Genomic DNA, 55760 nt, shown 5'->3' on the forward strand with positions numbered 1-55760 from the left:
CGCCAATCCAGACATTCGCGCCGATGGTGACGGGGTGCGCGATTTCCAAACCCTCCGCCCGCTTTGCCGGATCGCGGTGATGGTCGGCGCAGTAAATCTGCACATTCGGGCCGAGCATTGTTGCCGCCCCAATCGTCACCAGCGCGGTATCGAGGATTGTGCAACCTGCGTTCAAGTAAACGTAATCGCCCACCGAGATGTTGAAACCGTAGGGGCAATGAAACGGGGCCTCAATCATCGCGCCTTGCCCGACCTTCGCGAACAGCGTCCGCAATGGCGCGGCAATCTCGCCGCGGTCGTCGGGGTGCATCGTGTTGTGGGCATGAACTGCGGCGCGGGCGGTCACGCGCAGCGCCTCAAGCTCCGGGTCGAGGCAGGAATACCACGCCCCGGCTTTCATTTTTTCGCGTTCGCTCAGGCTCATCCCGCAACGCTAGGGGATCGGCGAGCAGCGCACAATCACCGCCTACTTGTTGCTGTCGATCCAGCGCGACATCATCTTGCGGTCGCGGAAGCATTCCGGCGGCACGGTCCGGCGTTTCAGCCGGGCGATGCGTTCGGCAAACGCCACCTGCTTTGACGACGGGTATTGCGCGAAGCGGCTCGCCGTCATCTCCGCCCGGTGTTCGTCGATCCAGGCGGACAGCGCCTGACGATCCTGCTGCGCCTCCCACGGTAGGGTGATATGCGCCCGCGCAGCGATCTGGCGGGCAAAGCGCAGTTGTTTTTCGGTCACCGGCAGCTGGTGATAGTCATTCGACGGCTGATCGCCGCCCATTTCGTGTTCTGTATCAAGGGTCATGTTCATCCCCCATTTCCTAAGGTCAGGTTAAACGAGAACATTATAGGAACATACTACACTATTATGTAGGTGAGGCGCAATAAACTACAAGATAGGGTATGTAGCACGTTGGATTCCGGGCGGATTTCCGCGCTTTTCGGGGGTCAGAGGGCCGTTGCAAATCCCCAAGGCACGACCTAGGGATTGCTAAGACATTCAAGGCCCCGCGACATGCTGACGATCTTTTTGGCCATCGCCCCGGTCTTTGCCCTCATTCTGATGGGCTATGGGCTGCGGCGTGGTGGTATTCCGTCGATCGAGTTCTGGAACCTCAATGACCGGCTGGTCTATTGGGTCCTGATGCCGGCGCTGTTCTTTGCCAAGATATCTGCCGCGGACCTGAGCGGTGGTCTCGGCGGCTATGCTGTGCTGCTTTATGCCGGGTTCTTCGCGGCGATTCTGTGCGGCTGGCTTCTGGGGCGCGGAATGCAGGCACCGCAAGCGAGTTCGCTTTTGCAGGGAAGTGCGCGGTTCAATACCTTCGTCGGCCTTGCGATTGCAGAGGCTATTTTCGGCACGAAGGGGCTGCAAATCGCTGTACTTGGGTCGGCATTGCTGGTGCCTGTCGTGAACGTCACGGTCGTCACGCTGATGACGCGACAATTGGGCGGCGGTGGAAAATCAGTGCTGCTGGGGCTGGTCAGGAATCCCTTGATCCTTAGCATTTGTGCCGGCGCGCTGTTCAATTTTGCGGGGCTGGGCGACGTTCCGGTGCTGCATGAAATGGCCCGCATCCTTGGGAACGCAGCGCTGCCGATCATGCTGCTTTGCGTCGGTGCAAACCTAAAGCTGCGGGGGCAAAGCGGGTCGCGCCGCGTCATCGGTTTTTCGATGATTGGCAAGTTTGTTGTCAATCCAGCAGTCGTGATCCTCGCCGCGCTGCTGTTTGGGCTTGATCCGCTGGTCAGTCAGATCGCGCTGATCTTCGCGGCCCTGCCGACAGGCGTGGCGAGCTACACTCTGGCCCGCGAAATGCGCGGCGACGCACCCCTGATGGCGGCGATCATCACGACGCAAACGCTGCTAAGCTTTTTGACCCTACCCCTGACATTGCTGATCGCGCAGGCGATATTGACCGGAAACTGATCCGGCTGGCGCGAGTGGAGAACGACGCATGAAACGATCCAGAATTAACGACATCATGGCCGCAGCCGACGATATGATCCGCAGCTATGGTTTTGTCCTGCCCCCCTTCGCCGCGTGGTCGCCCGATGAGTTCAAGGCCCGCCGCGACGACGCGCGCGCGGTGATCGACGCCCGCTGTGGTTGGGATATCACCGACTACGGCGCGGGAAAGTTCGACGAGATGGGGCTTTTCCTGTTCACCCTGCGCAATGGGCGGCTGGCCGATCTACAGAGGGGCGGCGGGATGTGCTACGCCGAAAAGTTACTGATCTCGCGGCAGGATCAGCTTAGCCCGATGCACACCCATGTCATCAAGGCCGAAGACATCATCAACCGCGGCGGCGCGACCCTTGCGATCGAACTGTTCGGGTCCGACGATCAAGGCAACTTTGCCGAGGATCGCAGCGGCACGGTCTGGTGCGACGGCATCCGGCGCGACTATGCCCCCGGCGAAAAACTGCGCGTTCAGCCGGGTGAGAGTGTAACGCTGATGCCCGGCGACTGGCACGCGTTTTGGGGCGAAGGCGGCGATGTTCTGATCGGTGAGGTGTCGACGGTGAATGACGACGAAACCGACAACGTCTTTCGCGAACCCATCGGTCGGTTCTCCGACGTTGAAGAAGACACTGCGCCGACCCATTTGTTGGTGAGCGATTATCAGACGTGGTTAAGCTAACCCGTCCGTATCGACCGTTACCCCGGCCTCTTCCAGCATCACTGCCGACACCTGAAAACTGTGGTCAAGCGCCCCGTCATGTTCGGGGATCGCCGGGCTAACGACTGTTTTTATTCCGCTTTGGATGATCGCCCGCGCGCAATCGGCGCAGGGGTAGCGGTTGATATAGATCGTGCAGCCATCCAGCGGCGTGCCGACGCGGGCGGCGTTGTAGATCGCATTGCGCTCGGCATGCTCGAACCAAAAGAACTTTTCGCCACTCGCGCGATCAAACCGGGTGTTGTCGTCAGACGACACGCCGCGCGGCAGGCCGTTATAGCCCGTCGCGCGGATTTCATGATCGGGTCCGACAATGACCGCACCAACATGAAAATCAAGATCCTCTGACCATGCGGCCAGCGTGTCGGCGAGGGTCAGGAACCGCGTTTTCCATGTGGTTTGGTCAGCCATCCTCAGCCCGCGAACACGTAGGAGGTTTTGACAGTGGTATAGAACTCCACCGCGTAGCGCCCTTGTTCACGCGCGCCGAAGGATGATCCTTTCCGCCCGCCGAACGGCACGTGATAATCGACGCCCGCCGTCGGCAGGTTGACCATCACCATGCCCGCCTGCGCCCGGCGCTTGAATTCGCGCGCGAATTTTAGGCTGCTCGTGCAGATTCCGGCGGACAGACCAAATTCGGTGTCATTGGCGACGGCGAGTGCTTCTTCAAAATCCGCGACCTTGATAACGGACCCGCAGGGGCCAAAGATTTCCTCGCGGTTGATCCGCATGGAATTGTCGGTGCCCACGAACAGCGCGGGCGCTTGGTAAAAGCCGGGCTTATCAAGCTCTAACCGTTCGCCGCCGATCACCTCTGCCGCTTCGGATTTCGCGATGTCGATATAGTCGAGGTTCGATTTCAACTGTTTTTCATCGACAACCGGGCCGATCTGCGTGCTGCTGTCAAGCGCATCGCCAACCTTCAGCGCCTTCATCTGTTTGGTAAGCTCCGCGACGAAATCATCGTGGATACCGGCCCCAACAATCAGGCGCGAGGATGCAGTGCAGCGCTGCCCGGTCGAAAAGAATGTGCCGTTCAGGCAGGCGGGAACCGCGACGGACAGATCCGCGTCGTCCAGCACGACCATCGGGTTCTTGCCGCCCATCTCAAGCTGCACTTTCTTCTTCATCTTGCCGCAAACTTCGGCGATGTGATTGCCCGTCGCGACGGACCCGGTGAAGGAAATCGCGCCGATCTCGGGGTGGGTCACGATCGCCTCACCCACGGTTGATCCGCGGCCCATCACAAGGTTGAACACACCCGGCGGGCAGCCGTGTTCATGGAGCAATTCGGCGATCACATGGGCGCAACCGGGGGTCAGGTCGGCGGGTTTGATGATCACGCAATTGCCATAGGCGAGCGCCGGGGCGATTTTCCACGCCGGGATCGCGATGGGGAAGTTCCACGGCGTGATCAGGCCGACGATACCGACCGGTTCGCGCGTCACCTCGACATCGATGCCGGGCCGGACGGAGGGTTGCAGGTCACCGACCTGGCGCAACGCTTCGCCTGCGAAGAACTTGAAGACCTGACTTGCCCGCATGGTTTCGCCGACACCTTCGGCCAGGGTCTTGCCCTCTTCCCGCGCCAGCAATTTGCCGAATTCCTGGGCCCGCGCGGCCAGCGAATTGCCAACTGCATCCAGCAGGTCATAACGCGCCTGCGGCGTGCTGTTGGCCCAGTCGTCCGCTGCGGCCTTCGCGGCCTCAACCGCCATGTCGACGGATTTCGCATCGCCATAGGAATAGGTGCCGATGACATCATTCGTGTCAGACGGGTTCACATTGTCCTTATAGTTTTCAAAGCTGACCCATTCACCGTTAATCAGGTTCTCGTGCTTGCTCATCTGCTCTCTCTTTCCATTTTCTACGTTTCAGCCGACCGGAGCGGGCGACGGAACTTCGATTTCATCCAATGCGGCTTTCTGCGCATCCGTTAGCGCCACGAAGGGCGGCAGGGTGTGTTCCCAAAGAGGGTTGTCCGTGCGGCGGCCGACCAGATACTTGACCGAAGCGATCAGCGGTTGGCTGGCGATTGCAGCGCGGAGTGCGCCCGTGCGCTCCAACAGCGCCGCGTCGGGGGCGGTGCGCCCGGCCCAAAGCTCCGCACATAGCGGCGCGGTTTGGTTGACGGTGGCCGAGATACACCCCGCAAAGCCCGATGCCCCGGCCTCTGACAGCGAGGTTTCCGAGCTTGGGAAGACCGCAAAACCCGGCAATTTCGCCGTCAGTTCGCGGCAATAGTCCAGATCGCCAGAGGAATCCTTGATCCCGGTGAAGCGGTCAGGATACGCCTTTTGCAGCCGTTCGATCAGCGGCACCGGAATGGTGATCCCGGTCATTTGCGGGAAATTGTAGAAATAGATCGCGATCTTGCGCTGGCCGAGTGCGTGATGCAGCGCCTCATACCAGCGGAACAACCCCTCATCGCTGGCGGGTTTGTAGTAATATGGCGGCAGCACCAACGCGACGCCATAGCCAAGGTCATCGGCGTGGCTGGTCAGGTCGACCGTTTCAGCGAGCGACGGTGTTCCAGTGCCGACCATCAGGCGGGTCGTGTCGACAGCCTCAGCCGCCCAGCCCATCACCTGCTTGCGGGCGGCGGTGTCGAAATTGTTCGCTTCCCCGGTCGAGCCGAGCACGTTCAGCCCGTCGCAGCCGTTATGAAGCGCCCACTGGCAATGTTCAACGAACAGCGCCTTTTGCGGCGTTCCTTCCGCGTCGACCGGCGTGGGGACGGCGGCAATGATACCTTCCATCGGAATGTCCTTTATTGATCCTGTGTTTCCGGTTCGCGGGTCTTGTAGGCCGCGACCTCGGGATGATCCTTGATCGGGTCCGCGCCCCTATACCAGCCGCCGGGTTCCTCGACCTCTCCGTCGGGGCCGTGGAACACCTCTGCGTTGATGCGCACGAAATCGGCGTCTTTCTCCTCGACCTCGTCATCGTAGCGGATCGCGTCGACCGGACAAATGCTTTCACACATGCCGCATTCGATACATTCGGTCGGGTGGATGTAATACATCCGCTCGCCTTCATAGATGCAGTCGACGGGGCAGGACGTGGTGCAAATCCCGTCCTTCACGTCGATACATTCGCTTTTGATGATTAGCGCCATGCTGCCCCGCTATTTCCCGCGCCAAACGGGGGCGCGTTTTTCGCGGAATGCGGTGACGCCCTCGTCGGCGTCCTCAGAGTTCAGCGCAGCGATCAGTTCGGGGGATTCATACGCATATGCGTCGTGAACCGACATTTCGCTCGTATTGCGGACGACGGCCTTGATTGACTTCAGACTCAGCGGGGCGGCGGAGAGGATATCGGCCACCCAACGGTCGGTTTCAGCGTCAAGCTGATCGGCGGGCACGACCGAATTGACCAACCCATAGCGTGCCATGTCATCAGCCGAAGCCATGCGCCCCGTCATCATCATCCCAACCGCAATGTTGCGCGGGATCAGGCGGGGCAGCATCACCATGCCGCCGTCCAGCGGCATCCGTCCGACTTTCGCCTCGGGCAGACCAAAGCGCGCGGTATCGGCGGCGATGATGATGTCGCATCCCATTGCCATTTCCAGCCCGCCACCAAGCGCAAGGCCGTTCACCCGCGCGATAACGGGTTTGGTCAGCGTGCCCCGTAGTGCAATCCGGCGAAAGCCTGTGTCGCTGATGTCTTTCCAATATTCGACGCCGGACATGCCGCTGTCGTCTTTCAGATCGGCCCCGGCGGAGAACGCCCGATCCCCGCTGCCGGTCAGAACCACGCAGCGGATATCGGCGTTGCCCTCAACCTCGTCCCAGATTTCCGCAAGGCGGGTCTGGGTCGCGGTATCCATCGCGTTCATCCGGTCGGGCCGGTCGATGGTGACGCAGGCAACGTGATCTTCAACGGTGAAGAGAACGCTCATCCCGCGGCCCTTTCCTTTTCGCCCAGACCGAATTCCTTGATGACTTCTTCCGTATGCTCACCCAGACGCGGCGGCGCGTGGCGGACGGTCAGGGGCGCATCGCTAAGGTGAACCGGAGAGCCGACAAGCCGCAAGCCACCCAGCACCGGATGATCGATATCGATCAGCATTTCGTTGATTTCGGTCTGCGGATCGGCCAGCGCCTCGCCCAGCGGACGGACGGGGGCACAGAGCAGGTCTTGCGCTTCCAGACGGTCCAGCCAATAGGCGGTCGTGTTGGTCGCAAACCGTTCGCGGAAGATGTTTTGCAGGAACGGCTTGTTCTTCCGCTGGCTCGACAGGTTCGGATAGTCCGTCGACAGATCGTCGATTTCCAAGGCTGTGCAGATGTCCTGCAACGGGTTCGCCTTGAACGCGCCGACAACGACCAGCGCGCCATCGGTGGTGTCAAAGACGCCGGTCAGCGGCATCGCGGCCCAGTTCAGAACTTCGCGGTGCTTGTTCCACTGCGCGGCCTCCTGCATCTGCATCGCGATCATGGAGTCATACAGCGACACGCTGACCTTCTGCCCGACCCCGGATTTCCCCCGCGCCAACAACGCGGCCAGCACGCCCTGCACCAAGTGCATCCCGGCGGTGTAATCGCACAGTGTCGTCGGATAGATCGACTTCGGGATCGACGGGTCGGAGGTTTTCTCCATCACGCCGCTCATCGCCTGGGCCAGCACGTCCTGCCCGCCCTTGTGGGCATATGGCCCTTTTTCACCGAACCCCGTGCCAGAGGCGCAGATGATCCCCGGATTGATTTTCTTCAGCTCATCATAGCCGAAACCCAACCGGTCCATTACGCCAGCGCGGAAGTTATCGACGACCACGTCAGCCTCGCGGACAAGGGCATAGACCATCTGCTTGCCTTCAGGGGATTTCGTGTCGATCTCAACCGACCGCTTGTTGCGGTTGAGAGAGGCGAAGACAGCGTTGTTCATCGCCTCTTCGCTGGTTTCGCCGTAGAAGCTGCGGGACAGGTCGCCCGCGCCGGGGCGTTCGATCTTGATGACGTCCGCACCAAAATCGGCCAGCATTTGGGTGGCACAGGGGCCAAGCATCACTTGGGTGAAGTCGATCACCCGGATGCCGTCGAGGGGGAGAGTATTTTGCATCATGGCCTCCTCAAGCGTCTACTTTTTCTTCGACCAGCGCGTTGGCTGATGGCACGTCGCCCGGGTCTGCCCCTTGGGCGCGCATCTGTTTCTGGATCAGCTTGGCGTCCACATCGCGCAGCGCCTTATCACCTTGCAGCGCCAGCGATACGGCGACGCCCGCAGCTTCCCCTTGCGACATGCAGGGCGGGATCTCGCGGGACAGTTTCTGCGCCTCGCTTTCGACGGAATAGTGACGGCCCGCGACGATCAGGTTGTCGATGCCCTTCGGCAGCAGCGCGCGATACGGGGTGTAGTAATCCCGACCACGACACACGCTGTCGGCAAAGTGCCGGCGGCTTTTCACATCGTCTTTGGTCACGACATATTCGCCCTGAAGCAACCGAGTCTGACGGACACCCATCTGCTCGGCGGCGCCCAGCATCTTGGCATTCTCGAACCCCGGAATGTTCTCGCGGGCGAAGGCCAGCAGGTTCATCATCCGCTCGCGGCCTTCGTATTCGGCCTCGACCATGTGTTCCGGCGACAGGCCATCATAGCCCGGCATATGCGGGCAGTTGCACCAGACGATGCCCGGCAGCGGCGTTTTCAGCCACCACATGCCCCAGGCCCCGCCGATGACGCGCCGCGCCTGACGGTCGATTTTTTTGTATTCCTCGGGGTTGGCGTATTCGAACGCTTCGGCCTTGTCGGTGTCGACATCGCTAAGGCGGAACACGGTTGTCACAATGAACTGACCGTCAATGAACGACGCCCCGGCAGAGGAGGCAACATCAAGGTCGCCACTTGCATCGATCACCATCTTCGCGCGGATCGCTTGCCGGCCAAGTTTCGTCTGACAGATCACGCCGGTGACGCGGTTGTCTTCGACCAATGCCTCGGAGAACCAGGAATGAAGCCGCAGGTTGATCCCTGCCTCTTTCACAAGGTCCAAGCTAACGCGCTTCCACGCATCGGGATCGAACGCAACGGCGTGGATGATCGGCTGCGGCATCCCGGTTTGGTGGAAGTCGATGCAGCCCCAGCGGGACCATTTCTGCCACATCTCCCAGTTGGTCAGGCAATCTTCGGACGGCGGATAGACCGCGCCGTCCTGTTTCACCATGCGGTCGACATATTCATCGACGATGCCGGTGGTCACGATCTCATTCCCGTCGTTGACCATGTCATCAAGCACCAGAACCATGCCGCCCGACGCCATGCCGCCAAGGTGGTGGTAGCGTTCCAGCAGGGTGACGGAACACCCGTTCCGCGCCGCAGAGACCGCCGCGGATACACCCGCCGGGCCGGCGCCGATGACGACGACGTCGGTATCGGCGACAACGGGAACCTGCTCGCCCCGGGTTTGAACGTGATCTTTAACTTGCGCAGTCATTTGGCATACTCCTTCTGTCGCGCCGTGGATATGGCAGGCGCATATATTGTTTTATTTCAGCGTGTTGCCTTACCAGCGCACCACCAGTCGTTCGACTGTCGAAACCGTTGCGAACAACAGCACGGACAGCCCCGACGACATAAAGACGGTTGCGTAGAGCAAGGGCGAATTGAAGTTGAAGGTCGAGTCGATGATCAGCGCCCCAAGACCCACATCCGCACCGACCCATTCTCCGACAATCGCGCCGATGACGCAGGTCGTCGCCGCAATCTTGAGCGCGGAGAACAGGAAGGGCAGGGAGGAAGGCAACCGGATCTTCCAGAAGATCTCGGATTTCGAGGCGGACAGGATGCGCGCAAGCTCCAGCGCTTGCGGGCTGACGGCTTGCAGGCCGCGCACCATGTTGACCAGCGTCGGAAAGAAACAGATCAGCGCCGCGATCACCACCTTGGCGGTCAGGCCGGGGCCGAAGATCAAAACGAGGATCGGCGCAATGGCCAGGATCGGGATGGTGTTGACGAACACCGCGATCGGAAAGAACGCGCGTTCGACCATGCGGTTGTGCACGAAGGCGACCGCGATCAGAACCGCGGCGGTGTTGCCGACGAAGAAGCCCAGCAGGCTTTCGTAGAATGTCGGCCAGAAGTTCGTGAGCAGGATCGGAAACTTGTCGACAAACGTATAGGCGACGTCGGACGGCGCCGGGGCGATGTAGGTCGGCACGGCGAACAACCTGACACCGATCTGCCAGATCACGACCAGCGCGATGGCGGTTGCAAGCGGTACGCCGACCGCCATCACCTTCTTGCGCCGCGCTTCTGCCCGCTCCTCGTCAACCGCCGGGTCGGTGGCTTGGATGTTGTCAATCGCGGTCATCAGCATGTCTCCAGCAGTTTGCGCAGATAAGCGGAATACCGTGTGAATTCCTGCGTATCGCGTTGTTCGATGGTGCGCGGGCTTGGCAGGTCGATTTCGACCACTTCGCGCAGGCGTCCGGGGTTGGCTTCCAGCATCAGAACCTTCTGACCCAGAAACACCGCTTCGGGGATCGAGTGGGTCACGAACAGGATCGTGACGCCGGTTTCCTTCCAGATTTGCAGCAATTGCAGGTTCAAATGGTCGCGCGTCATCTCATCCAACGCGCCGAAGGGTTCATCCATCAGCAGCAGCTTTGGGTGGCAGACCAGCGCGCGGGCAATCGCCACGCGTTGCCGCATCCCGCCCGAAAGCTCATGCGGCAGGGCATCTTCGCGGCCCTCAAGTCCGACGAGCTTCAGCAGCTCACGCGGGGATTTGTCACCAACCGGAATATCAATGCCCCGCCGACGGCCGATTTCCAGCGGCAGTTCGACATTCTTCAGCGCGGAACGCCACGGCAGCAGCGTCGCGTCCTGAAAGACAAAGGCAAATTCACGGGCCAGTCGCGCCTCTTCGGTGGTTTTGCCAAAGATCGAAACTTCACCCGACGCTGCCGGGATCAGGTCGGACACCAGACGCAGCATCGTGGATTTGCCGCAGCCCGATGGGCCGAGGATCGTGTAAAACGCGCCTTCCTCGATATCCATCGACATGCCGTCGATGGCGGTGAAAGACCCGAATTTGACAGACGCGTCTTTCAGCGAGGCGGCGATTGCGCCGGTCGGCTTTTCGACCGGCGCAGGTTGGATGGTTGCAGTTGCAGGCATGGGTTCCTTATCCATAAGTTGGACGAGTTTCCGCAGTCGCTTCGAGGACGGACAGCGTCATGACATCGTCAAGTGCAGGTGCGCCGCTTTCGAATTGGCCAAGCTCATCATAGATGTTGATCTGAGCTTGCCAGTTTTCCGGGGTCATCGTGCCCCAGCCGTTTTCAGCGGTGTTTTTGTTGAAAGAGTAATCGACGACGAGGTCCACCGTCTCCAGCTCCTTCTCGCGATCCATGTTCGGGTAACGCTCTACGAGGATATCGACGGCCTCTTCCCGGTTGTCGTGGACATAGCCCCAGCCCTTCGCAATCGCGCGGATCATACCCTGAACTTGCTCCGGGTGATCGGCGAGCGTGCTGTCGGTCACGTAATAGGGGTTCGCGTAAAGCTGAATGCCAGCATCCCACAGCGACATGTCGTTGCGCTGATCGCCAAGCACGGCAAGCGCGCTGGTGTTGGTTTTCCAGCCAGTCACGACATCGACCTGCCCGGTCATCAGCGGCGCCATGTCGGACCCCATGACCGAAACTTCGACCTCATCCTCGGAGATCCCGGCATTCGCCAGAAGCGCGCGCAGCAGGATACGGGCGGTGCCGTTGGTCGCGACCTTCTTGCCGATCAGGTCTTCCGGTGTGTTGACCGGGTTGTCCTTCAACGAGAAGTAGGTGAACGGGTGCTGCTGATAACCGGCGGCGATACATTTCACCGGCAGCCCGGCAGAGCGGGCGAGCATCAGCGACGGGCTTGACGAAATCGAGCCGAGGTTCGCGCGGCCAGAAGCGACAGAGGCAACGCCATCCACATTCGGGCCACCCGGCACGATGTCGAGCGTCAGACCTTCTTCAGCGAAGAACCCTTTTTTGTCGGCGACGACCTCGCCCAGAATGCCGTTGCTGGCCAGCCAGCCAAGTTGCAGCGTGACGTCGAACGTGTCTTGCGCGAACGCTTTTTCGATGCTGACAAACGTGCCGGCGCTGGCGGCACCCGCCGCAGCACCCATTGATTTCAGCAGCGAACGGCGGCTTAGGCCGGTTTGGGAAGGTCGTTTCATGGTGTTCTCCTGTTGGTCAAAGGCGGTTTTCATGAGTCGATTCTTGTTGCTTTTGATTGACTCTAGGGCAGTGAGTGGTGATGCAAGAAGGGTAAATTCCTGCTAACAGTGGTGCAATTATTGCATCACCCATGATGGCGGAGCGCGACCATGCACTCTATCTTCCTGAAATACTTTGACGAAGTCGCCCGGCACGGGTCGATCCGAAAGGCATCAACCGTGCTGAATGTGTCTTCGACTTCGGTGAACCGAAAGATTCTGAGCGTCGAAAAGCAGCTTGGCGTCGCCGTGTTCGACCGAACCCCCGAAGGGGTGGAGCTGACCAGCATCGGCAGCATCCTTCTCGAACATTGCCGCAAGACGCTACACGATTACGAACGCACCAAGATCCTGATCGACGACCTGCGCGACCTGCGCACCGGGCATATCAACATCGAAACGATTGACTCTGTGGCTTACGGGATTCTGCCGCAGGCGTTGCAGCAGTTCAGCCAGTCTTTTCCCGATATTTCGATCTCAGTCACCACGGCCCAGCCGGACGAGGTGATGAAATCCGTCGCAAACGGCGAAACGGATGTGGGGATCACCTTTATGATCGACATGCACCCGGACGTGCGCGTGATGTCTGAAAAATCCGCACCCTTCGGCGTGATCGTGCGGCGCGACCATCCGCTTGCGGAACGCAACAGCGTTACGATTGACGATATCAGCACCTATCGCCTTGTCCGCACCATCGACGCGCGGGGGCGCAATTCGATCATCGACCAAGTGGTGTCAACCCTCGCCTCGCCCCTATCCACCCACATTTTCACCAACACCCTGTTTATCGCAAAGCAGATGATCTTGGATAATCAAGGCATCGGCCTTTACACCAAGATCGGCTTTTTCAAAGAGATCGAGGCGGATGAGCTAAAGTTCATCCCCCTGATCCAAGAAGGTCTGAACGACATGCGGATCGCCATGCTGGTGTCGGCCACGACCGGGATCGATCCGGCCAAGCGACACCTATGCGATGTGGTGGGGCGGTCGATCCGGCTGATGCGGCTAGATTCGTGAGGGGCGACACGCAAACCCTCAGATACGCCGCCCCGACCCGTCAAACAGCATCTCATCCGCGTGGTCCCAAGTCAGATCCACGGCGGACCCTTCGGCCAGAAACACTTCGGACGCATTCTGCCGTGCGGTGACGAGCGTGCCGTCCGCCAGCTTGACATGAACCAGAGTCTCCGCTCCCAGTGCCTCGGTATAAAGGACCGTGCCGCTGGTTCTGGGATCAGACTGAGCGATCCGCAGATGTTCGGGCCGGACCCCGAGCGTCGCGGCCGATCCGGCGACATTCGCCAGTTCCGGCTTCATGAAATTCGTCGGGGGAGAGCCGATGAACCCGGCCACGAACTCCGTCGCGGGGTTGGCGTAGACTTCAAGCGGCGCGCCGATTTGGTCGGCGACCCCGCCATTCATCACGATCATGCGGTCGGCCAGCGTCATCGCCTCCACCTGATCGTGGGTCACGTAAAGAGCCGTGACACCCAGCCGCCGCTGCAACTGCTTGATCTCAAGCCGCATCTGCACGCGCAGTTTGGCGTCGAGGTTGGAAAGTGGTTCATCGAACAGGAAGACCGCCGGCTTGCGCACGATCGCCCGGCCCATCGCCACGCGCTGCCGCTGCCCGCCGGACAATTCGCGCGGCCGGCGTTTCAGGTAGGGTTCAAGCTGAAGAAGTTTCGCCGCGGCCTCGACCCGTTCGGCGATTTCGCCCTTGGGGCGCCCCGCGATCTTTAGCCCATAGGCCATATTGTCGAACACCGACATATGCGGGTAAAGCGCGTAGTTCTGGAACACCATCGCGATATCGCGGTCCATCGGTTCCTTGTCATTGACTCGGGTGTCGTCGATCTGCACCTCGCCCGATGTGATTGTCTCAAGCCCCGCGATCATCCGCAACAGTGTGGACTTCCCGCAGCCGGACGGGCCAACGATGACGATGAATTCTCCGTCCTCGATGTCGATATCGACGCCGTGGATCACCTCGGTCTTGCCAAAGGATTTCTTGATATTCCGAAGACTGACGGTCGCCATTTCTATTTCTCGCTATCGACAAGGCCGCGGATGAACAGCCGCTGCATACTGATGACCACGACGACCGGCGGGATCATCGCAAGGATCGACGTCGCCATTATGACCGGCCAATCGGCGATATCGTCGCCCGACGGGAACATCTGCTTGATCCCCATCACGATGGTGTTCATGGACGGGTCCGTCGTGATCAGCAGCGGCCAGAGGTATTGGTTCCAGCCGTAGATGAACAGGATCACGAAAAGCGCGGCGATGTTCGTGCGGCTCATCGGCAGAAGGATGTCCCAGAAGAACCGCATGGGTCGCGCTCCATCGACCCGCGCGGCCTCGGCCAGTTCATCGGGCACCGTCATGAAGAACTGCCGGAACAGGAACGTCGCGGTCGCCGAGGCGATCAGCGGAAAGATCAGCCCGGAATAGCTGTTGAGCATGCCGAACCCCGCGACGACCTCGTAGGTCGGCACGATCCGCACCTCGACCGGCAGCATCAGCGTCAGGAAAATCAGCCAGAAGAACACTCTGCGCCCCGGAAACCGGAAATAGACGATGGCGAAGGCCGACAGCAGGGAGATCACGATCTTCCCGATAGCGATCCCCATCGCCATGACAAGCGAGTTCAGCATCATCCAGGCGACCGGCGCATTGATGCCCGAAACCAGCGCCTTTCGATAGTTTTCGAAGAACTGGTCACCGGGGATGAGGGGCATCGGCGGGCGAACGATCTCGGGCTGGGACACGGTCGATGCGACGAAAGCCAGCCAGATCGGGAAAAAGATGAACAGAAGCCCGACGATCAACCCGGCATGGGTCAGCCAATGCCCCGCGCCCCGCTTTTCGACCATGCCCGTGCGATCCGCCATCAGTAATGCACCCTGCGTTCGATGAACTTGAACTGCACGATGGTCAGCAGGCCGACGATAATCAGCAGGATCACCGATTGCGCGGCGGATGACCCCAGGTCCTGCCCGACGAACCCGTCGGAATAGACCTTGTAAACAAGGATCGTCGTTGATTGCTGTGGTCCGCCCGAGGTGATCGTATGGATCACGCCGAAGGTTTCGAAGAACGAATAGACGATGTTGACGACGAGCAGAAAGAACGTGGTCGGCGACAGCAGCGGAAACACGATCGTGCGGAACCGGGTCCAGAACCGGGCACCGTCGATGGCCGCGGCCTCGATCACTGATTTCGGGATCGCCTGAAGCCCGGCGAGGAAGAACAGGAAGTTGTAGCTGATCCGCCCCCAGGCCGATGCGACGACGACAAGGCCCATCGCCTCTTCTCCGTTCAGGACGTGGTTCCAGTCGTATCCGAGCGTGCCTAGATACCACGACACCACGCCAACGCGGGTGTTGAACATAAACAGCCACAGAACGCCCGCCACCGCTGGCGCGACGGCATAGGGCCAGATCAGCAGCGTGCGGTAGACGCCTGATCCCTTAATCAACCGATCCGCCAAAACGGCGAGGTATAGCGCCACGCCCATCGACACGACCGTCACGAGGATCGAAAAGATCGCCGTCGTAAAAAATGAAGCGCGGTAATAGGGATTGCCCAGCAGGTATTCGAAATTTCCGAGGCCCACGAACTGCATCGACAAACCGAACGGGTCGGGAATGAACAGCGACTGCCAGATCGCCTGCCCGGCGGGGTAGAAGAAAAAGACAGCCGTTATCACGATCTGCGGCAGAACCAGCAGAAGCGGCAACCAGATGCCCTTGAAGGTGACGCGCTTTTCCATCGTGATCGCCGCGCCCCACCGTTGCGGGGCGCGGCGCTGTCCTTAGCGGTTGGCCTGCTCGAACCGGCGCAGCAAGTCGTTGCCCCGCTCCACCGCGCTGTCAAGCGCGGCCTGCGCTTCCTTGTCGCCAGACCAAACGGCCTCAAGCTCTTCGTCGATGATCGTGCGGATCTGGTCGAAGTTGCCCAGCCGCAGCCCTTTCGAATTTTCCGTCGGCGCGTTGGTCGTCATCTGCTTGACGGCCACATCGGTGCCGGGGCTTGCCTCGTAAAACCCCTGTTCGCGGGTCAGGTCGGCAGCGGCACTGGTGATCGGCAGATAGCCGGTATCCTGATGCCATTGCGCCTGAACTTCGGGCGACGACAGATAGTTGAGGAATGCCGCGACGCCCGCGTATTCCTCGTCCGTCTGGCCCCCCATCACCCATAGCGACGCCCCGCCGATAATGGTGTTCTGCGGCGCATCGACCAGCGATGACCAATAGGGCAGCGGGCGCACATCAAAGTCGAACGTGGCCTCGGCCGTGATCCCCGCATACCCGGCAGAGCTTTCGGTGAAGAGAGCGCATTCCCCGGCACGGAAATTCGCGCCGCCCTCGTTACGGCGCCCGGCGTAGATGAACTTGCCATCCTGCGCCCATTCGCCCATCGCCTTGATATGGGCGACCTGCGTTTCGCCGTTCAGCACGAGTTCGGTATCAAGACCGGCAAACCCATTATCCTGCGTCGCGAACGGCACGTTGTGATAAGCGGACAGGTTTTCCAGGTGAATCCAGCTTTGCCACGCTGTCGTCATCGGGCATTGGTGGCCAGCTTCTTTCAACTGATCCAGAACCGCGCCGACGTTTTCCCATGTCGACATGTCGGTGTCGGGGTCGATCCCCGCTTCGGTCAGTGCATCGCGGTTAACCCAAAGCACCGGAGTGGATGAGTTGAACGGCATCGACAGCATTTGACCGTCGCCGGTCGTGTAATACCCCTTGACCGATCCGATAAACGCATCCGGGTCAAAATCGGCGTTCGACATGACCTCATGCACCGGATTGATCGCGCCTTCAGCGGCCATCATGGTGGCGGTGCCGACTTCGAACACCATCAGGATGTCCGGCTGCTCGCCCGCGCGGAAGGCGGCGATGCCGGCATTCAGCGTTTCGGAATAGTTGCCTTTGTGCGACGCGGTCACGGTGTAGTCTGATTGCGACGCGTTGAAGTCTTCAACCTGCGCGGCCACCAACTCTCCGAGTCTGCCGGTAAAGGCGTGCCAGAATTCGATTTCGGTCTGTGCCGCCAGCGGAGCTGCGGTCACAGTCACCGATGCCGTCGCAAGCAATAAGTGTTTGATGTTCATGTCGATCCTCCCAGTTCAACGATTGATAGACCTACCACGATAGTGCTGAGTCCGTTCGAAAAGCAAGCTGCGCGCCAAACGAAGGGATGCAACTTGTGATTGTAGCGCGGGCCGGTCCGAGAACCCGCGCCGTATGGTTTAAGCCGCCTCTACCGCCCGCTTGGCCAGAACCCGTATCAGGTTCGCGCGGTAGTCGGCGCTGCCGTGGATGTCTGACAGCAGGCCATCGCTGGCGACGGTGACTCCGTCCGCGGCACCTGCTGACCAGTCTGAGGCGAGTGCGGCTTCCAGACCCTCGTGGCGGAAGACTCCGTCTTCGCCGGCTCCGGTGACAGCGACGCGGGGACCGTCGGCCCCGTCTGCCACGCAAACACCGACCAGCGCGAAAAGGGATGCGGGCTGGCGGAACTTGGCATAGGCGGCGCGGGACGGGGATGAGATGCGGACGGCGGTGATAACCTCGTCATCTTCGAGCGCCGTGGTGAACAGGCCGTCAAAGAAATCATCCGCCGCGATTTCGCGCGTGTTGGTCACGATGGTCGCGCCAAGCGCCAAAAGCCCCGCCGGGTAATCCGCCGCCGGATCGTTATTGGCGACAGAGCCGCCAATCGTTCCGACACAGCGAACAGCCGGGTCGCCGATCCCGCCCGCGAGTGTCGCAAGCGCCGGGCAAAGGCGTTGCACATCGGCGTTGTCCGCAACCTCTGCATGGGTCGTTGCGGCGCCGATCACCAGTGTATCGCCATCGACAGACACGCCGGACATCCCGTCAATCGCGCGGATGTCGACAAGGTCGCTGGGGGCAGCCAGATGTTGTTTCATCGTGGCGAGCAGAGTCTGACCCCCGGCCAGAAACTTGCCGTCCTCAGCCCCGGTGATCGCGGCAATCGCGTCGTCGATGCTGGCGGTTTTGTGGTATTTCGTCGGATACATATCGTCGTCCTCCCTTACTTTGCCGCCTGGATGGCGTTCCAGACCGCCTGCGGCGTCGCGGGCATGGCCAGTTCATTGCTGCCAATGGCATCGGTGATTGCGTTGATAACAGCGGGTGGGGAACCTATCGCCCCCGCCTCGCCACAGCCCTTCATGCCAAGCGGGTTGTTCGGACACGTCGTCGACGCGTGATGCACCGAATAGAACGGCAGATCCGAGGCGCGGGGCATGGCGTAGTCCATGTAGGACCCGGTAAGCAACTGCCCGTCATCGTCGTAAACCACCTGTTCCAGCATCGCCTGCCCGATGCCTTGCGCGATGCCGCCATGCACCTGCCCTTCGACGATCATCGGGTTGATGATGGTGCCGAAATCGTCCGAGGCGGTGAACTGCACGATCTCGGTCACGCCGGTTTCGGGGTCGACCTCGACCTCGCAAATATAGGTGCCGGCGGGAAAGGTGAAGTTGGCGGGATCATAGAACGCGCCCTCCTTCAGGCCGGGTTCCATATCCGGCGGCAGGTTGTGGGCGGTGTAGGCAGACAGCCCTACCTCGTGCCAGCCCATCGCCTTGTCGGTGCCCTTGACCTTCACCTCGCCGCCTTCGATGACGATGTCATCCTCAGACGCCTCAAGCACATGGGCTGCGATCTTCTTCACCTTGGCTTCGACCTTGTCCATCGCCTTGACGATGGCCGACATGCCGACCGCGCCCGAGCGTGACCCATAGGTGCCCATGCCGAACTGCACCTTGTCGGTGTCGCCATGCACGATCTGGACGTTTTCAATCGGCAGGTCGAACCGTTCCGCGACGATCTGGGCAAAGGTGGTTTCGTGGCCCTGCCCGTGGCTGTGTGACCCGGTCAGAACTTCGATCGTGCCGACGGGGTTCACGCGCACTTCGGCGCTTTCCCATAGCCCGACGCCCGCACCAAGCGATCCGACCGCCGCCGAGGGCGCGATGCCGCACGCCTCGATATAAGACGAATAGCCAAGGCCGCGCAGCTTGCCACGCTTGGCGGAGTCTGCCTTGCGGGCTTCGAACCCCGCGACATCCGCCGCCTCGCGCGCCTGGTCGAGGTTCGCGCCGAAATCGCCGGCGTCATAGGCCATGATGACCGGTGTCTGATGCGGGAACTCCTGCACGAAATTGGCGCGGCGCAGTTCTGCTGGGTCTTTGCCCATCTCGCGCGCGGCGGTTTCCATCATGCGTTCGACCAGATAGCACGCCTCGGGCCGACCGGCCCCGCGATAGGCATCGACCGGCACCGTGTTGGTATAAACCGCGCGGACATTGCAGTGGATATTCGCAATGTTGTATTGTCCCGACAGCAGCGTGGCATAAAGGTAAGTCGGCACGGCGCTCGAAAACAGCGACATATAAGCGCCGAAATTAGCGATGGTGTCGACCTTCAGGCCGACGATCTTTCCATCCGCGTCAAACCCCATCTTCGCGGTCGAGATATGGTCCCGCCCATGCGCATCGGTGATGAAGGCTTCGGATCGGTCCGAGGTCCATTTCACCGACCGCCCGGTTTTCATCGACGCCCAGAGACAGGTGATCTCTTCGGGGTAGATATAGATCTTCGACCCGAACCCGCCGCCCACATCCGGGGCGATCACCCGCAGCTTGTGCTCTGGTGCAACCTGATAGAAGGCCGACAGGACCAGCCGCGCGACATGCGGGTTCTGGCTGGTCGTGTAGAGCGTATAATGCTCCTCTGCCGCGTCAAAGATTGCGACCGCTGACCGCGGTTCCATCGCGTTGGGGGACAGCCGGTTGTTGGTCAGCGCAAGTTCCGTCACATGCGCGGCACCCGACAGGGCGGCATCGGTCGCGGCCCCCTCACCAATTTCCCAATCATAAATCAGGTTGCCTGGCGCGTTTTCGTGGATCTGCGGCGCACCGTTCGCAAGCGCCTTGTCGGCGGCGGCAACGGCGGGCAGTTCTTCATAGTCGACCTCGACCGCTTCGGCGGCGATCCGGGCCTGGGCTTGCGTTTCCGCGATGACGACGGCCACACTGTCGCCGACATAGCGCACCTTTTCGGTGGCCAGCGCCGACCACGCGCCCATGTTCATGGGCGAGCCGCCTTTCGATGTAATCGCCCAGCCACAGATGATGTTACCGATCCCGTCGCCGGTCAGCTGTTCACCGTTCAACACATCGATCACGCCATCCATTGCCAGCGCGGCCGAGGTGTCGATCCCCTTCACAATCGCATGGGCGTGGGGCGAGCGGACGAAGGCCGCGTAGGCTTGATTATCCACACGGACATCGTCGGTGTATTTGCCCTTGCCGGTGATGAAGCGTTTGTCTTCCTTGCGGGTGACGCGGGCGCCTATTCCTGTGCTCATATCAATGTCCTCCCTTACATCTTCGCGGCGGCGTCTTCGACGGCGTGGACGATGTTGTGGTAGCCGGTGCAGCGGCAGATATTGCCCTCAAGCTCTGCCCGGATCGCGTCTGGGGTCAGCTCTTTTCCACTGGCCTTGTAGCGGTTCACCATATCGACCGAGGCCATGATCATCCCCGGCGTGCAAAAGCCGCATTGCAGCCCGTGGTTTTCAGTAAACGCCTGCTGCATCGGATGCAGATCGCCATTGGCGAGGCCCTCAATGGTCGTCACCTCGGACCCGTCAAGCGATACGGCAAGAGCGGAACAGGATTTGATCGCTTTCCCGTCCACATGCACGACACAGGCGCCGCATTGGCTGGTGTCACAGCCGACATGAGTGCCGGTCAGGCGCAGGTTTTCACGCAGGAATTCCGACAGCAGCGTTTCGTCCGGGATGTCCCCGCTGACAGCCTTGCCGTTCACTTTCATGCTTATCTTGGTCATCTATTCCTCCCATTTGGACGGGTCTTGCTGCCCGTATGTTCAATGACCGCCGGGCTCACCCCTCCGGCGGGTCTTTTTCGGATAAGTGGTTGTGGAAATTGTCGAAAAACTTGGTTGCGACCTTCTTCGCTGAGGCGTCGATCAACCGGCTTCCCAGCCGGGCAAGCTTGCCGCCGACCTGAGCCTTGGCCGCGAATTCCAGCACGGTTTCGCCGTCCTCTTCGGACAGGGTGACATCCGCCGCCCCCTTGGCAAAGCCCGCAACACCGCCCTGCCCTTCGCCCCTGATCGTGTAGCTTTCCGGGGCGTCGATGTTCAAAAGCTCAATCGCGCCGTCGAACTTTGCTTTCACGGGGCCAATTTTCTGCACAACCTTCGCCGTCATCGTGGTGGGCGAGGTCTGTTCGATCTCTTCACAGCCGGGAATGCAGAGCTTTAGAACCTCTACATCATTCAGGGCGTTCCACACGGCGTCACGCGGGGCGCCGATCCGGTAGCTGCCCGTCATATCCATGACAAAGTCGCTTCAGTAAGATAGTGCATAAGCGACGATCATAAGCCGTGCGCCCCACCGCGCAAGAGTTTTGACCGAAGGGTCAGGCAGATTTCAAAGCAAGCTCAAGGCGCTGCTTGTCGCCGCCGGTCGTGAACGCCCTTCCAAGATCGGCCAGGCTGTCAAGCGAATGGCAGGCGTGAAAGCTGTCGACGATGGGCAGCAGCGCGCGGATTCCGGCGGCTTCGGGGGCGAAGCCGTCAAAGCGCAGCAGCGGGTTCAGCCAAATCAGACGGCGGCAGGATCGGGTGAGCCGCGCGGCCTCGGCCTGCAGAACGTCGGTGTCGCCGCGCTCCAGCCCGTCGGTGATCAGCAGCACGACCGCGCCCTGCCCCAGAACCCGCCGCGACCAGTCCCGGTTGAAGCGGTGCAGCGCCTCACCAATCCGCGTGCCGCCTTGCCAATCGGGCGCGTCGCGGCCCAACGCCTCAAGCGCCAGATCAACATCCCGCAACGCGAGAGAGCGGGACACGTTCGTCAGCCGCGTGCCAAACGTAAACCCATGCACCCGGCCCCAGCCGGAACCCGGCGCCCAAGTCAGCCCGTGCAGAAAGTGCATCATCATGCGCGCATAGGTCGACATCGACCCGGAGATATCGCAGATCGCCACAAGGTTTGGCGGGCGGTATTTCGGCGTCTTCAGCAGCAGACGGTCCACCTCCCCCCCTTTGCGAAGGGATCGGCGCAGCATGGCGCGGACGTCGGGGCGACTCCCTATCTGCGATGGCTGAAAGCGCCGGGTTTTCAGCGGCGCGGCAGGCAGAACCAAACGGCGGATCAGGGCGGCCGCCTCTGCCTGTTCGGCGGTGCTCATCTGTTCGAAATCCTGTTTGCGCAGGACTTCGTTCGCGGACCAGCTTAGCTCCGCATCAAGGTCGATGGCGTCGCGTTCCGGTGGTGCAGCGTGGTTGGCGGTATCGTCCCATATCGCCTCAGCCGCGCGTTTTTGGGCGGGCTTCGGGGCCTGCTCCTTCTGATCCATCGTCTGCATCAGCGGCAACATCGACCGGACCATGCGTTCCAGAAACTCCGGATCGCGCCAGAACATCTGAAAGACCTGATGAAAGACTTCAAGGTGTTCGGGCCGCGACACCAGCGTCGCCCGCAGGGCGTAGTAATAATCGTCGCGCTGCGTGAACCCGGCGGCGGCAACGGCGGAAATCGCGCTTTTCAGTTGCGATGTGCCGACCTTTAGCCCGGCCTTGCGCAACGCCCGGGCAAAGTGAACGATGTTTTCGACCAGCCGCCCGTCCGTTTCAGGTAAGGCTTGCATCCCTCACGACGCCTGCGCGAGCTGCATCCGCGCGTCGTCAAGGATGCGGGTCGCTTCGGACCCGGTGATCTTGGCGATGTCGTCCTGATATTTCAGCAAAGCGCCAAGCGTGTCAGACACCACATCAGGCGACAGCGCCACCGCATCCAGCGCGATCAGGCACCGCGCCCAGTCAATCGTTTCCGCAACGCCGGGGCTTTTGAACAGGTCTTCATCGCGCAGGGTCTGAACGAAACTCACGATCTCCTTCGACAAGGTCGCAGCACAATCCGGCACGCGGGCGTGAAGGATGGCGAGTTCGCGTTCAAACGCCGGATAGTCGACCCAATGATATAGGCACCGCCGTTTTAGCGCGTCATGCACTTCGCGCGTGCGGTTCGAGGTCAGGATGACAATCGGCGGCTCTGCCGCTTTGACGGTGCCGATTTCGGGGATCGTCACCTGAAAATCTGACAGCGCTTCCAGCAGGAACGCCTCAAACGGCTCATCCGTGCGGTCGACCTCATCAATCAGCAGGATCGGCGAGCCTTCGCTATGCGGCTCCATCGCTTGCAGCAGGGGGCGCTTTATCAGGTAGTCTTCGGAAAACATCTCGGCCTGCAAATCGTCGCGGCTGGTGGTGCCCGAGGCTTCGGCAGTGCGGATCGCGATCATCTGGGCCGAGAAGTTCCATTCATAGATCGCCGATGCCGCATCCAGCCCTTCATAACACTGCAACCGGATCAGCCGCCGACCCAAGGCGGCGGCAAGGGCGTTCGCAATCTCGGTCTTGCCGACGCCCGCCTCGCCTTCCAGAAACAGCGGTTTGCCAAGTTTCAGGGACAGGTAGACGACCGTTCCAAGGTCACGGCCGCAGACATATCCCTCCGCCGACAGGGCCGAAATCGTGTCGTCGATGCTTGCAGGACTATCGGCCATTGCGCTGCCTCATAGGGACGGGTTCGCGGCATTTAAGCACCCGCCCGTGAAACTGTCTACGCGGGAAAGGGTGGCACAGCAGAATTGCCAGGCCGCAATTTCCTTTCTAAGCTGGTGCGTGCTGCGAAACGAATAAAACCAATCGCAGCAATCATCTGGGAGGATAATTCATGTCAAAGTTCAAAACGCTGCTATGCAGCTGCGCCGTCGTTACGGCCACGGGGGCCGGGGCGGCCTATGCGGAAAATCTGACATTCTATTGTAGCGCGCAAGAAGACTGGTGCCAGCTTATGGCGCGCAATTTTGAGGACGCGACCGGCATCGATGTCGACATGACGCGCCGCAGTTCGGGGGAAACTTTCGCGCAGATCAAGGCCGAAGAATCCAACCCGCGGGGTGATGTCTGGTGGGGCGGCACGGGTGATCCGCATCTTCAGGCCGCTGAGGAAGGTCTGACACAGGAATATATCTCGCCCATGCGCGACCAACTACATCCGTGGGCGATTTCACAAGCGGAAAGTGCCGGCAACAAGACGATCGGTATCTATTCCGGTGCGCTTGGCTTTGGCTATAACACCGAACTTCTCGCCGCGAATGACCTGCCGGAACCGTCCTGCTGGCGCGATCTGCTTGATCCGGCCTTCAAGGGTCACGTTCAGATGGCCAATCCGAATTCGTCCGGCACGGCCTACACGACGCTTGCCACGATGGTTCAGCTGTTCGGCGAAGACGACGGGTTCAAATTCATGCAAGACCTGCACGCGAACATCAACCAATACACCAAGTCCGGCTCTGCCCCGATCAAGGCCGCAGGGCGCGGGGAAACCACGGTTGGTATCGTCTTTATGCACGACGCGGTGAAACAGGCCGTCGCGGGCTTCCCGGTTCAGGTCGTGGCACCCTGCGAGGGCACGGGATACGAGATCGGCTCCATGTCGATCATCGAAGGGGCGCGCAATCTGGAAGAAGCACAGCAGTTCTACGATTGGGCCTTGTCAGTCGACGCACAGAACCTCGCGCTTGAGGTCAACGCGTTTCAGGTGCCGTCGAACATGGGGGCCGAAACCTCGCCGTCCGCGCCGGACATGTCCGACATCACGCTGATCGACTATGACTTCACCCTCTACGGGTCGAGCGATGAGCGTCAGCGGCTTCTGCAAAAATGGGATGAAGACGTCTCAACACTTCCGCAATAAGTCTTGAGAAGCGACGCATCTACGAAGACCGCCTTCCCGGTATTGATCTTTTGGGTCATCGCCGGGTGGGTCGGGTTTTTCCTGCTGCCTTGGTATGCGGTCGATGGTGGCTTTTTCTCGTTCGAATGGCTGTTCGACGGGTATCCGCTGGACGATGATGTCGCCCCGGCAGCCTTTCTGATCGGACAAGGGCAAAAGCTGTGGCTGGCCCCGCTTTTGATCCCGCTGATCGGGTCGCTGTTTGTGCTGACCCGGCCAAAGAACGACCCGCTTTATGCGAAAACCCTTATCCTTGCCGGGGCATTTGGCTTTGGCTGGCTGATCGCCCAAGGTTTCGGCATCGGGCTGAGGGGGTGGAGCTATGGCTGGCTTGAGGCACTGTTCGGCCCGCTTGATGACCGCCAGTTCGGGATGGGCTACGGGGGGCTGATCCTCGCCAGTTCGTTCCTGTTTCTGTTCACCCAAGGCATCGCGGCACGCGGTGCGATCAATGGTGACGTGTTCGTTGTCGGCGCGATTGGTGCGGTGATCGCCATCGTCGCCACCTTCGTGTTCTTTCCAATCGCTAAAATGCTGACCGCAGCTTTCATAACTGAAGAGGGCGGCTATTCCGTCAGCGTGTTCCTGTCGAAATTCTTTGACGACCGCCTTTGGGGTCTGGCCTGCCTGACCGGTCCGGGCCGCTGCGGGGCGGCGTTCAATTCGCTGTTCCTTGCGGTGCTGGTCGGGTTCATCACTACCGCGCTTGGCCTTGCCTTTGCGTTGGTTGTCACCCACTCCGGGTTCCGGTTCAAACGGTCGATCCGAGCGCTGACGATCCTGCCGATCATCACGCCACCTTTTGTTATCGGGCTGGCGCTGATCCTGATGTTCGGGCTGTCAGGCTCCGTCACCCGATTTGTCGCGGACCTGTTCGGCGTGCAGCCGACGCGCTGGCTTTATGGCTTGCCGGGGTTGATAATTGCGCAGACCCTCGCCTTTACGCCGATCGCCTTTCTAGTGTTGATCGGCGTGGTTGAAGGCGTCAGCCCCTCGATGGAAGAAGCCGCGCAAACCCTGCGGGCGAACCGCTGGCAGGTGTTCAAGACAGTGTCACTGCCGTTGATGCGGCCCGGCCTCGCCAATGCTTTCCTGCTGGGATTCATCGAAAGCATGGCCGATTTCGGCAATCCGCTGATCCTCGGCGGGAATTTCGACGTGCTATCGACCGAGATTTTCTTTGCCATCGTCGGCGCGCAATACGATCAGGGCCGCGCGGCGGTGTTGGCGATGGTTCTGCTCGGCTTCACCCTGTCGGCGTTCTACGCACAGCGGGCGTGGCTGGGGAAAAAGTCATACACAACGGTTACCGGCAAGGGCGACGCGGGCGTTCATCCGCGTATGCCGCGTGCGTTGTCGATCCCTGTTCTGGGCGTCGCGATCATCTGGGCGCTGTTCACCGCCGTGATCTACGGCATGATCGTCTATGGCAGTCTGGTCGAACTTTGGGGCGTGCGGAACACCCTGACCTTCAAGCACTACATCACCGCCTTTTCCGTTCGGATCACCGAAGACGGCATAAGGTGGAGCGGAGCCGCCTGGGACAGCTTTTGGACAACAATCCAGATCGCGACGATTGCCGCCCCACTGACGGCGGCGGTCGGCCTTGTCACGGCCTATCTGCTGACCCGGCAAAGTTTCCGCGGCAAGAACGCGTTTGAATTTGGCACCATGCTGTCCTTCGCCATTCCGGGAACGGTGATCGGGGTCAGCTATATCCTTGCCTTCAACGTGCCACCGATTGAGATTACGGGAACTGGCATCATTCTTGTCATCAGTTTTATCTTCCGAAACATGCCGGTCGGCGTGCGGGCGGGGATCGCGTCGATGTCACAGATCGACAAGTCGCTGGATGAATCCTCGCTGACGCTTGGGGCGAACAGTTGGCATACGTTCCGGCGGGTGATCCTACCGCTGCTGCGCCCGGCCATCCTCGCCGCGCTGGTCTATAGCTTCGTGCGGGCAATGACCGCGATATCGGCGGTGATCTTTCTTGTGTCGGCCCGATACGACATGGCGACCAGCTACATCATCGGGCGCGTGGAAAACAACGACTACGGGTTGGCGATTGCCTATTCGACGACCCTGATTTTCGTGATGTTGGCCGCCGTTGGCGCTTTGCAGTTGATGGTCGGAAAAACAAAGATCGGCCGCCGCGCCGATCTTGGGGCCGGAGGATAAAGAATGACGCAGATTCACAGCAAAGCCGCTCCGGTCAGTTTTCGGAACGTCACGAAAATCTACGGCACCGATGTCGTCGCCGTCGATGACATCAGCCTTGAGATTGAGGCCGGAAAGCTCGTGACTCTGCTCGGCCCGTCGGGATGTGGCAAGACAACGACGCTCAGGATGATCGCCGGGCTGGAAATGGCAACAAGCGGGCAGATCCTGATTGGCGGGAAAGACGTGACCACCCTGCCCGCCACGGATCGCGACGTGTCGATGGTGTTTCAGTCCTACGCGCTATTTCCGCATATGACGGTTCTTGAAAACGTGTCCTATGGGCTGGGCTTTTCCGGGTTCGCCAAGGCCGAAACCAAGGACCGTGCGAACGCCGGGCTAAAGCTCGTCGGGCTTGAGGGGTTTGGCAACCGACTGCCAAGCGAGCTATCCGGCGGGCAGCAACAGAGGGTCGCCGTTGCCCGCGCGTTGGTGTTGGAACCGCAAGTTCTGCTGTTTGATGAACCGTTGTCGAACCTCGACGCAAAACTCAGGCGGCAGGTGCGCGAGGATATTCGCGAGATTCAGCAGAACCTTGGCCTGTCGGTCGTCTATGTGACGCACGATCAGGAAGAAGCGCTTGCCGTGTCCGACGAGATCGTCGTGATGCGCAACGCGTCGATCGCGCAGATCGGTAGCCCCCGCGACCTTTACGACGAACCCGCCGACCGCTTCGTTGCTGATTTCATCGGCGAGGCCAATCTGCTGCCATGCAAGATCACCTCGGTCGAGGGTGACATGGCCGAGATTTCACTGGGCGACTACCGCCACAAACTGCCCGCCCGCGGATTGCCCGTTGGCGATGCAACGCTGGCCGTCCGCCCCACCCGCCTATTGGTCGGGAGCGAGTCCGGTTTCCCCGCCAAAGTCATGAAGGCCACCTATGTCGGCAGCCGCATGGAATACACGCTAGAAACCGAGTTCGCGTCGATCTTCGCCATTCAGGACGATGTCGACACTCCGCTTGAAATCGGGCAGGAGATTACGGTCGGCCTTGCCCCCATCGGCCCGGTGCTGCTGCCTTCGGGCTAGGCCGATCCGCCGTCGAACGCCACTTCGGAAATCCGCAGTAAATCGGGAAAGACCTTCGACGTTCCGACGATAACGCGGCCACCGTCGGCGATCATCTGGTCGGCGTTCTGATCCTCGACCACGCCACCCGCCTCTGCCACGATCAACTGCCCGGCAAGGCAATCCCATGCGTTCATGTGTTCTTCGGAATAGCCCAGCAATCGGCCCGCCGCGACATAGACCAGCGACAGCGCGCCGGAGCCGTTGCGATAGAAAACACCACCCTCGGCCAGAAGCCCCGCGATCAAGCGTTCCGTCCCCTTGGTGCTGGTCCGGTGCGAAAATCCTATACCGGTCGACCCATCCGCAATGCCCCGATCCGACGTGATCCGAAGCGGATCACCATTCAGCGAAGCGCCCTGCCCACGGGCGGCGACGAACATTTCCTCATGACAGGCATCATAGATCACGCCGATCTGGGTTTTTCCGTCGCACACACCTGCGATCACGACCGTCCAAGCGGGTATCCCGTTGACGAAGTTGGTGGTTCCGTCGATAGGGTCGATCACCCACGTAAACCCCGTCGTGCCGACGGTCGGCCCGTGCTCCTCCCCCACAATCGCGTCATCGGGAAACTGTTCTGACAGGGCAGATCGGATCGCCAGTTCAACATTCCTGTCCGCTTGCGATACGAAATCCTGATGCCCCTTCTGTTCGATCCGCAACCTGTTGGGGTCGTTGAAATATTCCAAGGCCAGCTTGCCCGCGTCCCGCGCGATCCCCGCGATTTTCTCCGCGCGTTGTTTCAAATCCATATCGTCCCCCAAATGCGCAACTTGCCTCTTTTCTACAGGATTATGCCCGGTGATGCTTTGCCGTTTATGCCTTTCGTGAGACTGTGAAGCCATGCCGCGCGTCATCCGCTACCTCACCCATCCCGAAGTGCTGATCGATCCGTCAAAGGACATTCGAAGCTGGTCGCTGAACGCGGTCGGGTTGGGCCGGGTCAACGCCCTCGCCCAATCGGGCGCGCTGCGCGGGACGAACGCCATCTTCAGCAGCGGTGAAACCAAGGCTATAGAGACCGCCACGCCGTTGGCGAATGCCCTCGGGTGCGTCCTGACGATCCGCGAAAGAATGCACGAAAATGACCGAAGCGCGACAGGCTTTCTGCCGCCGAAGGAATTTGAGGCGGTTGCCGATCTATTCTTCGCCCATCCCGACGAAAGCGTGCGAGGCTGGGAAACCGCGACCGCCGCACAAGCGCGGATTGTTGGTGAGGTACAGGTGAGTTTGCCGGATGCCCCTAACGGTGACGTTCTGTTCGTCGGCCATGGCGGAGTTGGGACGTTGCTATATTGCCATCTGGCGAGCGTGCCGATCAGCCGGAAATACGATCAGACCGCAGGCGGCGGGTGTTTCTTTGAATTTAGCGATGAACAAACCACGCCAAAAACCGGCTGGCGCCCGATGGCAGAATTGACCGACCAAGACCGACCGTGAAATTTGCGCTGTTCTCGCCCGACGCAGCCGTTAGAAATACTCCAACAGAAGGAGGCTCCGTATGGCTACCCACGGCTATGAGGCAGGGCGCTTGAACCTGCCCTTTGTTGGCATCTCAACTTTCGGCAAGAAGGACTACGTCGCCGATTGGGCCGCCATCGATGCCGATGTCGCGATCTTTGGCGCGCCGTTTGATTCCGGATGCCAGTTCCGCCCCGGCGCGCGTTTCGGCCCGCGCGCAGTGCGCGAGGCGTCGACGCTGTTCAGCTTTGGCCACGCGGGGGCTTACGATCACGAAGACGACGCGACCTATCTGGGCAGCGATGTGCGGATCGTCGATATTGGTGACGCCGATATCATCCACACAAAGACCGAAGAAAGCCACGCAAACATCGAATACGGCGTGCGGAAAATCCTTGATGCGGGTGCGCTGCCCGTGGTCATCGGCGGCGACCATTCGGTGAACATCCCCTGCATCAACGCCTTTGCCGACGATTGCGCGAAGAAAGGGCCGCTTCATGTTGTCCAGATCGACGCGCATCTTGATTTCGTTGACGAACGCCACGGCGTAACGGTCGGACATGGCAACCCGATGCGCCGCGCGATTGAAAAAGATTACGTCACCGGGATGACCCAGCTTGGCATCCGCAACGTGTCTTCGACCGCGAAAGAAGGTTATGACGACGCCCGCGCGCGCGGCTCTGACATCCTGTCGGTTCGTCAGGTTCGCAAGCTGGGGACAAAGGCGGTGTTAGACCGTATCCCGAAAGGCGCGCGTTACTACGTGACGATTGATATCGATGCTTTCTGCCCCTCTATCGCGCCCGGCACCGGCACGCCAAGCCATGGTGGGTTTCTTTACTACGACGTGCTTGAAATCCTGCAGGGCCTTGCGCAGCGGGGCGATGTCGCGGGGATCGACCTTGTCGAAGTCGCCCCGGCCTATGATCCGTCGGAAAGCACACAAATCCTTGCGGCCCAATTGCTGCTGAACTTCATCGGGTTCATCTTTCATGCGCGGCGGTGACTTGCCCGACGCCATGCTCGCGAAGCAGGTCATCCCACCCGACCGAAAGCGCCTCTGCCAGCAGGTCAAAGACCAGACGGATGCGGCGGCTTGTGTGAAGTTCGCGATGCGTGACCAGCCAGACGGGGATCGGGAACGGCTCAAAGCTCGGCACGACCATCTCGATCCCGTCGGCCAGCGCGGCCATTTCGCGCGACATGATCCCAACCCCCAGCCCCTGCCGGACGAGTTGCAGGTAGACCGACCCGCTGGCGCTGATGAACTTGAAGTTCTGCCGCGTCACGGGAAGGCCGCGTTCGTTCAGCACCGGGATCATCCGTTCGACCGGATCGAACCCAATGAAATCCGCGGTGGCGAGGTCCGGCAGGCGTTCGGGGCGACCGATCCTGTCCAGATACTCGGTTGCGGCGTAAAGATGCGCGCTGCTTTCGTTCACCAGTTTCGCGATCAGTTCCGGCTGTTCGGGCCGTGCGTGCCGGATGGCGATATCCGCCTCGCGTCGCAACAGGTTCTGCACCTCGTTCGAAGTGATGATGTCAACTTCGATACCCGGCGCGATGGCGTGCAACCGCTTCAGGATCGACGGCAGCGCATAGGTCGCCATGAAATCCGTCGCTGTAATGCTGACGCGCCCCTCAACCGCCTGACTGCGCCCCGACGCGGCAAGTGACAGACCGGTCGCTGCGTCCCGCATCGCGCGGATGTGGTCAAGCAGATCAAACCCCGCCTGCGTCAGTTTCAGCGACCGCCCGAGGCGATCGAACAGCACAACGTCAAGTTCTTCCTCAAGCTGCGCAACCTGCCGGCTAAGCGTTGGCTGCGTCTGCCCAAGCGCACGCGCGGCGGCGGACAGTGACCCCTCCTCCACCGTGGCAAGGAACGCCCGCGCTTGGTTCCAGTCAAAGGCGATTGATTTCCAGCTCATACATTTACGTATATATGAAAGACGGTTTTCGGCAATTCCAATATGATTTTCGTATGTGTATCCACCCCTCAACCCGAGGAGACATCACACCGTGACACCGACGCCGAAATTCTGGAACTGGATCGCCAAGCGCTACGCGCGCCAACCCATCGCTGACGAAGCATCCTACCGCCGCAAGCTGGACGTGACGCAGGACTATCTGCGCCCCGATATGGAGGTGCTGGAATTCGGCTGCGGCACCGGATCGACCGCGTTGATCCACGCACCGCATGTGCGCCAGATCCAGGGGATCGATTTTTCCGAAAAGATGATCGACATCGCGCGGGACAAGGCGCAAGCGCAGGATGTCGGTAATGTCTCGTTCGACATCGCGACGATTGAGGATTGGCCGGACAGCAGGCGCTATGACGCGATCCTTGGCCTCAGCATCCTGCACCTGCTTGAGGATCGGGACGCCGTGCTACGAAAAGTGCGCGGCCTGCTGAAACCCGGTGGCTTATTCGTCAGCAGCACGGTCTGCGTTGGCGATACGAAAGGGATCGTCAAATGGCTTCTGCCCATCGGCTCTGCCCTTCGTCTGCTGCCGCTGGTCCGCGTGTTTACCGAAGGCGACCTGCTTCGCGCCCTGCGCCGCGCGGGGTTTGAGGTTGAACACAACTGGCGACCCGCGCCGGACAAGGCAGTTTTCATCGTAGCAAAAGCCCCGTGACCGGGCGCGTGGTAGAGGCGACCCCAAGTGATCCGCGGAAGGTCAGGATCAGACGGCTGGTGCTTGGCTATCCGCTGGCCCTGATCGCCGCCGCGACGCTTGCCAATCACCTGCTTTTAGGGGTCGCACCCCCGGCGGTCGCGCTGCCTTCCCCAGCCGTAATCACCGCGCTTGCGATCTGCGGCACGCTGCTTCTGCTCAACCACACGTGGCTGATGACCAGCACCGAACTGATCCGGCTGAACCACGACCTATCCGCAACGCCCGAAGAATGGCGCAACAGCGGGCGCAGCCGCGCCGATGCCACTCGCCAAGGAGAGGAAGAGCTGGAGCGCCGCCACAACGCCCACCGCAACACGACCGAAAACGTGGTTTACTTCGCCATCCTCGCCCTGCCCTTCGCGTTCGCCTCACCACCCCCACTCACGGCACTGGTCTGGATCATCGGCTTCGGCGTGGCGCGGTTGGGGTATACCTATTGCTACCTCACCGCGAACACGGCCGGACGCGGAGTGTTCATGAGCGCTGGCCTGGTGGCTCTATATGGCATGGCGGGGTATTTGGTGGCGGGTTTGGCTTACCAATAGACGCTGACCGCTGTGACATAGTCTGCGGCTAGAATGAATAGACACGCTCAAAAAGCGCCTCTTGCTCGGTCGGCGCTGTTGTGGGCTTCAGGGGCGAGCCTTCTGGAACGAACCAGACCGGCACGCCTTCTGGCGATGTTAAGCTGTATTCACCAGCCGGCAGGCGCAGCGGAACGGGTCTGCTTTCACCGTCAACGGTGATGCTATCCAAGGGCGCGCCCGTCGCGCTGTTGATCGCGGTAAAGGTCTTCGTCTGAAGGACGTTGAGAACTTGCGTCTGATCCGCGTCCAGCCTGCGGCCCGGAACAAGGATATTGTTTCCGACTGCGACATAGCTTTGGGCGATCAACGGCTCCAGCAACTCTGCCAACGCCTTGGTGCGATAGCTTTGGATAATCACCGCCGGATAATGCTGTTCCAGCCCCCTCATCAGGTCTGAATCTGCTCCAGCCTCCCGCGTTTTATGAACCCACATCGCATCCAACCAAGAATAGGGCTGCATTGTCCGGTTGGGCAACATCCCGATACCGTCGAAATAGGTGTCATCCTGCCCGGTCAGACTTTCGGCCATGCGAACGACAGAAAGCTGGGCCCGGTTGTCATGGTCAAAATACTGAACGTTCCGCACGCAACTGATCGTGATGAGCGCGGCGAATACCAACAGCAGGACATTCGCCCGGGCCGAAACCTCGGACAGCCGACGATAAACGATCATCGCATAAGGCGCGAGAAAGGGCAGCACCATAGTAAAGACATAAGGCCACGGCTGATTGTGGGTAAAGACAAGCAAGGCCATGACCAAGGTTGCAACCAGATGGATGCGATCCCCGGACCGAAGTTTCATGAACCGAACCGCTTGAAGCCCGACGCCGCAAAAACACAAGAGATAAAGCAGCGCGTTGCGTGACAGGGTTTGATAGAGGTAGACCCGCAGATCGGCATAATAGCTTTGGGCGGTCGTGGCGACTTCGAGAGGGCCGAAGAATGTAAGCTGCAAGACCCTCAGGGCATCGCCACCTCCGAACATCACGGCATATGAGACCACAGCCGCGATCCACCCGAGGATCAGAAGCGCGGACCGAACCAGCGCAGAGCGTATGTTGAGTGACGCCAAGGCGTCGATCACAAGGCCCGCGCCCAGTGCGACATTAAAGTAAACCGACTTTTGCGTGGAAACGAAGGCCAGACCGCTCAGAAATCCGGCAATCAACAGGGTGCGCACCCTGTCGGCTGGGGCGCGGACCACAACCCACACGGCTGTGGCGGCAAACAGAATGGCAACGGGTTCTGACCTAAGCCGAAAACTCCGCTCAATGAAGGTGCTGAAACTGAGCAACAAAACCGCAACCAGAAGCGCCTGAAACCGGGTGTGTCCCAAGGTCCGAGAGGTCAGGTAAACGACGCCGACCAGCAAGGTCGCCAACCCCGCGCTTAGCACGCGCGCGATAAGAAGCTCGCTGACGGCATCGTTGCCCAACACACCGGCGATCTTGAATACCGCCACGTAGAAAACCGTCTTTTCCGGCCAGATCGTTTCGAAAATCCCGTTGAAGACGTAATACGCCTGATGGAATTGCCAAAACTCATCCATGACGAAACGGGTGTTTAGCGCCAACGCAAACAGCGTGACGATTTTCAAAGCCAACGCGACCATGACCAGTTTGATCACCAGCCCGGACGTCCGGTCGATGGCGTTCGAAACCGGCTCAATACGCGCGGCTGTCATGCCTGGCGGTCCGCCGACGCGACGAGAAGCGCGAGATTTTGCTTCCAGGGATTGATCGGGCGTTCGCCCAATATCGACTTTTCACCGAAACAATCGGCGATCAGGCTGACCTGCTCATCCTTCGTCATGTAGCTGACGCCCTTGTCGCCGCCGATATGAACATCCGCCACATACACCGCGAGGTGTGGCAGCGTCGGGCGGCGCACCCAGTCTTTGAAGATAAGCCGCCCACCCGGCGCCAACATCTCACGGGCCGCATCCAGAATACCGGCCCGCAGGTCTGTCGGCACATGGTGCATCACATCGTTGATGACGATCAGGTCGTATGTCCTGTCGCCTTTTTCCGCCAGTTCCTCGGCGGTGATCTGAACAAACGACACTCGATCCGCGGGGCCATCATACATGCGCCCAAGGTGGGTGATGATATCAATGCCAGTGTAGTGCGCGTCAGGGAAATCCCGGACCAGCCGTTCTGCCAGCGCACCTTCGCCACATCCGATTTCCAGGATCGTTTCCGGCGTGACCCATTCGCGGATGCACGCGGCAAGATCCTCTAGATCGATAAAGAAACGGCGGTATAACTCAGATACCTGACGTTCGTAGGGGCCAAATGCGCGCCTGACGGTTCTACCAATAGATCCCATGTATTCCTCACGATTTCTGTCGAAGTCTCAGGCGTGGCAACACGCGACCGACAATGTTTGTATCTCGAAAAAACCGATACCACCCGATTGGGCCAAGCCGAAGGATTTGCAGGCCAAGAGGCCAGAGACCAACGCGATGGCCGTGGTAAGCCCCAGCAAGGCAGACGTTCAGATCGTTCGATATCTTGGCCAAATGACCGACCTTCCGGGCCTTTTCAGGGGGAAGGGCCGTGATGTGACGATCAACCGGTATCGCCAATTGCTGCCGAAACCCACCCACATTGCGAGAGCCCGTCATGGTCAGCGACCCGGAATGAATGCGGAACGCCGCCAAGGCGGTTGGATTCCAAGCGACCGGGCCAAGTGCTGCCAGCCGCAGCCAAAGATCCCAGTCGGCTGTGTACCAAAGGTCTTCATCCAGCCCACCCGGGGCGAGCGCATCGTCGCGGCGAAACATGACCGCAGGCAGCGCGACAGTGTTTTGCACCAGCAGATGGGCAAGCGCCTCTTCACTGGGCAACAGCGAAGCCTTTGATCCAAACGGCGGGGCGAAGCGCCCCACGACCCGGTCCTGATCGTCAATAAACTCCGCCGCGTGCAGCCACATCTTCGCGTCCGGCATCGTCGCCGCCATTTCACCCAGCGCGGCGCTGCGCCCGGCGCGCCACAGATCATCCTGATGCAGCATCGTAACATGCGGCGCTTTCGCCTCCGCAAGTGCGATGTTGGTGTTTGTCATCCAACTCTCGCTTTCGGGGGCGTCGATAATGCGGAGGTTCAGAGAGTTTTCGTGCGCCTCAAGGATCGAACGGCTGCCATCATCGGACTTCTGGACGACGGCGATCACCTCACACCCCTCAACCTGACCTGAAAGCGAGGCCAAGGTGCGCGGCAACGTCGCGGCGCCGTTGTAGATCGGCATCAGGACACTCAGCCAGGGCGTGGTCATTGATCCGTCTTCTTCCGTTGTTCAGGAAGTATAATCAGGACGGGCGCGATCAGCAAAAACCCGAAGGTCGAGATAATGCGCAACGCAATGGCCGCTTCCGATGCGCTGGCGGTCGCTTCGCCCGCAGCAACCAGAACACCAACCCACGTCAATTCCACGACACCCAACCCGCCGGGAAAGAACGGCAGCGACATCAGCAGAAGCACAAGGGGATATGCGGCAAGCAAAACCATGTGATCGACGTTCGGGGCGAGCTGACCAAGGACAAACACGTTCAATCCCGCCAACAAGGAATAGCGCACCATGCTAAGGCCCATCAGGTGAAACAACAGTTTGCGAGACAGCAGGCGGGCGTTGGCAAAGCCTTCTGCGAACCTGTTGAACTTCTCCGACACCAGTTTTGCGAGCGCAGCAAACGCGCTTTGCGCCAATGCCAAACCGGGGCGTATGAACAGCGTGAGCGTGATGGCAACCATCAGCGACAACAAAACGCTCGCTAAAAACGTCATGTAGAACACACTGGTGACAAAGGCCGCCAGACCCATAGCCGCGAGCGCGATGACTTCAAACACCTGTTCCAGAAGCGAGGTTCCAATCGCCCGCGCCGGAGCGATCCCTTGTTTTCGCGCGATCCATGCCCGCGCAACCGGGGTGACAAGCTGAATTGGCATCACCTGCCCACCCATCGCACCAAGCGTCGTGGCGCGGGTCGCCTCACGGATCGGGAGGCCATTGCCGTTGTTCGACAGAATAAGGCACCACTTCAGCGCGGCGAGGAAGATTATTGCCCCCTGCACGAAGGCAATCAGCACATAGGCCCATGCCGGGACACGGCCAATAGCCTGCATCAGACCCGCGGGCGTTAAGCCACTTTTGATCGTCAGCCCGGCCAGCAGCACCGCAGCAAGCAACAAGGAAATCAGAACCGGCCGCCACTGCCCCGCCGCAAAGGCACCGATCGGTGTCAATGCTCTCTCCGCCCCCATGGCCTTATATGCCTAACCCATGCCGCGACCGGTTGCCCGAAAAGACGGAAATCAGGAAACCCGAGAAAAAGATCTGCGAGCCAATCACAATCGTCGTAGCCGCAGCAATCAGCGCACGCATGGAGTCCAGAGGACCGAATTCAGAGGCCGCCCAACCGGCCGCAATCCAGAACGCCCAAGACAATCCAGCCGCCATCAACAGCATTCCCGCCGCAAGCCAGTATTGCAGTCGCGAAGTGCCGAGAATTGCCATCGCCCATTTTCCGGGCTGCCGGAAGCCTTCCCGATAACTGTTCAGCAGCGCGTAGACACCCATCAACGCAGTTTGTAGCGAGATGATAAGCGAAGCGCTTGCCGCGATGGCCCAGTGATCACCAAACCGCAAGCTGCCAAGCCAGACGATTTCGCTATCGCCCGCCGCAACAAGAAAGGCCATCAAAACGGCACCAACGACAAACATCAGCGCGGCTGGCGCCATGAACAGCCAGGTCGGGCTGAGCAACAACATATAAATCAGGTGCCGGAACCCATCCCGCCATGGGCTAAGATGCGGCGGCCGGCCACGTTGATCCTGCGATAGCGTAATCGGCACTTCTGCCAGTTTCAGCTTCATCAGAACGGATTTCAGAACCATCTCCGACGCGAATTCCATCCCCGTCGACGACAGCTTCAGCCGATCATACGCATCGCGGGTCAGGGCGCGCATTCCGCAATGGGCATCGGTGATATTGGTGTTGAACAAAAACCGAAGCATCCCCGAAAGCGCCGGATTACCGATATACCGGTTTTTCCAAGGCATCGCGCCGGGTTTGATCTCACCGGCGAACCGTGACCCCATGCAAAGATCAGCGCCCTCAAGCAGCTTTTCGACCATTGGCAGAGCTTCGACGAAATCATAGGAACAATCGCTGTCGCCCATGACAAGGTAATCTGCATTCGCGGATTCAAAACCGCCCTGCAACGCTGCGCCATATCCCTTTTCGCTGACCGGAACCACACGCGCACCGGCGTTTCTGGCAACTTCCTGGCTGCCATCGGTGCTTCCGTTGTCGGCCACGATCACTTCGCCGCTTAGGCCAAAACGTTGATTGATAAGGGCAAGAGCCTCCAACGCGCGCTTGACGCACCACTCGATCGTCCGAACTTCGTTAAGACACGGAAGCACGAATGCCACCGAAATTGGATTGATTTGCATTTGTTCACAGCCCCTAGAACATTTGGTGTCACACACCTTTACAATGCCTTTTGGTCCAAAAATGCGGCCAAAAATGGGCGCTCAAACTATGATTTCATGACCTGTGGCGGCGATACACACCTGCTGAGGGTTGTGGTTAATTTGTTGGGGGACGGAGGCGGTGCTTGGGGGCAGATCTCTGCTCCGGTCGTGTTCGAGTATGTGGCCAATGCAAAGGAGCTGCTTGAGCTTATCATATCGTGTGCCCGTAAATCGAAGACGCACGCCGATCGGTAGAACACGGTTGGCCGGACTACCCCCCTCGCCCCTTCCGCAACGTCCTTAGGCCGTGCTGAATAATCCAATCCGTATGCGTATTGTCCTCGACGCTCCAGCTTTCGGCAAGCGTTTCTATCCGGTCCGGGTGGTCTTTTGATACGTCGTTGATCAGGTTCGCGACAGACATGCGGACATAGCGGGACGGATCGGCGCGCAGGGGTGTGATCAGCGTCAGGATGGGATCCGGGTCTTTGATGAAGACATGCAGACGTTTGGCCCAAGGCAGGCGTGGGCGCACGCCTTCGCTGGCAAGGCGGCGGATGTGGAGATCGTTTGATTGAACCCATGAGGTCATCGTTGCCAGCGCGCGTTCGGGATCGGCTTTGATATAGGGCCGCACGGCGTATTCTGACGTGTGGCGTCTGGTGATTTCCGTGCAAAGCGACAGCGAAAGGTCGAAGTGATCGTGGCCGTATTCTTCGACGAAACGCGCGACGGGCATCAGCCAGTAGCCTTCGGTGAACATGCCTGTCTCCCCCTCAAGCGGCGGGCCGAGCGAGGCGGAGAGGATCGCCGCTGCCGCCTCGTAGTTTTCGGGCAGGCGCGTCCGCAGCCCCTCTGCCATCAGAAGCACGCGGGCCTTGAGTTCTAGCGGCGGGACACCCGCGGCAACCTCATCAGCGTAGCTTTCAACGTCGAAGGCAGAGTGATTTTCGCGGATCGCGTGGCCCAGACGCAGGGCGCAGTCGCGGTCGAACCAGTCTTTGTGCTTTTTACGGGCCATGGCTTCACGCTCCTATTGCGGCAAGGCCGTGGGATCATAGCCGGCGGCAAACTCCTCAGCCGGAGCGATCGGCGTGACGATATCGACCAAAAGCCCGTTCGGATCGCGATAGACCGCGTGTCGCTGTCCGTGCGGTTCATCCCGCAACTCTTGTGCGACTGGCACGCCCGCACCGACAAGCCGTTCGTGTTCGGCGTCCACATCTTCAACCTCGAACGTCAGGATCATGCCCCGCGTCACACCCTGTGCCCCCGCGGGGATGGTTTCGTGATCGTGCCGCAGAATGGCAAGGTTGACGGCGGGGTTCTTCGCGCCCTGCAAGTGAACATACCAATCGCTTTCAAACATCGGGGTGAAGCCAAGGTGGGTTTTGTAGAACTCGGCGGTTCCGGTCACATCCTCAACCTGGATCAGCGGATAGTATTGGGTGGGTTGCATTTTCATCTCCTGATTCTCCAACATACACATTGTATGTAAATTAAATTGGCAATACATGCAAGTTGTATGTATGTGTGAGAACAAAGCTGCTGTAAGAGGAACGCAAGCGATGGCGGAGAAACCAAAGGAAAGGCGAACGCAGGAACAGCGCCGGGCTGAGACGCGCACGCTGTTGATGGATACGGCGCGCGATTTGTTTCTGACGAACGGGTATGACCAGACCGGAATGCCTGAACTGGTCAGGAAGGCCGGACTGACGCGTGGGGCGCTGTATCATCACTTTGACGACAAAGCCGACCTGTTCCGCGCCGTGGCAGAGCGTGAGGCGGCCGCGATTGGTCAGGCCATTGAACAGGCGACCGTAGACATTACCGATCCCGGTGACGCGCTGACTGTCGGGACCAACGCGTATTTCGACGCCATGTCGGTCAACGGGCGTGCGACGCTTCTGTTGTCATTGGCGCCGGCGGTTCTGGGTCTGAATGACGCAAAAGCACTCGGCGCCTCGCAGGGAAGCGCAGAGTTGCGCGACGGCCTGTCCGCCGCCCTGCCCGCGCTGACTGATGCAGACCTCACCGCGTTAACCGATGTGCTGTCAGCAGGTTTCGACCGGGCCGCGCAGGAGATTGCGGAAGGCGCGGATCGGCAAACCTACACGAACGCGTTGCTTCATATCGTGAAACGGCTTTTGGATGGCTAAACTTGCCGTCAATGCGCGGCGCTCTCATCCTCGATCTGCCAATCGATCCTGTCCCGACTATGGCGGGCCTTTTCGATCTGTTCCTCGGTTCCCATTTCCTCATAGATCGTGACGGCGCTGTCGATGATCTGCCGGGCTTCGCCAAATCCGGCGATGCGGTCTTGTTCCTGGGTGTGAACCACTTGATCCGCACGAATTTCCCCGATGAGAAAGGTCGTTTCCGCCCAGCCCAGCGGGTCCGCTTTGATTGGCCTGAAATCCTCTGCCGCCTTTGCAAACGCCATCGCTGATTCAAGCAACTCGTCGCCTCCTGAACCTAACCGGTAGACCGCCTCACCCCAAAGAAGTTTGGCGATCAGGTGGTAGGTGCGGGCAAGCTGTTCGGGGTGATTACCCTCAGCCAGATATGCTTCGCACTCTCTGACCAAGGTGATCGCTTCACCGAATTTAGCGATCCGCCCTTCCTCGTTTTCGCGCACGGATTGCCGGTCGAGCAGATCCGCGAGGTCGAGTTTGACCAGCGCCAGTTCATAGGGCGCGTTCACGGCTTCGTATAGCTGTCGGGCGATGGTCAGTAGCTCCTCCGCCTGATCAAGAAAGGGGTCGGCCTCGGCGTCATATGTGAACTGCGCAGCTTGCAGATTAAGCCACCCGGCGGTGGCGCGGGCAGTTGCTGCGGTGTGCAGATCTGACAATTTGTCCGCGGCAATGACCTGCGCTGCGATCAGATCAGCCTCGGCTGCTGCAAATGCCTCCTGCCCGTCCAGATGACCGACAGCGGCGTAGAGCTTGGCGTTCACGGTCCCCCTGTGCAGCAAAAGCCGCGCCTTCAGTTCGTCCGGCAATTCCTTAGCGGTTTCGGCAAGCGGCGGGTCCATGATGAGGACACCGTATTTGAACCCATCAACCCCGTATCGCTCCCCATAGACCATCAGGGCCAGCCCGTAATTGGAGCGCCTAAGCGCCGCGTCTTCGTGATCGAACGTGGCGATGCTGTTGGCCGTGTCGTCAAACAGTCGAAACGCCTCCAGCGGTTCAGAGTTCAGCAGCCGCACCATCGCTTCGGTTTCCGCGATTTCGGCGCGGTCTTGCAGTCCCTTTTTCAGGGTGCTGTCTCGGGATTTCCGCGCCTCACCCAGCAGGGCAAGCGCCGTGGATAGGTCCAAGCGATGCAGCGCGGCCTGGGCGTGATCCAGATAGGATTGGACAACCTTGTCAGCGTCGTGGATACGCTGCAAACTTCGCTGCGCGTCATCCAGTTCGCGCGCTTTCTGGAGTATGTCAGAGAGTAGCTTCCGGCGCGGGGCGGTGTCGGCATCGGGCAGCCGCAGGGCGCGGGCGATGTCGCGAAAATCATAGTCGGCGGCATCCTCGGCGGCGGCGACCGCCTCTTCAATCGATCCCTGATTTCTTAGAAGTTCTTCAACCCCGCGCTGTGTCTCCTGACCGCTGGAAAGCAGTTGCGCATAGATGGCCGGTTTAAGCTGATCGACGAATTCCGGTTCGTCGACAAGCGGTTTCAGCGCTGCTGTGGTCAGCAGAAGAAACAGATCGCGCATGGATTTATGCTCGGCCTCTTCCAACTGGTTGAACATATGAAGCGCAAGGGCTTCGGCGTTCAGCGCGTGTTCCGCAATCTCCGCCGCCTTCGGGGCCGATTGTTCCAGCATTTGCGCGTAGAGGAGCGGCGCGTCGGGCGAAAGGTCCGCCTTGTATCCCTCAAGCGCGACCTCGGCGCTGGCGATCATCTTGTTGGTGAAGGTCTTTAGCGTCGTCTTTTCAGATCGCGTCAGCGTCTTCCTGACGTCATTGATTTTAAACGCCGTTTTGACAGCACCACCAACGGACGGTGCGGCCAGAAACCCCGCACAAAGGGCAAGCGCGCCATAAGCCGTTTCAACATCCTTGATGCGAAGTGACGCCAAACAATCGCCCTTTCCCGAACAAATACCAGATCGGTTCTGTAGGTCGTGTCGCTAAAATTCGCTTTGGATATTAACACATTATCGGCGTTGGGTTAATCGCCGGGGGCTTGCCCGCGATACCTTTGCCCTTAGATCGTCACCATCGCTTCGACCTTGGCATCACCGAACCGCGCCACGCAGGCGTCAATCTCTGCCCGTGTCTGGAACAGGCAGGCGGCAGTCGAAAGCGCGTCGGCAAGGGCGGCGGATGCGGCCGAGACGCTGATTTCTCGCAGATTTGTCTGCGTCGGCAGACCCGTGCGCGGGTCAAGGATGTGGCCGACCTGATCGCCCTCATCAAAGGTCGTGCCAAGCGGCGCTGACGTGGCAAGCGCCCGCGTGGCAAGCGGCACCTCGCCGCCCGCAGCAAGCTGCACTGGCCACGGATTGCCGTTCGGCTGGGCGCCAAGAGCGCGGAATTCGCCCGTGTTGATGAGGATGTTCGTCAGCCCCTCCTCCTTCAGCATCTCGGCCACGCGATCAGCGATATAGCCTTGCGCAATCCCATTGAGAGTCAGCGCCATTCCGGGCCGCATGGTGATCGCCGCGGAATCGAGCATGACCCGATCCCATCCCATCAGCGCGAGTGCGCTTGCAATTGCGGTTTCATCAGGCCGCGTGCCAGTCGCGGACGCCGCTGCATAGCGATCCCAAAGCGGCTGGATCGTCGGATCAAACCGCCCACCGCTCGCGGCGTGAACCGCGCCGGCAAGCGACAGACATTCCAGCAGTTCAAACGGCGGTGCGTCCAAGACGCCCGCTTGGTTCAGCCGCGACAGGGCGCTGTCGCTGCGAAAAAGGCTGAAAATATCCTCAAGCCGAGAGATTTCGGCGGCGACCCGTTCGCTGATCGCCTTCGCGTCGGGATGCGCCAAGCGCAGTGTCGCGCGTGCGCCGAGCGCGACGCCTTGCCATGTGTAAATCGGCTCTGCCCGCCCGATGCCCGGAAAGGCGAGTGCGGCGGCGCTGATGGCCAGAAAACGGCGGCGATTGGTCATGGTCTCAGTCTCCGGATGTGCGCGACAGGTTGCGCAGGCGTTCGTTAAAATCCGCGTCGTCCGCATCACCGTCAAGCACCACGGGCGCCAGAACGGCGCTGTCTGGTATCTCGGCCAGTGGCATGACGTCGCCGCCATTGGCCTTGGCGAATGCGGTTGCTTTTTCTGGGTCGGAAAACGGCACAATCTCGGGCGCACCCATACCGCCCACGGCTTGCCCCCCGACGACATAGATCGCATCACGCGCCGCAATCCAGTTGGCCGCGCCGGGGGCCGCCCATGTGGCACCGGGGGCGCCCATATCGCTGACCCACACGGCAAGGATTTCGTGGCTTTGTTCGGGCATCCGCATATAGGCGACGACATCGCGCACCTGGCTGAAAAACAGCGGCGCGCCCGGCAGCCCGGCCAGATGGGCCTGCGCTTTCGGGCCGTCATGTTCCAAGAGGTTCATCTGGCAATAATGCCCGACGGCATCTGCCGTCATCGGCAAGGCGCTGGTGTCTTGCGCGACCTCTTCCTTGCAGGCGGTCAGGGCCAGCAGCGTCAGGATGATGAACAGAACCCTCATGGTTCCACCTTTCGGAAGGCGAGCGAGGCTAGCCCGAGCGACAGCAAGGGCCAGACGAGGATCGATGACAGCGATTGCCATTGTGGAATGGCGTTTGCCGCTCCGCCGACGCCGGATGCGGCCGCTGTTGCCTGCGCCGCTGTCAGATTGAACAGGCGGAACGCATCGGCGGGGTTTGCAAGCAGCGCGAAGGGGAAAACGCGGGTGGTGAACGCACCACCATCATCGGCCACAATCGCGGCGAGCAGCCCCAGATCGTAAAGCACCACCAGACCCAGCCAAAGCCCGATGGCCAGCCCCGCAGCCCCCGATACGCGCTGCGCCAGCGACGACAGCGCATAGCCGATCCCAAGGAAGGTCGCGCCAAGCAGAACCGATGTCCAGGTCAGCCGCCACAACGCACCAAGGCCCGACACCGCGGTCGGATCGGCAGCAATCGTGACCGCCGCCGCCGCGCCATAGCCTGCGACGATCGCCACGATCAGAATGGCCGTGTGTGCAAGCAGTTTGCCGGCCAGAACCTCCGACCGGTTGACGGGATAGGTCAGCAGCAGGGGCAGCGTGCCACGCTCAACCTCGCCCGCGACAGCGTCGAACGACATCAGCAAGGCGACCAGCGGCACGAGGTAAACCGACAGAGAGGTGAGCGAGGCGACAACAACCGACAAACGGTCCGCCCCCAGCGCACCGGTCGGGGCCGATCCCGCCGCCGACAGCACCAGCGAAAAGACCACCATCAGCAGCACGGCAATCAGCACCCAACGGTTGCGCCGGGCGACCCGCGCTTCGGTTGCGGCGGTGGCAAGAATACGGGCGATCATTGGCCATCCCTCCGGCTGAAGTGGCTATAGATGTCTTCAAGGCTCGGCGGCACCACGTCCAAATCCGCGACCTTGTCCTGCAAGGCAGAAATTCGGGCGAGTGTCGCAAGCTTTTCGTCCTGCGCGCAGGTCAGATGCAACCCGCCATTCAGCCGGATCGCCCCCGGCAGGGCCGCCATAATGTCCGATTCATAGCCGTTTAGCGCGGTGACATGCATCGCCACCGGCAGGGCCGCCTCACGCCGCAATTCGGGCAAGGTGCCCTCGGCCACCATCTGCCCGCCGGACAGGATCAGCAAACGATCAGTGCGTGCTTCAACCTCGGTCAACGCGTGGCTCGACAACAGGATCGACGCGCCGTCGGCGGCAAGCCCGTCAAGCAATTCGTAGAAATCGCGGCGCGATACCGGGTCAAGGCCGCTTGTCGGCTCATCCAGCACCAACAGGCTCGGTCGCCCGATCAGCGCCTGGGCCAACCCGACACGCTGCCGCATCCCCTTGGAATAGGTGCCGATCCGACGTTTCGCGGCAAAACCCAGCCCGACACGGTCCAGAAGCTCCATCGCGCCGGACGGATCGACATTGCGCAGGCGCATGTAATACGTGATCTGCTCCAACCCCGTCAGTGCGGAGTGGAAAGCGACGTTTTCCGGCAGATAGGCAACCTTCGTGCGCGCACCAGCATGGCCCGGCGCCGCACCACAGACCGAAACCTCACCCCCATCAGGCGAAATCAGGCCGAGGATCACTTTCATCAAGGTCGATTTGCCCGCGCCATTATGGCCAAGCAGTGCCACGCGTTCGCCTGGCGCGACGCACAGTGACACATCCGACAGCGCCTTGACCGCGCCGAACGTCTTAGTGAGACGTGAGATCGTTAACGTCGAAGTCATCCAAAACACTTTCATCCCGCCGTGCGGCCGCATCGGCCGCCAGCGCGGTATATTCGGGTGGAACAGGTATTGCGGGGGCTGTCATCAAGGGCGCGCTGTCGACGACCCCGCCGGGCAGCGTTGCCGGAAAGCTTGATTGCGCCCAGCGAACCAGTTGCACGGCGGGGGCGCCGGTCAGCATGGCGGCGGCAGGTTGGGACCACAGGATATGATCCATCAGATCGTTAGGGCGAAAGGGGCTATCCGCGATGCCGTCGCCGCCAAGGTCAAAACCGGGATGGTCCGACCAGTAGTTGCCGCGGCCCTCAAAGCTCCATTCAATATCGCGGGTGCCGACATATTTGACCTGCTCGCGGTTGCCGATGAAGGCGTTGCCGGTCAGCACGTTACGTTCAGACCCGGCGGTGAAGTGGATGCCGATTTCGCATCCCTCAAAGCGGTTGCCCACGATCAGATTCTTGTGCGCGTTGTAAATGAAGGTGCAGCGCTGCGCCCCGCCCCGGACCAGATTGCCCGACACATCGGCGTTGTTGGCATAGTTCAGCATGACCCCGTGGCTGATGTCTGCAAGGCTTAGGTTGTCCTTCACAACGACGCGGTTGGAGAACATGATCGCATAGCCCAGATGGTTCCCGATCGAGACATTGCCCGACACTTCGGAGTTGTTCGTATACATGTAGTGGACGGCGAACCGCAGATCGCGGAACAGGTTGTTGCGATAGGTGCCATCGCGCGAGGTGTTTGAGAATATCCCATCCCGCCCCCATCGGACCGAATTGCCTTCGACAATCGCGCCCGGAGAGTTCCAGACGTAAATCCCGTTGCCCCGGTCATTCATCCGTCGGTCGCGCGTGCCTTCGATGACATTGTTTTTGACCAGCGCATCAAGGCCGCCATGAATGTCGATGCCGTGAAGGTTTCCCAGAACATGATTGTTTTCGACAATCGCCCGGTCGGCTTTCTTGAGGATCTTGATACCGGCGTCCAAATCCTGACCGTTCATTCCCGATCCGGTGACGGTCACGCCCTGAACCGTCACGTCGACGGCGTCGATGGTCACGACGGTGCCCGCACCGCCCCCGTCGATGATTGCCTCGGCAGACCCGGTCAGCGTCAGCGGGCGGTCGATGACGACCGGGCCGATATATCGGCCCGGCCCAAGGATCAGTGCATCGCCGGGATTTGCCCCGGCGATGGCGTTAGCAAGACTTCCTGATCCCGGCTGCACGCGGACCTCCGCCGCCCAGACGGGCAGGACGGTCAGCAAGGACAGCACAAGGATCAGGGCGCGTAACATCGCTTAACTCGCGTTCGGCTCGACAAACATCCGGCCGCGCATTTCCATATGCAGCGCGTGGCAGAACCACTGGCAGTAATACCAGTAAACGCCGGGGTTTGTCGCAACGAAGGTAACAGACGCGGTCTGCTGCGGTGCAATCTCCATCGCGACAGCATGGTTGTTCATGGTGAACCCGTGCGTCAGATCGTCGATGTCATCAAGGTTCGTGACATAGACCGTCACCTCGTCACCCTGTTTGACGGTGAAGGTTTCCAACGCAAAGTTGGGCGCCTGGCTCGACATATAGACGCGCACCTTGTTGCCATCGCGGATGACGGTGTCTTGCCAATCGTCGAGATCAACACCGTCCGCTTCGGCCTGCGCACGCGCATCTTCCCACATCGGGTCATTGCGGTCCCAGACGGATTTCGGATTCACCTTCGACGGATCGACAAGGATGGAATCGTGCGGCTCCGCAAAGGTCGGTCCATCGTGGATCAGCATCATCTCGTCGCCATCGATTGCGAACAACTGCTCGTTCTCGGGCTTCAGCGGCCCGACATTGAGGAACCGGTCCTTCGAGAACTTGTTCATCGTCAGGTAATACTTACCGCTCGCCTCCAGCGTTTCGCCCATCACGGTTGAGTTGTGGCCCGGCTGGTAATGCACATCGGCTTTCGTGCGGATCGGATCGACATCCTCACCGTTGTAAAGCTTGATCGCATCTTCGATGTTCCACTTCACGACCTGGCTGTCGAGGAACAGCGTGGTAAACGCCCCGCCTTCCCCGTCAAAGCAGGTGTGAAGCGGCCCAAGACCCAGTTCCGGCTCGGCAACGACAACGCTGCGCGGATCGGCATCTTCGTTAAAGACCGCATCCAGCTTGCGCACGTCGATCACCGATACGGTCGGCGACAGCTTGCCCGCGATGCACAGGTGGATCTTGTCCGGTGCCATGTTGCAGCCATGCGGGTTGTTCGGGATCGGAATGTAGCGGGTGTATTTCTTGTTCTGGCCCTTGCGTCCGTCCAGAACCTTAACCCCGTTCAGCTCCTGATAATCGCCCGCCTCGATGCCTTTTTCGATTTCGGCAATGTTGAAGACGACGACGTGGTCCATGTCGGCCTCGGTCATCTCGGGCAGGGTCATCCCCATTTCCGAGTTGTAGCAGGTCGAGAACGCGTATTTGCCCTCGTAGTCGCAATCGGTGTTGTCGAGGTTGCCGGTGACCATCACCTGCCACGCGACGGTCATGTCGTCGGCGTTCACAGCGGTGTAGAAGTTCACGTATTTTTCCGGCTCGTCCAGAATCTGGCCGTCATTGACCATCGGCACTTCGTCTTCGCCGTTACAGAAGACGTAGTTGGTGCGCGGCCATTTCTGCGGGCGCAGACCGTGGATCGCCTTGGCGTTCGGAATCTCGATGATCTTGTCGCATTTCATCACGTCGCAGCGTACGCGCGCGACGCGGGTATTGGCCTTGTCGTTCATGAACAGGTAGCGACCGTCATAGGTGCCTTCGGTGAAGGACATATGCAGGTGGTGCAAATCCCCGTTCGGCGGAAACTCATGCCCATTGGCGGCAAGATATTCCTTGGTTTTGGGCAGCAAGCCCTCGGTCAGAATCTTCTTGGATTCATTGGTGATGCCCCAACCGGTCGCTGAACAGGTGTTGAACACCGGAACGCGCATCAGTTCGCGCATCGACGGGATGCCGAGAATCCGCATCTCGCCACTCTGGCCCGACGACCAGAAACCGTAATATTCGTCAAGCTGCCCCGGACCGACTTCGGCCCCGGTTGCAGCGCGCGCGCTTGTGCTGCTGGCCACCGTCGCGGCCCCGACAGCGGCAGAGCCGGTCAGCATAGCGCGGGTGCCGAAGGTGCCGGCAAGCGCGGCCCCACCGGCGGTCGCGCCAAGCAGGCTTCGCCGTGAAATTGGCAATCTTTTTTCCTCAGACATGAAATATCCTTTCAGGTTGCGGTTTGAGTTTTCGTTTGGTTCGGATGCCCGGAAATGTCGCGCGAAAGATCAGGGGCCGCGCCGACTTTGGCGCGCCGCTTCATCTTCTTGATGACAACCGGACAAGTGGTTTCGGATTGGTAAAGCACCTGACAATGCAGGCAGTTGATACATTCGTTCGGGTTGATCTCCCCGGTTGGGTGGATCGACTGCACCGGACATTCGTTCGCGCAGGTCTGACAGGGGTTGCCACATTCGTGATAGCGCTTCAGCCAGTCAAACATCCGCATCCGCGCCGGGATCGCCAGCGCCGCGCCAAGCGGACACAGGTAGCGGCAAAAGAACCGTTCCACGAACAGACCCGCGATCAACAGCGCAGCGGCATAGGCAACGAACGGCCATGCCCGCACGAAATTCAGGATAATCGCCGTCTTGAACGGTTCGACCTCTGCCAGCCGCTCCGCCTGCTCGATACTGGTGAGCGACACGCCGAACAGCCCCAGAAAGATCATGTATTTCAGCGGCCACAGCCGTTCATGTAGACCCCAGGGCAGCGTCCATTGCGGGATGTGCAAGGCCTTTGCGATGCGGTTCAGCAGTTCCTGCAACGCTCCGAACGGGCACAGCCAGCCGCAATAGGCCCCCCGCCCCCAGAACAGCAGCGCCGCCGCGACCGAGAACCACAGGATGAAGGTCAGCGGATCAAGCAGGAACGCCTGCCAGCTAAAGCCCGACACGAGCGAGCCGAACAGCGCCATCAGATTGACGACCGACAACTGCGCATTGGCATACCAGCCAAGGTAAACCAGCGTCACGGTCAGAAACCCGATGCGGAACCAGAAAAAGCTGCGCTCATTCCGGGTCGCGAAGGTCTGGAAAAAGAACACCCCGGTCAGCACGGTCAGCATGGTGGCCAGCACTGCGATTTCAACCGTCTTGCCCGCCCAAATCCGTTTCCAGAGCGCCTGATGCGCGTCGGTTTCGGATTGCGACGTCACTTCATCCACACTTGTCGGCACGTCGGCAGGCGGTGGCGGCGCGACAGAGCGGAGGTATTTTTCCGGCAACTGATAGCCGAGATCGAAGGTCGTAAAGACCTTTTCAATCGCGCCCACCTCGCGCTGCACAAGCAGTTGGATACGAAACGGCTTCGCGGGATCAAAGCCGCTATCGGCGGGAATCTTGAACAGGTCCGCCTCGTTGAACACCGGGGCGCCGTCGGCGGCAATCGTGTTGATCCGCTTATGCATCCGGTCGCGGAACCGGACCGAGACATCGTCCTGAATCAGAACGATCCGGTCAAAGATGCCACCCCGCACATAGCCCGAACCCTTGAACGAATAAAGCCCCCGCCCGACGATTGCGATGGCGTGGTCGCCTTCCTCAAGCCAGTCGTTCAGGTTTTGGGCGGGTGACGTACCAAGCAATACCTCGGCGATGGCGGGGTGCGACACCAGCGCGGCCTGCATTTCGATGAACGTGGTTTCCGGGGCTTCGGTCAGGGCGCGTTCCGCCGCGCGTGGGTCGTCCATCGCCTCAAACGCGGCGTTGACCTGCCCGACATCCAGCGACAGGCGGCGCAGGGTTCCGTCCCCCTCAAGCGTCATCCAGTCGGGTGCGGCTTCGGCGTCTGTATCGAACTCAAACTGCGGCCCGGTGCCGGTCTCCTCAACCGCGAGGCCGCCCAGGCCAAGCTGTCGCGCGACCTTCAGTCCGGCGCGGACAATCGAATCGTCGATCACCATAATCGTCACCGTCGCGCCCGAGATAATGTCGAGCTGATGCGCCGTTCCGCCGGACTCCGCCTCGGCCACAAGGTCCAGACCCCGGTAATCCGCCACCAGTGCTTTGACCTTGGAATCGGGAATACCAATCAGCACGATAGGTTCGGAGTGTCTGACGAGTTCGACGCCAATCACCTGCGCTGCATCGTCAACCGCCACCATCGTGTGAATCGGCTTGCCGGAATAGCCCGTGGTCGAAACGAGGTCCGATGTCACGAAGGCCCAGCCGATCCGCTCTCCCCCGCTCAGCACCTCGACGGCAGGAATGTCTGGATGGGTCGCGCCAAAGGCGTCGGCCCCTTCGACAAGCTCTCCGACCTCAACATCGGGCATCAGCTTTGCCAGAAACGACTCCGCCGCCGCCGGAAGACCGGCTGCAAGCGTCACCGCGATAAACGCCAAGGTTTTAATGAGGGATTGGAAAGTCGTCATGCGATGGCGTCCTTGAAGAAAGGTCGCCCGTCGCTGCGCATATCGTGCCCGGATTTTGCGCGTTCGGTCACGAATAGGTCCGGCGTGGTCTGCATGAAGGAATGCTCCACCGGAGGTCCGCGCAGCATAAGGCGGATCGTTGGTTTTCGAGAGGTGATTTCAGGTAAAACGACAGGGTCCGCGACACGGGGCAATCGCAGCATCGACACATCCACGCCGAATGGCACACCCGGCGCGGCCCCCGTGGCTTGGCAGCAGGTCAGGCAATCGCGACATGTCTCAGCCGGTTCGACCGGATCGCCCTCTGCATCAACGCGCACGGTCTTGGCGACGCCGTCGGCGCAAATCTCCATCAGAAAGCCGCCGTTCCCATCGGTCGCAGCCATCCCCAACTGGCCATACGCCGCAAGGCACACGATCAGAAACAGTCTGGACAAAAGGGAAACCGCAGCTTTCATACCGGCGATCTACCAACCCGGTGCACGGCATTCTTTGATCTAAAACAAAGAGACCGGATTCAGATTGAATTGATGGGGCGGCATCTTCCGATGTGGCAATCAAATTTCAGACCAACAATCGCAAATCTCACCCGACAAAACCGAGAGTTGATCGAGCTTCGCAAGATTGATGCTGGCCTAAATGTCGAAATCAGCGCAAAAATAGTCGCAATAGGCTCGTGCTTTGGCTCGTTTGGGTCGATCATCGACTGAAAAAGCTGAGGCACACTCGCTTTGACCTGCCGCGCGTCGATACGTTGAACGACCCGTCTTTCGTTTTTGCCAAGTAAAGCTGTGGATCAAACGCACCATTGGGAGGAGATCAGATGAACTTCACGACGAATAGGACCGGGGGTTGGTGCACGGCTGCGCTGGCCGCATTTTTCCTTGTGGCACCTCCGATGGCTGCGGTTGCCCAAACCACCGACAGCGACGCAGAGCCAGCACCGCAAGTGCCTGAAATCACGTTCACCTCTTGGACGGGGCCGTATATGCGCAGCCAGATGCTCGGCTTCGTGCGGCCTTATGAGGATGAGAACGACACGCGCGTTCATGTGGCGCATTACAACGGCGGTATCGACGAAATCCGCGATCAGGTGGAAAGCGCCAATGTCATCTGGGACGTCGTCGATTTGACCCAAGCGGATTCCCTGCGGGCCTGTAACGAAGGGCTGTTAGAGGATCTGTCCGATGTCGACCTGCCCGCCGGTGCCGATGGCACGCCCGCGCAGGACGACTTCGTCGAAGGCGCGCTGAACGAATGCGGCGTCGGCGTGATCGTCTGGGCGACCGCATTTGCCTATAGCAATTCGGCCTTCGGGGATAATCCGCCCACCACGATCAACGACTTTTTTGATGAAGAAACCTATCCGGGGGCGCGGGCGATCCGTGACGACCCGACTGTCATCATGGAATGGGCGCTGATCGCGGATGGCGTCGCGCAGGAAGACGTTTACGCGACACTGGAAACCCCGGAAGGCGTCGAACGCGCATTCGACAAGATGGAATCCATCCGATCCGGTCTGCAACTTTGGCAGTCCGGACGAGAGCCTGTGCGGATGCTGAACGCGGGTGAGGTCACGATGTCGATGATCTGGGCCACGACCGGCGCGACTGCCTCGCAAGAGGAAGGCGCGGATTTCACCGTCAACATGGACGGCCGGGTGGTAGAGCTTGATCTGTTCGGTATTCCGAAGGGCAGCCAGAACAAGGACGCCGCGATCGAATTCATCCGCTACGCCAGCAGCACCGAGGCCTTGGCCGGAATGGTGTCACATCTGCCGAACGGCCCGACGCGGAACTCCTCGCTAGAGCTGTTGTCAGAAGAAACGCTGGCGCAGATCCCGAACGGCCCCGCCTATGAGGATCAGGTTCATATCCTGTCCGATGCCGAATGGTGGGCGGCAAATCATGAACGCCTGGAAGAAGCGTTCGATATCTGGATGTCCGCCGGGGCCCGTCAGGGCGCGGCCGGCACGGTGCGCTAGGTCGCAAACAGGGACAAGGAATAGAAAAATGAGTAGCGAAAATTCAAACCGCGCGGATAACCTGGTCGCCTCGTCTGGCCTGTTCAAAGGGATGAACCCGCTGATGGGCATCGCCTCGATGGTGATGATCGTCGGCTTCGTCCTGTTCACCATTCGCGATGTCGAAGCCTCAAGCGCGATCTTTGCGTCGGGCAAGGAATTCATCATCGGCAGCCTCGATTGGTTTTACGTGATCGTGGTCAATATCGCCCTGTTCTTCGTTATCTGGCTGATGATCAGCCGGTTTGGCGATGTCAAGCTCGGCAAGGACGATGATGAGCCTGACTTTTCCACCTTTTCGTGGATTTGCATGTTGTTCAGCGCCGGGCTGGGGTCCGGCCTGATCTACTGGGGCGTTGCAGAACCGATGTTCCACATCCAAGGCAGCCCCTTCCTGACCCGCGACGGGCTGGAGGCTGGATCGGTCGACGCCGCAGTATCGGCGGTGACGATCACCAACTTCCACTGGGGCTTCCACGGGTGGGGGCTTTACGTACTGGTCGGGCTCTCTCTGGCCTATTTCTCGTATCGTCACGACCTGCCGCTGACCCTGCGCACGGCGCTTTATCCGGTGCTGAAAGAACGAATTTACGGCCCGTGGGGGCATCTGGTCGATCTGATCGGCGTGTTCGGCACGATCTTTGGCCTTGCCACATCGCTTGGCCTTGGCGTGACGCCGATTGCCGCGGGGTTGGAAAACCTTGGGTGGATGTCGAACACCCAGACCAATCAGTTGATCCTCGTGGCGATTATCACCTGCCTTGGCACCGCCTCCGCAGCGTCAGGCGTCGGCAAAGGCGTTCGGATTCTGTCCGAAGCCAATGTGATGGCAAGCGTAGGGCTTTTGGTGCTGTTTATCATCCTCGGCCCGACCGCGTTCCTTCTGGGGATCACGATCTCTGGCTTTGGGGATTACCTCTGGAACGTCATCCCGATGGGCTTCTGGATCAATGGCGATCCCGAGAACCAGTGGCAAAGCTGGTGGACGATCTTCTACTGGGGCTGGTGGATCGCGTGGTGCCCGTTCGTGGGCCTGTTCATCGCCCGCGTCTCCAAAGGTCGCACGATCCGGCAATTCTGCTATTGCGTGCTGCTGATCCCGACATCCGTGGTGATGCTTTGGATGGGCGTCTTTGGCGGTGCGGCGGCGGGCGTTGACCTGTTCTATGACGCAGGCGTCGTGGATGCGGTGAACGAAGACTACGCCGCTGGCGTCTTCGCCGCCGTCGCGGGCTTCGGCTATGACTGGCTGGTCTACCCGATCACGGTGCTGATCACGATCCTGCTGATCTCTTGGTTCGTCACCTCTTCGGACTCGGGCACGCTCGTGATGTGTACGATGCTGTCGATGGGCGACGAACATCCGCCGGTCAAGTTCCGCATCTTCTGGGGACTGACTGCCGGGATTGTCGCGGGGGTGTTGATGCTGGCCGGAGGGTTGAGCGCGCTACAGACCGCCTCTATCGTCGCAGGGCTGCCCATTGCGGTGATCCTGCTCTTCATGATCTACGGCATCGTCCATTCCCTGCACGAAGAACACCCGCTGCCGGATGTGGAGGATAAATACGACCTCGAATTCCTGAACCGCTAGGGTTCTGGAACTGGTCAACTGGTGTGGCAAGGGTGCAGACCACCCCTTGCCACATCTGTTTTTTGGTTGGAGTTCTAAAGGGGCAGCAGGCCCAACAGGTCTTCGGCATTGTCCAACCCAGACGTCGTTAGCCCAACATACCCCGGCCCGCCCTGCGATTGACGGCCAACCGCGTCCGCACCGTGCAAATGCTGCGCCTCCAGCACCGTATAGGGGCGCTGGTAGGTCCACGCGCGGTTGATGACAGCCACCGGGTCCGGGTCTGGCGGGACCTCATCCGTGAAGGCGAAGAAATAAAGCGTGAAGCCATACTCCTGCACCGGTTCAACGCAGATAAGCTTCATTTCCAACTGTTGAACGCAAAGCTGATGAACCTTGTCGATGTCTGCCGTGCGCAAAGTGACTAGGTTCAAGCAAGGCCCACCGCCAAGCGCATCCGCATCACGGAGCGGTGGCTTCGACACGCCTTCGAAAACATGCTGGATCAGTTCGATCTGGAACCCTTCCGGGTCTGACAAATGCGCCAAATAACCGACATCCCGAAACTGGCGCGGCTGGCTGACCTCAACCCCTTTATCAGCAAGCTGCCGATACGCCAGATCAAGATCCGGCACAGAGATCGCGATTTTCCAATAGAGATCATGCGGCGAAGGTTCATAAACGCCCGAGGCTTCCGAAAACGAAATCTCCACCTCGCCCGGACCATACCCAAGCACATTCGGGCCAGTCTGGCGCATCCCTAAAACACCGGTGTAGAAGGCTGCTTTCCCGGCAAGCCCCGCGCTCGCCAGATGAAGCGTGCCGAGTTGTCGATCGGGTGATCTGGCGTGCATCACCTCGCCCCAATCATTCGGCGGCCCGGGTGTTCGCGGGGTTGTGGATAACGACCTGCTGAAACGGAATTTCCCAATTGTGTTTGTTCGCCAACCCGACCATGCAGCGGGCAAGTTCGCGCTCCAGTTCCTCAAACCGATGCGCCGCTGTGCCGGCGACGTCAATCTCA

Annotated in this window: 55 protein-coding genes (1 of these 55 running past the window's edge); 13 read left to right on the forward strand and 42 right to left on the reverse strand. The window is 60.2% G+C overall.

The genetic code is table 11. The annotated features are described in order from the left end of the window. On the reverse strand, positions 1 to 424 hold a 424-nt coding region (locus ACEWPJ_RS16310), incomplete at its 3' end, for a sugar O-acetyltransferase (RefSeq protein ID WP_416514185.1). Between the two features lie 42 nt (positions 425 to 466). Further along, complete coding sequence (locus ACEWPJ_RS16315) at positions 467 to 808, reverse strand: hypothetical protein (protein WP_416514186.1); 342 nt, start codon at positions 806 to 808, stop codon at positions 467 to 469. Positions 809 to 1012: 204 nt separating this feature from the next. On the opposite strand from ACEWPJ_RS16315, the gene ACEWPJ_RS16320 reads away from it, so the two are divergent. Then, positions 1013 to 1927, forward strand: a complete 915-nt coding sequence (locus ACEWPJ_RS16320; protein ID WP_416514187.1) for an AEC family transporter — start codon at positions 1013 to 1015, stop codon at positions 1925 to 1927. A 28-nt stretch (positions 1928 to 1955) separates the two neighbouring features. Continuing rightward, positions 1956 to 2642, forward strand: coding sequence for a D-lyxose/D-mannose family sugar isomerase (locus ACEWPJ_RS16325; RefSeq protein WP_416514188.1), 687 nt, complete (start codon positions 1956 to 1958; stop codon positions 2640 to 2642). Here ACEWPJ_RS16325 and ACEWPJ_RS16330 read toward each other — a convergent pair. The 10 genes from ACEWPJ_RS16330 to ACEWPJ_RS16375 all read right to left on the reverse strand — a co-directional run bounded on the left by ACEWPJ_RS16330 (position 2634) and on the right by ACEWPJ_RS16375 (position 11859). Continuing rightward, positions 2634 to 3092, reverse strand: coding sequence for a deoxycytidylate deaminase (locus ACEWPJ_RS16330; protein ID WP_416514189.1), 459 nt, complete (start codon positions 3090 to 3092; stop codon positions 2634 to 2636). The two genes, ACEWPJ_RS16325 and ACEWPJ_RS16330, sit on opposite strands and share 9 nt — an antisense overlap. Positions 3093 to 3094: 2 nt before the next feature. Continuing rightward, positions 3095 to 4531, reverse strand: a complete 1437-nt coding sequence (locus tag ACEWPJ_RS16335; RefSeq protein WP_416514190.1) for an aldehyde dehydrogenase family protein — start codon at positions 4529 to 4531, stop codon at positions 3095 to 3097. A gap of 27 nt (positions 4532 to 4558) precedes the next feature. Continuing rightward, entirely contained in the window at positions 4559 to 5443 is an 885-nt protein-coding gene (locus ACEWPJ_RS16340) for a dihydrodipicolinate synthase family protein (protein ID WP_416514191.1), read from the reverse strand. Positions 5444 to 5454: 11 nt separating this feature from the next. Further along, a complete protein-coding gene (locus ACEWPJ_RS16345) occupies positions 5455 to 5802 on the reverse strand; it encodes an indolepyruvate ferredoxin oxidoreductase subunit alpha (protein ID WP_416514192.1) in 348 nt (115 codons plus the stop codon). Between the two features lie 9 nt (positions 5803 to 5811). Then, positions 5812 to 6588, reverse strand: coding sequence for an enoyl-CoA hydratase/isomerase family protein (locus tag ACEWPJ_RS16350; protein WP_416514193.1), 777 nt, complete (start codon positions 6586 to 6588; stop codon positions 5812 to 5814). Next, entirely contained in the window at positions 6585 to 7748 is a 1164-nt protein-coding gene (locus ACEWPJ_RS16355; RefSeq protein ID WP_416514194.1) for a CaiB/BaiF CoA transferase family protein, read from the reverse strand. Before ACEWPJ_RS16355 ends, ACEWPJ_RS16350 begins: the two co-directional genes overlap by 4 nt. A gap of 10 nt (positions 7749 to 7758) precedes the next feature. Beyond that, on the reverse strand, positions 7759 to 9123 hold the full coding sequence (locus ACEWPJ_RS16360; RefSeq protein WP_416514195.1) for an FAD-dependent oxidoreductase: 1365 nt from the start codon (positions 9121 to 9123) through the stop codon (positions 7759 to 7761). A gap of 69 nt (positions 9124 to 9192) precedes the next feature. After that, on the reverse strand, positions 9193 to 9999 hold the full coding sequence (locus tag ACEWPJ_RS16365) for an ABC transporter permease (RefSeq protein WP_416514196.1): 807 nt from the start codon (positions 9997 to 9999) through the stop codon (positions 9193 to 9195). Then, the gene (locus tag ACEWPJ_RS16370; RefSeq protein ID WP_416514197.1) at positions 9999 to 10808 is read right to left on the reverse strand and encodes an ABC transporter ATP-binding protein; all 810 of its coding nucleotides are present in this window, start codon (positions 10806 to 10808) and stop codon (positions 9999 to 10001) included. The genes ACEWPJ_RS16365 and ACEWPJ_RS16370 overlap by 1 nt, the downstream gene beginning before the upstream one ends. Before the next feature lie 7 nt (positions 10809 to 10815). Further along, the gene (locus tag ACEWPJ_RS16375) at positions 10816 to 11859 is read right to left on the reverse strand and encodes an ABC transporter substrate-binding protein (protein WP_416514198.1); all 1044 of its coding nucleotides are present in this window, start codon (positions 11857 to 11859) and stop codon (positions 10816 to 10818) included. A gap of 150 nt (positions 11860 to 12009) precedes the next feature. Here ACEWPJ_RS16375 and ACEWPJ_RS16380 point away from each other — a divergent pair, with 150 nt between their 5' ends. Continuing rightward, a complete protein-coding gene (locus tag ACEWPJ_RS16380; RefSeq protein ID WP_416514199.1) occupies positions 12010 to 12915 on the forward strand; it encodes a LysR family transcriptional regulator in 906 nt (301 codons plus the stop codon). 18 nt (positions 12916 to 12933) lie between these two features. Here the strand turns inward: ACEWPJ_RS16380 and ugpC are convergent, their stop codons facing one another. The 10 genes from ugpC to ACEWPJ_RS16430 form a co-directional block, all read right to left on the reverse strand. Then, positions 12934 to 13938, reverse strand: coding sequence for a sn-glycerol-3-phosphate ABC transporter ATP-binding protein UgpC (gene ugpC, locus ACEWPJ_RS16385; protein WP_416514200.1), 1005 nt, complete (start codon positions 13936 to 13938; stop codon positions 12934 to 12936). 2 nt (positions 13939 to 13940) lie between these two features. Then, positions 13941 to 14777 (reverse strand): sn-glycerol-3-phosphate ABC transporter permease UgpE, encoded by an 837-nt coding sequence (gene ugpE, locus ACEWPJ_RS16390; RefSeq protein ID WP_416514295.1) that lies wholly within the window; start codon positions 14775 to 14777, stop codon positions 13941 to 13943. 17 nt (positions 14778 to 14794) lie between these two features. After that, positions 14795 to 15676, reverse strand: a complete 882-nt coding sequence (gene ugpA, locus ACEWPJ_RS16395; RefSeq protein WP_416514201.1) for a sn-glycerol-3-phosphate ABC transporter permease UgpA — start codon at positions 15674 to 15676, stop codon at positions 14795 to 14797. A gap of 42 nt (positions 15677 to 15718) precedes the next feature. Further along, positions 15719 to 17023 (reverse strand): sn-glycerol-3-phosphate ABC transporter substrate-binding protein UgpB, encoded by a 1305-nt coding sequence (gene ugpB / locus ACEWPJ_RS16400; RefSeq protein ID WP_416514202.1) that lies wholly within the window; start codon positions 17021 to 17023, stop codon positions 15719 to 15721. A 138-nt stretch (positions 17024 to 17161) separates the two neighbouring features. Continuing rightward, complete coding sequence (locus ACEWPJ_RS16405; RefSeq protein ID WP_416514203.1) at positions 17162 to 17956, reverse strand: FAD binding domain-containing protein; 795 nt, start codon at positions 17954 to 17956, stop codon at positions 17162 to 17164. Positions 17957 to 17970: 14 nt separating this feature from the next. After that, positions 17971 to 20313: a xanthine dehydrogenase family protein molybdopterin-binding subunit gene (locus ACEWPJ_RS16410; RefSeq protein ID WP_416514204.1), complete on the reverse strand. Its 2343-nt coding sequence runs from the start codon at positions 20311 to 20313 to the stop codon at positions 17971 to 17973. Positions 20314 to 20327: 14 nt separating this feature from the next. Then, complete coding sequence (locus tag ACEWPJ_RS16415; RefSeq protein ID WP_416514205.1) at positions 20328 to 20798, reverse strand: (2Fe-2S)-binding protein; 471 nt, start codon at positions 20796 to 20798, stop codon at positions 20328 to 20330. Positions 20799 to 20853: 55 nt separating this feature from the next. After that, positions 20854 to 21306, reverse strand: coding sequence for a CoxG family protein (locus ACEWPJ_RS16420; protein ID WP_416514206.1), 453 nt, complete (start codon positions 21304 to 21306; stop codon positions 20854 to 20856). An 88-nt stretch (positions 21307 to 21394) separates the two neighbouring features. Further along, entirely contained in the window at positions 21395 to 22624 is a 1230-nt protein-coding gene (locus tag ACEWPJ_RS16425; RefSeq protein WP_416514207.1) for a vWA domain-containing protein, read from the reverse strand. 3 nt (positions 22625 to 22627) lie between these two features. Beyond that, positions 22628 to 23542 (reverse strand): AAA family ATPase, encoded by a 915-nt coding sequence (locus tag ACEWPJ_RS16430; RefSeq protein WP_416514208.1) that lies wholly within the window; start codon positions 23540 to 23542, stop codon positions 22628 to 22630. 170 nt (positions 23543 to 23712) lie between these two features. Between ACEWPJ_RS16430 and ACEWPJ_RS16435 the strand changes: the two genes are divergently transcribed. Genes ACEWPJ_RS16435 through ACEWPJ_RS16445 form a run of 3 tightly spaced genes read left to right on the forward strand, consistent with a single transcriptional unit; the run spans position 23713 to position 28029 of the window. After that, a complete protein-coding gene (locus tag ACEWPJ_RS16435) occupies positions 23713 to 24738 on the forward strand; it encodes an ABC transporter substrate-binding protein (RefSeq protein WP_416514209.1) in 1026 nt (341 codons plus the stop codon). Positions 24739 to 24780: 42 nt separating this feature from the next. Further along, positions 24781 to 26958 (forward strand): ABC transporter permease, encoded by a 2178-nt coding sequence (locus tag ACEWPJ_RS16440; protein ID WP_416514210.1) that lies wholly within the window; start codon positions 24781 to 24783, stop codon positions 26956 to 26958. Positions 26959 to 26961: 3 nt separating this feature from the next. Next, positions 26962 to 28029 carry an ABC transporter ATP-binding protein gene (locus ACEWPJ_RS16445; RefSeq protein WP_416514211.1) on the forward strand — a complete coding sequence of 356 codons (1068 nt, stop codon included), beginning with the start codon at positions 26962 to 26964 and terminating at the stop codon, positions 28027 to 28029. On the opposite strand, the gene ACEWPJ_RS16450 is transcribed toward ACEWPJ_RS16445, so the two are convergent. Next, positions 28026 to 28823 (reverse strand): inositol monophosphatase family protein, encoded by a 798-nt coding sequence (locus tag ACEWPJ_RS16450; protein ID WP_416514212.1) that lies wholly within the window; start codon positions 28821 to 28823, stop codon positions 28026 to 28028. The two genes, ACEWPJ_RS16445 and ACEWPJ_RS16450, sit on opposite strands and share 4 nt — an antisense overlap. 91 nt (positions 28824 to 28914) lie before the next feature. On the opposite strand from ACEWPJ_RS16450, the gene ACEWPJ_RS16455 reads away from it, so the two are divergent. Both ACEWPJ_RS16455 and speB read left to right on the forward strand, forming a co-directional pair. Beyond that, complete coding sequence (locus ACEWPJ_RS16455; protein WP_416514213.1) at positions 28915 to 29511, forward strand: histidine phosphatase family protein; 597 nt, start codon at positions 28915 to 28917, stop codon at positions 29509 to 29511. Positions 29512 to 29572: 61 nt separating this feature from the next. Further along, positions 29573 to 30538 (forward strand): agmatinase, encoded by a 966-nt coding sequence (gene speB / locus ACEWPJ_RS16460; RefSeq protein WP_416514214.1) that lies wholly within the window; start codon positions 29573 to 29575, stop codon positions 30536 to 30538. On the opposite strand, the gene ACEWPJ_RS16465 is transcribed toward speB, so the two are convergent. Further along, positions 30516 to 31463, reverse strand: a complete 948-nt coding sequence (locus ACEWPJ_RS16465) for a LysR family transcriptional regulator (RefSeq protein WP_416514215.1) — start codon at positions 31461 to 31463, stop codon at positions 30516 to 30518. The two genes, speB and ACEWPJ_RS16465, sit on opposite strands and share 23 nt — an antisense overlap. Positions 31464 to 31554: 91 nt before the next feature. Here ACEWPJ_RS16465 and ACEWPJ_RS16470 point away from each other — a divergent pair, with 91 nt between their 5' ends. Together ACEWPJ_RS16470 and ACEWPJ_RS16475 are read left to right on the forward strand one after the other, a co-directional pair. Further along, positions 31555 to 32172, forward strand: coding sequence for a class I SAM-dependent methyltransferase (locus ACEWPJ_RS16470; protein WP_416514216.1), 618 nt, complete (start codon positions 31555 to 31557; stop codon positions 32170 to 32172). After that, positions 32169 to 32759, forward strand: a complete 591-nt coding sequence (locus ACEWPJ_RS16475; RefSeq protein ID WP_416514217.1) for an MAPEG family protein — start codon at positions 32169 to 32171, stop codon at positions 32757 to 32759. The genes ACEWPJ_RS16470 and ACEWPJ_RS16475 overlap by 4 nt, the downstream gene beginning before the upstream one ends. 28 nt (positions 32760 to 32787) lie before the next feature. Here ACEWPJ_RS16475 and ACEWPJ_RS16480 read toward each other — a convergent pair whose 3' ends face one another. The 7 genes from ACEWPJ_RS16480 to ACEWPJ_RS16510 form a co-directional block, all read right to left on the reverse strand. After that, positions 32788 to 34485, reverse strand: coding sequence for a glycosyltransferase family 39 protein (locus ACEWPJ_RS16480; protein ID WP_416514218.1), 1698 nt, complete (start codon positions 34483 to 34485; stop codon positions 32788 to 32790). Next, entirely contained in the window at positions 34482 to 35129 is a 648-nt protein-coding gene (locus ACEWPJ_RS16485) for a class I SAM-dependent methyltransferase (protein WP_416514219.1), read from the reverse strand. The genes ACEWPJ_RS16480 and ACEWPJ_RS16485 overlap by 4 nt, the downstream gene beginning before the upstream one ends. A gap of 7 nt (positions 35130 to 35136) precedes the next feature. Continuing rightward, positions 35137 to 36078 (reverse strand): glycosyltransferase family 2 protein, encoded by a 942-nt coding sequence (locus ACEWPJ_RS16490; RefSeq protein WP_416514220.1) that lies wholly within the window; start codon positions 36076 to 36078, stop codon positions 35137 to 35139. Continuing rightward, the gene (locus ACEWPJ_RS16495; protein ID WP_416514221.1) at positions 36075 to 37046 is read right to left on the reverse strand and encodes a lysylphosphatidylglycerol synthase transmembrane domain-containing protein; all 972 of its coding nucleotides are present in this window, start codon (positions 37044 to 37046) and stop codon (positions 36075 to 36077) included. Before ACEWPJ_RS16495 ends, ACEWPJ_RS16490 begins: the two co-directional genes overlap by 4 nt. 22 nt (positions 37047 to 37068) lie before the next feature. Further along, entirely contained in the window at positions 37069 to 38259 is a 1191-nt protein-coding gene (locus ACEWPJ_RS16500; protein ID WP_416514222.1) for a glycosyltransferase family 2 protein, read from the reverse strand. 292 nt (positions 38260 to 38551) lie between these two features. Next, a complete protein-coding gene (locus ACEWPJ_RS16505; RefSeq protein ID WP_416514223.1) occupies positions 38552 to 39301 on the reverse strand; it encodes a DNA alkylation repair protein in 750 nt (249 codons plus the stop codon). A 12-nt stretch (positions 39302 to 39313) separates the two neighbouring features. Next, positions 39314 to 39739 (reverse strand): VOC family protein, encoded by a 426-nt coding sequence (locus ACEWPJ_RS16510; protein ID WP_416514224.1) that lies wholly within the window; start codon positions 39737 to 39739, stop codon positions 39314 to 39316. A gap of 109 nt (positions 39740 to 39848) precedes the next feature. On the opposite strand from ACEWPJ_RS16510, the gene ACEWPJ_RS16515 reads away from it, so the two are divergent. Next, positions 39849 to 40439, forward strand: a complete 591-nt coding sequence (locus ACEWPJ_RS16515; RefSeq protein WP_416514225.1) for a TetR/AcrR family transcriptional regulator — start codon at positions 39849 to 39851, stop codon at positions 40437 to 40439. 8 nt (positions 40440 to 40447) lie between these two features. On the opposite strand, the gene ACEWPJ_RS16520 is transcribed toward ACEWPJ_RS16515, so the two are convergent. The 9 genes from ACEWPJ_RS16520 to ACEWPJ_RS16560 all read right to left on the reverse strand — a co-directional run bounded on the left by ACEWPJ_RS16520 (position 40448) and on the right by ACEWPJ_RS16560 (position 51580). Next, positions 40448 to 42364, reverse strand: a complete 1917-nt coding sequence (locus ACEWPJ_RS16520; protein ID WP_416514226.1) for a hypothetical protein — start codon at positions 42362 to 42364, stop codon at positions 40448 to 40450. A gap of 128 nt (positions 42365 to 42492) precedes the next feature. Further along, complete coding sequence (locus ACEWPJ_RS16525) at positions 42493 to 43401, reverse strand: FAD:protein FMN transferase (protein ID WP_416514227.1); 909 nt, start codon at positions 43399 to 43401, stop codon at positions 42493 to 42495. 4 nt (positions 43402 to 43405) lie between these two features. Beyond that, complete coding sequence (locus ACEWPJ_RS16530) at positions 43406 to 43972, reverse strand: nitrous oxide reductase accessory protein NosL (RefSeq protein ID WP_416514228.1); 567 nt, start codon at positions 43970 to 43972, stop codon at positions 43406 to 43408. Next, positions 43969 to 44793: an ABC transporter permease gene (locus ACEWPJ_RS16535; protein ID WP_416514229.1), complete on the reverse strand. Its 825-nt coding sequence runs from the start codon at positions 44791 to 44793 to the stop codon at positions 43969 to 43971. Before ACEWPJ_RS16535 ends, ACEWPJ_RS16530 begins: the two co-directional genes overlap by 4 nt. Then, entirely contained in the window at positions 44790 to 45686 is an 897-nt protein-coding gene (locus ACEWPJ_RS16540) for an ABC transporter ATP-binding protein (protein ID WP_416514230.1), read from the reverse strand. Before ACEWPJ_RS16540 ends, ACEWPJ_RS16535 begins: the two co-directional genes overlap by 4 nt. After that, positions 45652 to 46983, reverse strand: coding sequence for a nitrous oxide reductase family maturation protein NosD (locus ACEWPJ_RS16545; RefSeq protein ID WP_416514231.1), 1332 nt, complete (start codon positions 46981 to 46983; stop codon positions 45652 to 45654). Before ACEWPJ_RS16545 ends, ACEWPJ_RS16540 begins: the two co-directional genes overlap by 35 nt. A 3-nt stretch (positions 46984 to 46986) precedes the next feature. After that, positions 46987 to 48927, reverse strand: coding sequence for a TAT-dependent nitrous-oxide reductase (gene nosZ, locus ACEWPJ_RS16550; protein WP_416514232.1), 1941 nt, complete (start codon positions 48925 to 48927; stop codon positions 46987 to 46989). Positions 48928 to 48938: 11 nt separating this feature from the next. Beyond that, positions 48939 to 51143 carry a 4Fe-4S binding protein gene (locus ACEWPJ_RS16555; protein WP_416514233.1) on the reverse strand — a complete coding sequence of 735 codons (2205 nt, stop codon included), beginning with the start codon at positions 51141 to 51143 and terminating at the stop codon, positions 48939 to 48941. Continuing rightward, complete coding sequence (locus ACEWPJ_RS16560; RefSeq protein ID WP_416514234.1) at positions 51140 to 51580, reverse strand: hypothetical protein; 441 nt, start codon at positions 51578 to 51580, stop codon at positions 51140 to 51142. The genes ACEWPJ_RS16555 and ACEWPJ_RS16560 overlap by 4 nt, the downstream gene beginning before the upstream one ends. Before the next feature lie 386 nt (positions 51581 to 51966). Between ACEWPJ_RS16560 and ACEWPJ_RS16565 the strand changes: the two genes are divergently transcribed. Together ACEWPJ_RS16565 and ACEWPJ_RS16570 are read left to right on the forward strand one after the other, a co-directional pair. Then, entirely contained in the window at positions 51967 to 53127 is a 1161-nt protein-coding gene (locus tag ACEWPJ_RS16565) for an extracellular solute-binding protein (protein WP_416514235.1), read from the forward strand. A 28-nt stretch (positions 53128 to 53155) separates the two neighbouring features. Next, the gene (locus ACEWPJ_RS16570) at positions 53156 to 54757 is read left to right on the forward strand and encodes a BCCT family transporter (RefSeq protein WP_416514236.1); all 1602 of its coding nucleotides are present in this window, start codon (positions 53156 to 53158) and stop codon (positions 54755 to 54757) included. Between the two features lie 74 nt (positions 54758 to 54831). On the opposite strand, the gene ACEWPJ_RS16575 is transcribed toward ACEWPJ_RS16570, so the two are convergent. Both ACEWPJ_RS16575 and ACEWPJ_RS16580 read right to left on the reverse strand, forming a co-directional pair. After that, positions 54832 to 55590, reverse strand: coding sequence for a VOC family protein (locus ACEWPJ_RS16575; RefSeq protein WP_416514237.1), 759 nt, complete (start codon positions 55588 to 55590; stop codon positions 54832 to 54834). 13 nt (positions 55591 to 55603) lie between these two features. Then, positions 55604 to 55760 carry the end of a hypothetical protein gene (locus ACEWPJ_RS16580; RefSeq protein WP_416514238.1) on the reverse strand. Its footprint extends 1529 nt past the window's final position, so 157 of the gene's 1686 nt are visible here — the last part of the coding sequence; its start codon lies beyond the right edge, outside the window; it ends in the stop codon at positions 55604 to 55606.

Source organism: Aliiroseovarius sp. YM-037, assembly GCF_048060095.1.
Taxonomy (GTDB): Bacteria; Pseudomonadota; Alphaproteobacteria; order Rhodobacterales; family Rhodobacteraceae; genus JBLUOA01.

What these genes read in the sequence shown, in the direction of transcription:
- ACEWPJ_RS16530 (WP_416514228.1), bottom strand. Translation starts at nt 43,972, where the DNA reads ATGAGGGTTCTGTTCATCATCCTGACGCTGCTGGCCCTGACCGCCTGC.
- ACEWPJ_RS16575 (WP_416514237.1), bottom strand. Translation starts at nt 55,590, where the DNA reads ATGCACGCCAGATCACCCGATCGACAACTCGGCACGCTTCATCTGGCG.
- ACEWPJ_RS16420 (WP_416514206.1), bottom strand. Translation starts at nt 21,306, where the DNA reads ATGACGGGCAGCTACCGGATCGGCGCCCCGCGTGACGCCGTGTGGAAC.
- ugpE (WP_416514295.1), bottom strand. Translation starts at nt 14,777, where the DNA reads ATGGTCGAAAAGCGGGGCGCGGGGCATTGGCTGACCCATGCCGGGTTG.
- ACEWPJ_RS16455 (WP_416514213.1), top strand. Translation starts at nt 28,915, where the DNA reads ATGCCGCGCGTCATCCGCTACCTCACCCATCCCGAAGTGCTGATCGAT.
- ACEWPJ_RS16365 (WP_416514196.1), bottom strand. Translation starts at nt 9,999, where the DNA reads ATGACCGCGATTGACAACATCCAAGCCACCGACCCGGCGGTTGACGAG.
- ACEWPJ_RS16545 (WP_416514231.1), bottom strand. Translation starts at nt 46,983, where the DNA reads ATGTTACGCGCCCTGATCCTTGTGCTGTCCTTGCTGACCGTCCTGCCC.
- ugpB (WP_416514202.1), bottom strand. Translation starts at nt 17,023, where the DNA reads ATGAACATCAAACACTTATTGCTTGCGACGGCATCGGTGACTGTGACC.
- ACEWPJ_RS16360 (WP_416514195.1), bottom strand. Translation starts at nt 9,123, where the DNA reads ATGACTGCGCAAGTTAAAGATCACGTTCAAACCCGGGGCGAGCAGGTT.
- ACEWPJ_RS16430 (WP_416514208.1), bottom strand. Translation starts at nt 23,542, where the DNA reads ATGGCCGATAGTCCTGCAAGCATCGACGACACGATTTCGGCCCTGTCG.
- ACEWPJ_RS16405 (WP_416514203.1), bottom strand. Translation starts at nt 17,956, where the DNA reads ATGTATCCGACGAAATACCACAAAACCGCCAGCATCGACGACGCGATT.
- ugpA (WP_416514201.1), bottom strand. Translation starts at nt 15,676, where the DNA reads ATGGAAAAGCGCGTCACCTTCAAGGGCATCTGGTTGCCGCTTCTGCTG.
- ACEWPJ_RS16330 (WP_416514189.1), bottom strand. Translation starts at nt 3,092, where the DNA reads ATGGCTGACCAAACCACATGGAAAACGCGGTTCCTGACCCTCGCCGAC.
- nosZ (WP_416514232.1), bottom strand. Translation starts at nt 48,927, where the DNA reads ATGTCTGAGGAAAAAAGATTGCCAATTTCACGGCGAAGCCTGCTTGGC.
- ACEWPJ_RS16485 (WP_416514219.1), bottom strand. Translation starts at nt 35,129, where the DNA reads ATGGGATCTATTGGTAGAACCGTCAGGCGCGCATTTGGCCCCTACGAA.
- ACEWPJ_RS16490 (WP_416514220.1), bottom strand. Translation starts at nt 36,078, where the DNA reads ATGACCACGCCCTGGCTGAGTGTCCTGATGCCGATCTACAACGGCGCC.
- ACEWPJ_RS16315 (WP_416514186.1), bottom strand. Translation starts at nt 808, where the DNA reads ATGAACATGACCCTTGATACAGAACACGAAATGGGCGGCGATCAGCCG.
- ACEWPJ_RS16325 (WP_416514188.1), top strand. Translation starts at nt 1,956, where the DNA reads ATGAAACGATCCAGAATTAACGACATCATGGCCGCAGCCGACGATATG.
- ACEWPJ_RS16380 (WP_416514199.1), top strand. Translation starts at nt 12,010, where the DNA reads ATGCACTCTATCTTCCTGAAATACTTTGACGAAGTCGCCCGGCACGGG.
- ACEWPJ_RS16410 (WP_416514204.1), bottom strand. Translation starts at nt 20,313, where the DNA reads ATGAGCACAGGAATAGGCGCCCGCGTCACCCGCAAGGAAGACAAACGC.
- ACEWPJ_RS16570 (WP_416514236.1), top strand. Translation starts at nt 53,156, where the DNA reads ATGAGTAGCGAAAATTCAAACCGCGCGGATAACCTGGTCGCCTCGTCT.
- ACEWPJ_RS16350 (WP_416514193.1), bottom strand. Translation starts at nt 6,588, where the DNA reads ATGAGCGTTCTCTTCACCGTTGAAGATCACGTTGCCTGCGTCACCATC.
- ACEWPJ_RS16540 (WP_416514230.1), bottom strand. Translation starts at nt 45,686, where the DNA reads ATGACTTCGACGTTAACGATCTCACGTCTCACTAAGACGTTCGGCGCG.
- ACEWPJ_RS16525 (WP_416514227.1), bottom strand. Translation starts at nt 43,401, where the DNA reads ATGACCAATCGCCGCCGTTTTCTGGCCATCAGCGCCGCCGCACTCGCC.
- ACEWPJ_RS16415 (WP_416514205.1), bottom strand. Translation starts at nt 20,798, where the DNA reads ATGACCAAGATAAGCATGAAAGTGAACGGCAAGGCTGTCAGCGGGGAC.
- ugpC (WP_416514200.1), bottom strand. Translation starts at nt 13,938, where the DNA reads ATGGCGACCGTCAGTCTTCGGAATATCAAGAAATCCTTTGGCAAGACC.
- ACEWPJ_RS16445 (WP_416514211.1), top strand. Translation starts at nt 26,962, where the DNA reads ATGACGCAGATTCACAGCAAAGCCGCTCCGGTCAGTTTTCGGAACGTC.
- ACEWPJ_RS16515 (WP_416514225.1), top strand. Translation starts at nt 39,849, where the DNA reads ATGGCGGAGAAACCAAAGGAAAGGCGAACGCAGGAACAGCGCCGGGCT.
- ACEWPJ_RS16375 (WP_416514198.1), bottom strand. Translation starts at nt 11,859, where the DNA reads ATGAAACGACCTTCCCAAACCGGCCTAAGCCGCCGTTCGCTGCTGAAA.
- ACEWPJ_RS16355 (WP_416514194.1), bottom strand. Translation starts at nt 7,748, where the DNA reads ATGCAAAATACTCTCCCCCTCGACGGCATCCGGGTGATCGACTTCACC.
- ACEWPJ_RS16345 (WP_416514192.1), bottom strand. Translation starts at nt 5,802, where the DNA reads ATGGCGCTAATCATCAAAAGCGAATGTATCGACGTGAAGGACGGGATT.
- speB (WP_416514214.1), top strand. Translation starts at nt 29,573, where the DNA reads ATGGCTACCCACGGCTATGAGGCAGGGCGCTTGAACCTGCCCTTTGTT.
- ACEWPJ_RS16465 (WP_416514215.1), bottom strand. Translation starts at nt 31,463, where the DNA reads ATGAGCTGGAAATCAATCGCCTTTGACTGGAACCAAGCGCGGGCGTTC.
- ACEWPJ_RS16565 (WP_416514235.1), top strand. Translation starts at nt 51,967, where the DNA reads ATGAACTTCACGACGAATAGGACCGGGGGTTGGTGCACGGCTGCGCTG.
- ACEWPJ_RS16335 (WP_416514190.1), bottom strand. Translation starts at nt 4,531, where the DNA reads ATGAGCAAGCACGAGAACCTGATTAACGGTGAATGGGTCAGCTTTGAA.
- ACEWPJ_RS16555 (WP_416514233.1), bottom strand. Translation starts at nt 51,143, where the DNA reads ATGACGACTTTCCAATCCCTCATTAAAACCTTGGCGTTTATCGCGGTG.
- ACEWPJ_RS16535 (WP_416514229.1), bottom strand. Translation starts at nt 44,793, where the DNA reads ATGATCGCCCGTATTCTTGCCACCGCCGCAACCGAAGCGCGGGTCGCC.
- ACEWPJ_RS16435 (WP_416514209.1), top strand. Translation starts at nt 23,713, where the DNA reads ATGTCAAAGTTCAAAACGCTGCTATGCAGCTGCGCCGTCGTTACGGCC.
- ACEWPJ_RS16370 (WP_416514197.1), bottom strand. Translation starts at nt 10,808, where the DNA reads ATGCCTGCAACTGCAACCATCCAACCTGCGCCGGTCGAAAAGCCGACC.
- ACEWPJ_RS16450 (WP_416514212.1), bottom strand. Translation starts at nt 28,823, where the DNA reads ATGGATTTGAAACAACGCGCGGAGAAAATCGCGGGGATCGCGCGGGAC.
- ACEWPJ_RS16340 (WP_416514191.1), bottom strand. Translation starts at nt 5,443, where the DNA reads ATGGAAGGTATCATTGCCGCCGTCCCCACGCCGGTCGACGCGGAAGGA.
- ACEWPJ_RS16320 (WP_416514187.1), top strand. Translation starts at nt 1,013, where the DNA reads ATGCTGACGATCTTTTTGGCCATCGCCCCGGTCTTTGCCCTCATTCTG.
- ACEWPJ_RS16510 (WP_416514224.1), bottom strand. Translation starts at nt 39,739, where the DNA reads ATGCAACCCACCCAATACTATCCGCTGATCCAGGTTGAGGATGTGACC.
- ACEWPJ_RS16425 (WP_416514207.1), bottom strand. Translation starts at nt 22,624, where the DNA reads ATGCAAGCCTTACCTGAAACGGACGGGCGGCTGGTCGAAAACATCGTT.
- ACEWPJ_RS16505 (WP_416514223.1), bottom strand. Translation starts at nt 39,301, where the DNA reads ATGGCCCGTAAAAAGCACAAAGACTGGTTCGACCGCGACTGCGCCCTG.
- ACEWPJ_RS16480 (WP_416514218.1), bottom strand. Translation starts at nt 34,485, where the DNA reads ATGACAGCCGCGCGTATTGAGCCGGTTTCGAACGCCATCGACCGGACG.
- ACEWPJ_RS16500 (WP_416514222.1), bottom strand. Translation starts at nt 38,259, where the DNA reads ATGCAAATCAATCCAATTTCGGTGGCATTCGTGCTTCCGTGTCTTAAC.